At 61.3% G+C, this 57,671-nt stretch carries 47 protein-coding genes (2 of these 47 running past the window's edge); 22 read left to right on the plus strand and 25 right to left on the minus strand.

Features of this window, described 5'->3' with window-relative positions; genetic code table 11:
• From ACLIRY_RS17015 to ACLIRY_RS17040, 6 genes are all read right to left on the minus strand, one after another.
• A protein-coding gene (locus tag ACLIRY_RS17015; protein WP_413206611.1) for an ABC transporter substrate-binding protein crosses the window boundary here: on the minus strand, positions 1 to 210 show its 5' end (the start). The gene continues 993 nt to the left of window position 1, outside the view; the window shows 210 of its 1,203 coding nt (coding positions 1-210); the start codon lies at positions 208 to 210; the stop codon falls past the left edge of the window.
• A gap of 328 nt (positions 211 to 538) precedes the next feature.
• Complete coding sequence (locus ACLIRY_RS17020; RefSeq protein ID WP_413206612.1) at positions 539 to 1,183, minus strand: cold-shock protein; 645 nt, start codon at positions 1,181 to 1,183, stop codon at positions 539 to 541.
• Between the two features lie 247 nt (positions 1,184 to 1,430).
• Positions 1,431 to 2,939 carry a glycerol kinase GlpK gene (gene glpK / locus ACLIRY_RS17025; protein WP_413206613.1) on the minus strand — a complete coding sequence of 503 codons (1,509 nt, stop codon included), beginning with the start codon at positions 2,937 to 2,939 and terminating at the stop codon, positions 1,431 to 1,433.
• 6 nt (positions 2,940 to 2,945) lie between these two features.
• Complete coding sequence (locus ACLIRY_RS17030; RefSeq protein ID WP_413206614.1) at positions 2,946 to 4,088, minus strand: hypothetical protein; 1,143 nt, start codon at positions 4,086 to 4,088, stop codon at positions 2,946 to 2,948.
• Positions 4,085 to 6,076: a cyclic nucleotide-binding domain-containing protein gene (locus tag ACLIRY_RS17035; RefSeq protein ID WP_413206615.1), complete on the minus strand. Its 1,992-nt coding sequence runs from the start codon at positions 6,074 to 6,076 to the stop codon at positions 4,085 to 4,087. The genes ACLIRY_RS17030 and ACLIRY_RS17035 overlap by 4 nt, the downstream gene beginning before the upstream one ends.
• A gap of 109 nt (positions 6,077 to 6,185) precedes the next feature.
• Positions 6,186 to 6,941 carry a DUF3750 domain-containing protein gene (locus tag ACLIRY_RS17040; protein WP_413206616.1) on the minus strand — a complete coding sequence of 252 codons (756 nt, stop codon included), beginning with the start codon at positions 6,939 to 6,941 and terminating at the stop codon, positions 6,186 to 6,188.
• Positions 6,942 to 7,381: 440 nt separating this feature from the next.
• On the opposite strand from ACLIRY_RS17040, the gene torT reads away from it, so the two are divergent.
• The 3 genes from torT (at position 7,382) to recQ (ending at position 12,825) form a co-directional block, all read left to right on the plus strand.
• Complete coding sequence (torT, locus tag ACLIRY_RS17045) at positions 7,382 to 8,440, plus strand: TMAO reductase system periplasmic protein TorT (protein ID WP_413206617.1); 1,059 nt, start codon at positions 7,382 to 7,384, stop codon at positions 8,438 to 8,440.
• A 213-nt stretch (positions 8,441 to 8,653) separates the two neighbouring features.
• Positions 8,654 to 10,798 carry a methyl-accepting chemotaxis protein gene (locus ACLIRY_RS17050; RefSeq protein WP_413206618.1) on the plus strand — a complete coding sequence of 715 codons (2,145 nt, stop codon included), beginning with the start codon at positions 8,654 to 8,656 and terminating at the stop codon, positions 10,796 to 10,798.
• A gap of 155 nt (positions 10,799 to 10,953) precedes the next feature.
• Positions 10,954 to 12,825 (plus strand): DNA helicase RecQ, encoded by a 1,872-nt coding sequence (gene recQ / locus ACLIRY_RS17055; protein ID WP_413206619.1) that lies wholly within the window; start codon positions 10,954 to 10,956, stop codon positions 12,823 to 12,825.
• 566 nt (positions 12,826 to 13,391) lie between these two features.
• Here the strand turns inward: recQ and ACLIRY_RS17060 are convergent.
• Positions 13,392 to 15,788, minus strand: coding sequence for a mechanosensitive ion channel domain-containing protein (locus ACLIRY_RS17060; RefSeq protein WP_413206620.1), 2,397 nt, complete (start codon positions 15,786 to 15,788; stop codon positions 13,392 to 13,394).
• Between the two features lie 96 nt (positions 15,789 to 15,884).
• Between ACLIRY_RS17060 and arsC the strand changes: the two genes are divergently transcribed.
• The 4 genes from arsC (at position 15,885) to ACLIRY_RS17080 (ending at position 19,633) form a co-directional block, all read left to right on the plus strand.
• Entirely contained in the window at positions 15,885 to 16,223 is a 339-nt protein-coding gene (gene arsC / locus ACLIRY_RS17065) for an arsenate reductase (glutaredoxin) (RefSeq protein WP_413206621.1), read from the plus strand.
• 19 nt (positions 16,224 to 16,242) lie between these two features.
• Entirely contained in the window at positions 16,243 to 17,799 is a 1,557-nt protein-coding gene (locus ACLIRY_RS17070; RefSeq protein WP_413206622.1) for a hypothetical protein, read from the plus strand.
• 67 nt (positions 17,800 to 17,866) lie between these two features.
• Positions 17,867 to 19,483, plus strand: a complete 1,617-nt coding sequence (locus ACLIRY_RS17075) for a lysine--tRNA ligase (RefSeq protein WP_413206623.1) — start codon at positions 17,867 to 17,869, stop codon at positions 19,481 to 19,483.
• 24 nt (positions 19,484 to 19,507) lie between these two features.
• Positions 19,508 to 19,633 carry a hypothetical protein gene (locus tag ACLIRY_RS17080; RefSeq protein ID WP_413206624.1) on the plus strand — a complete coding sequence of 42 codons (126 nt, stop codon included), beginning with the start codon at positions 19,508 to 19,510 and terminating at the stop codon, positions 19,631 to 19,633.
• 170 nt (positions 19,634 to 19,803) lie between these two features.
• On the opposite strand, the gene ACLIRY_RS17085 is transcribed toward ACLIRY_RS17080, so the two are convergent.
• From ACLIRY_RS17085 to ACLIRY_RS17100, 4 genes are all read right to left on the minus strand, one after another.
• The gene (locus ACLIRY_RS17085) at positions 19,804 to 20,376 is read right to left on the minus strand and encodes a winged helix DNA-binding protein (protein ID WP_413206625.1); all 573 of its coding nucleotides are present in this window, start codon (positions 20,374 to 20,376) and stop codon (positions 19,804 to 19,806) included.
• A gap of 12 nt (positions 20,377 to 20,388) precedes the next feature.
• Positions 20,389 to 21,690 (minus strand): TRAP transporter large permease, encoded by a 1,302-nt coding sequence (locus ACLIRY_RS17090; protein WP_413206626.1) that lies wholly within the window; start codon positions 21,688 to 21,690, stop codon positions 20,389 to 20,391.
• Between the two features lies 1 nt (position 21,691).
• Positions 21,692 to 22,249 carry a TRAP transporter small permease gene (locus ACLIRY_RS17095; RefSeq protein ID WP_413206627.1) on the minus strand — a complete coding sequence of 186 codons (558 nt, stop codon included), beginning with the start codon at positions 22,247 to 22,249 and terminating at the stop codon, positions 21,692 to 21,694.
• A 105-nt stretch (positions 22,250 to 22,354) separates the two neighbouring features.
• Positions 22,355 to 23,344, minus strand: coding sequence for a TRAP transporter substrate-binding protein (locus ACLIRY_RS17100; protein WP_413206628.1), 990 nt, complete (start codon positions 23,342 to 23,344; stop codon positions 22,355 to 22,357).
• A 97-nt stretch (positions 23,345 to 23,441) separates the two neighbouring features.
• Between ACLIRY_RS17100 and pxpB the strand changes: the two genes are divergently transcribed.
• The 6 genes from pxpB (at position 23,442) to ACLIRY_RS17130 (ending at position 28,788) form a co-directional block, all read left to right on the plus strand.
• Positions 23,442 to 24,233: a 5-oxoprolinase subunit PxpB gene (pxpB, locus tag ACLIRY_RS17105; protein ID WP_413206629.1), complete on the plus strand. Its 792-nt coding sequence runs from the start codon at positions 23,442 to 23,444 to the stop codon at positions 24,231 to 24,233.
• A complete protein-coding gene (locus tag ACLIRY_RS17110; RefSeq protein ID WP_413206630.1) occupies positions 24,230 to 25,309 on the plus strand; it encodes a biotin-dependent carboxyltransferase family protein in 1,080 nt (359 codons plus the stop codon). The genes pxpB and ACLIRY_RS17110 overlap by 4 nt, the downstream gene beginning before the upstream one ends.
• Positions 25,300 to 26,067 carry a LamB/YcsF family protein gene (locus ACLIRY_RS17115; protein ID WP_413206631.1) on the plus strand — a complete coding sequence of 256 codons (768 nt, stop codon included), beginning with the start codon at positions 25,300 to 25,302 and terminating at the stop codon, positions 26,065 to 26,067. Before ACLIRY_RS17110 ends, ACLIRY_RS17115 begins: the two co-directional genes overlap by 10 nt.
• A 219-nt stretch (positions 26,068 to 26,286) precedes the next feature.
• Complete coding sequence (locus ACLIRY_RS17120; RefSeq protein ID WP_413206632.1) at positions 26,287 to 26,745, plus strand: N-acetyltransferase family protein; 459 nt, start codon at positions 26,287 to 26,289, stop codon at positions 26,743 to 26,745.
• Positions 26,735 to 28,204, plus strand: coding sequence for an MmgE/PrpD family protein (locus ACLIRY_RS17125; protein WP_413206633.1), 1,470 nt, complete (start codon positions 26,735 to 26,737; stop codon positions 28,202 to 28,204). The genes ACLIRY_RS17120 and ACLIRY_RS17125 overlap by 11 nt, the downstream gene beginning before the upstream one ends.
• 314 nt (positions 28,205 to 28,518) lie before the next feature.
• A complete protein-coding gene (locus ACLIRY_RS17130; RefSeq protein ID WP_413206634.1) occupies positions 28,519 to 28,788 on the plus strand; it encodes a hypothetical protein in 270 nt (89 codons plus the stop codon).
• 41 nt (positions 28,789 to 28,829) lie between these two features.
• On the opposite strand, the gene ACLIRY_RS17135 is transcribed toward ACLIRY_RS17130, so the two are convergent.
• Positions 28,830 to 31,064: a diguanylate cyclase gene (locus ACLIRY_RS17135; protein WP_413206635.1), complete on the minus strand. Its 2,235-nt coding sequence runs from the start codon at positions 31,062 to 31,064 to the stop codon at positions 28,830 to 28,832.
• Positions 31,065 to 31,330: 266 nt separating this feature from the next.
• Between ACLIRY_RS17135 and ACLIRY_RS17140 the strand changes: the two genes are divergently transcribed.
• A complete protein-coding gene (locus ACLIRY_RS17140) occupies positions 31,331 to 32,110 on the plus strand; it encodes a DUF1223 domain-containing protein (protein WP_413206636.1) in 780 nt (259 codons plus the stop codon).
• 83 nt (positions 32,111 to 32,193) lie between these two features.
• Positions 32,194 to 32,616 (plus strand): VOC family protein, encoded by a 423-nt coding sequence (locus ACLIRY_RS17145; RefSeq protein WP_413206637.1) that lies wholly within the window; start codon positions 32,194 to 32,196, stop codon positions 32,614 to 32,616.
• Here ACLIRY_RS17145 and ACLIRY_RS17150 read toward each other — a convergent pair.
• From ACLIRY_RS17150 to pip, 4 genes are all read right to left on the minus strand, one after another.
• Positions 32,573 to 33,808 carry a TIGR03862 family flavoprotein gene (locus tag ACLIRY_RS17150; protein ID WP_413206638.1) on the minus strand — a complete coding sequence of 412 codons (1,236 nt, stop codon included), beginning with the start codon at positions 33,806 to 33,808 and terminating at the stop codon, positions 32,573 to 32,575. The two genes, ACLIRY_RS17145 and ACLIRY_RS17150, sit on opposite strands and share 44 nt — an antisense overlap.
• Before the next feature lies 1 nt (position 33,809).
• Positions 33,810 to 34,262, minus strand: a complete 453-nt coding sequence (locus ACLIRY_RS17155) for a YaiI/YqxD family protein (protein WP_413206704.1) — start codon at positions 34,260 to 34,262, stop codon at positions 33,810 to 33,812.
• Between the two features lie 5 nt (positions 34,263 to 34,267).
• On the minus strand, positions 34,268 to 35,635 hold the full coding sequence (locus tag ACLIRY_RS17160) for a diguanylate cyclase (protein ID WP_413206639.1): 1,368 nt from the start codon (positions 35,633 to 35,635) through the stop codon (positions 34,268 to 34,270).
• Between the two features lie 231 nt (positions 35,636 to 35,866).
• Positions 35,867 to 36,826: a prolyl aminopeptidase gene (gene pip / locus ACLIRY_RS17165; RefSeq protein WP_413206705.1), complete on the minus strand. Its 960-nt coding sequence runs from the start codon at positions 36,824 to 36,826 to the stop codon at positions 35,867 to 35,869.
• 551 nt (positions 36,827 to 37,377) lie between these two features.
• On the opposite strand from pip, the gene ACLIRY_RS17170 reads away from it, so the two are divergent.
• Entirely contained in the window at positions 37,378 to 38,454 is a 1,077-nt protein-coding gene (locus tag ACLIRY_RS17170) for a methyl-accepting chemotaxis protein (protein ID WP_413206640.1), read from the plus strand.
• Between the two features lie 117 nt (positions 38,455 to 38,571).
• Here ACLIRY_RS17170 and groL read toward each other — a convergent pair whose 3' ends face one another.
• From groL to ACLIRY_RS17190, 4 genes are all read right to left on the minus strand, one after another.
• Entirely contained in the window at positions 38,572 to 40,227 is a 1,656-nt protein-coding gene (groL, locus tag ACLIRY_RS17175) for a chaperonin GroEL (RefSeq protein ID WP_413206641.1), read from the minus strand.
• Positions 40,228 to 40,353: 126 nt separating this feature from the next.
• Positions 40,354 to 40,641: a co-chaperone GroES gene (gene groES / locus ACLIRY_RS17180; protein ID WP_413206642.1), complete on the minus strand. Its 288-nt coding sequence runs from the start codon at positions 40,639 to 40,641 to the stop codon at positions 40,354 to 40,356.
• Positions 40,642 to 41,733: 1,092 nt separating this feature from the next.
• Entirely contained in the window at positions 41,734 to 42,330 is a 597-nt protein-coding gene (locus tag ACLIRY_RS17185) for a GGDEF domain-containing protein (protein WP_413206643.1), read from the minus strand.
• Between the two features lie 287 nt (positions 42,331 to 42,617).
• Entirely contained in the window at positions 42,618 to 44,630 is a 2,013-nt protein-coding gene (locus ACLIRY_RS17190; RefSeq protein WP_413206644.1) for a methylmalonyl-CoA mutase family protein, read from the minus strand.
• A gap of 220 nt (positions 44,631 to 44,850) precedes the next feature.
• Between ACLIRY_RS17190 and ccrA the strand changes: the two genes are divergently transcribed.
• The 3 genes from ccrA (at position 44,851) to ACLIRY_RS17205 (ending at position 50,308) form a co-directional block, all read left to right on the plus strand.
• Positions 44,851 to 46,131, plus strand: coding sequence for a crotonyl-CoA carboxylase/reductase (ccrA, locus tag ACLIRY_RS17195; RefSeq protein WP_413206645.1), 1,281 nt, complete (start codon positions 44,851 to 44,853; stop codon positions 46,129 to 46,131).
• Positions 46,132 to 46,407: 276 nt separating this feature from the next.
• Positions 46,408 to 48,081 (plus strand): acyl-CoA dehydrogenase family protein, encoded by a 1,674-nt coding sequence (locus tag ACLIRY_RS17200; RefSeq protein WP_413206646.1) that lies wholly within the window; start codon positions 46,408 to 46,410, stop codon positions 48,079 to 48,081.
• A 319-nt stretch (positions 48,082 to 48,400) separates the two neighbouring features.
• Positions 48,401 to 50,308, plus strand: a complete 1,908-nt coding sequence (locus ACLIRY_RS17205; RefSeq protein ID WP_413206647.1) for a DUF262 domain-containing protein — start codon at positions 48,401 to 48,403, stop codon at positions 50,306 to 50,308.
• 261 nt (positions 50,309 to 50,569) lie between these two features.
• Here ACLIRY_RS17205 and ACLIRY_RS17210 read toward each other — a convergent pair whose 3' ends face one another.
• Positions 50,570 to 51,547 carry a diacylglycerol/lipid kinase family protein gene (locus tag ACLIRY_RS17210; RefSeq protein WP_413206648.1) on the minus strand — a complete coding sequence of 326 codons (978 nt, stop codon included), beginning with the start codon at positions 51,545 to 51,547 and terminating at the stop codon, positions 50,570 to 50,572.
• Positions 51,548 to 52,074: 527 nt separating this feature from the next.
• On the opposite strand from ACLIRY_RS17210, the gene ACLIRY_RS17215 reads away from it, so the two are divergent.
• Together ACLIRY_RS17215 and ACLIRY_RS17220 are read left to right on the plus strand one after the other, a co-directional pair.
• Positions 52,075 to 52,986, plus strand: a complete 912-nt coding sequence (locus ACLIRY_RS17215; RefSeq protein ID WP_413206649.1) for a UDP-2,3-diacylglucosamine diphosphatase — start codon at positions 52,075 to 52,077, stop codon at positions 52,984 to 52,986.
• Between the two features lie 47 nt (positions 52,987 to 53,033).
• On the plus strand, positions 53,034 to 54,098 hold the full coding sequence (locus ACLIRY_RS17220) for a glycosyltransferase family 4 protein (protein WP_413206650.1): 1,065 nt from the start codon (positions 53,034 to 53,036) through the stop codon (positions 54,096 to 54,098).
• A gap of 231 nt (positions 54,099 to 54,329) precedes the next feature.
• Here ACLIRY_RS17220 and dgt read toward each other — a convergent pair whose 3' ends face one another.
• Complete coding sequence (gene dgt / locus ACLIRY_RS17225) at positions 54,330 to 55,601, minus strand: dGTP triphosphohydrolase (RefSeq protein WP_413206651.1); 1,272 nt, start codon at positions 55,599 to 55,601, stop codon at positions 54,330 to 54,332.
• 19 nt (positions 55,602 to 55,620) lie between these two features.
• The gene (locus tag ACLIRY_RS17230; RefSeq protein ID WP_413206652.1) at positions 55,621 to 55,800 is read right to left on the minus strand and encodes a hypothetical protein; all 180 of its coding nucleotides are present in this window, start codon (positions 55,798 to 55,800) and stop codon (positions 55,621 to 55,623) included.
• Between the two features lie 398 nt (positions 55,801 to 56,198).
• Between ACLIRY_RS17230 and ACLIRY_RS17235 the strand changes: the two genes are divergently transcribed.
• Positions 56,199 to 56,438 carry a hypothetical protein gene (locus ACLIRY_RS17235; RefSeq protein WP_413206653.1) on the plus strand — a complete coding sequence of 80 codons (240 nt, stop codon included), beginning with the start codon at positions 56,199 to 56,201 and terminating at the stop codon, positions 56,436 to 56,438.
• A 113-nt stretch (positions 56,439 to 56,551) separates the two neighbouring features.
• Here the strand turns inward: ACLIRY_RS17235 and ACLIRY_RS17240 are convergent, their stop codons facing one another.
• On the minus strand, positions 56,552 to 57,004 hold the full coding sequence (locus tag ACLIRY_RS17240) for a GNAT family N-acetyltransferase (RefSeq protein ID WP_413206654.1): 453 nt from the start codon (positions 57,002 to 57,004) through the stop codon (positions 56,552 to 56,554).
• Positions 57,001 to 57,671 carry the 3' portion of an ACR3 family arsenite efflux transporter gene (gene arsB, locus ACLIRY_RS17245; RefSeq protein ID WP_413206706.1) on the minus strand. It continues 385 nt past the right edge of the window, so only the last 671 of its 1,056 coding nucleotides appear in the window; its start codon lies beyond the right edge, outside the window; it ends in the stop codon at positions 57,001 to 57,003. The genes ACLIRY_RS17240 and arsB overlap by 4 nt, the downstream gene beginning before the upstream one ends.

A 57,671-nucleotide genomic window follows, 5' to 3' on the forward strand; every position in this document is an offset into this window, starting at 1 on the left:
CAGGGATCCCTTCCCCATCTCGACGGCCAGCAAGAAGCCGTCCCGAGCATCTTCACCCAGGTACCCGGCGTTGGTGGACAGGGTGGTGAGCAGGCCAATCTTGACCGGACCTTGGGCCAGGGCTGTGCCCGGGTTCAGAGAGGGCAGGCTCAGCGCCGCCAGGGTCGCAGCGACCAGGGTCAACGAGGGGCGGGTGGGGGCTTGTGGCATGTGAAGCGACTCTCCCGTTCGAGGGGGCCTCCCTTGGATCCGGCGGCATGGAGGGTGCCGCTGGACTAAAAAGCCCCGGGACGTGAAAACGAATAAAAAAAGTGGCCGTCCGGTTCAAGGGACGGCCACTGTTCATACCGTGAATTTGGCGTGACAGGAACCGCTAAACGGATCCAGATCCTTTCTCCTCCCACTCTAAGTGGGTGTCTAAAGGCCAAGAAAAGTTCTCGTTCTGCTCCCGCCTTGGGACTGCTCCTGCCATGGGGCAGGGAACAAGACTGCAAAACTCATGCGGTCAACCGCAGTCAACGCCATCCGGGGCGGATCCTTAGATCCGTTCCAGGGATCCAGCCATGGGGCCTTTTTTGCCCATGCGAATGGACATGCGAACCCGCTGTCCCTGTTCCAGATCGGTGATGCCCGAATCCTGCAGGGTGCGTGATCCGAAATAGACGTCCTTGCCGCCACCATCGGGAACGATAAAGCCGAAGCCCTTGTCTGGACTGAAGAACTTCACGACACCATCGACCTCAGACTCTCCGCCGAAGTCACTGGCGCCACCACCGTAGCCACCGGCACTGCTTCCGCCGCCATAGCCACCGGCACTGCTTCCGCCGCCATAGCCACCACCGTAACCACGGTCTCCACCGTAACCACCGCCACCGTAACCACGGTCGCCGCCGTAGCCACCGCCACCGTATCCCCGGTCACCGCCGTAGCTATCGCCGCCATACCCGCCGCCGCCACTGGGCGCGCCGCCTTGGACTTCATGAATTTCCGTGACCTGCATCCCCTTTTGTCCAGGACCCAGGTCACAGATGATAACCGATCCTTCATCAAGCGCCGAATACCCAGCGCGTTGAAGGACGGAAACGTGAAGAAACGCATCGGGCTCGTTATCGCTGACGCGAACAAAGCCAAAACCCTTGGTTGCGTTGAACCACTTTACCGTGGCCGAAATACGAGACTGCATGATTCCAAACAAACCCCAAAAGATCCCACCTGCACTCTCGGTAATACCCTTTTCTGGGCCTTGGGCCAAGGGCTTAGGGACGTTTGAATTTGTTCCTGCGCGGACGCTGGGAAGCTGATTTCTCAACCTGTCCGCGTAACCCATTGGATCCGCAATAAAAACTGATTTTTGAAAGATTCGTGCGAGTTTTTGTTTTTGGTGCTGTTTTCATGGGCGATCACGTCGAATGTGACGGTTTTTTGGCCAGTCACTCCGAATCCTTGACCTTTTCTACGGCCTTTCGCCAGCCCTGGATCAGGGAATGGCGGTGTTCGGGGGGCATGGTTGGCTCTACTCTCAGATCCCGACGCCAGATCTTCGTGGTGCTGTCCAGGTCCACTTGCTGGCCAATGGTCAGACTGGCCAGTAGGGCGACGCCCAGCGCGGCGGATTCCGTGCCTTTGGGGCGCTCTACAGGCAAGCCCAGGATGTCGGCCATGAATTTCAACATCCACCCGTTGGCGGCCATGCCACCGTCCACCCTGAGAATCCGGGGGCGAACCACTCCGTCATCGACCATGGCTTCCACCAAGTCCAGGGATTGGTAGCAGACGCTTTCCAGGGCCGCCCGGGCCAGTTCGGCGACGCCGGTGTCCCGACTCAGGCCAAGAATGGCCGCCCGGGCCTTGGGATCCCAATGGGGGGCGCCCAAGCCGGTAAAGGCTGGAACGAAATACACGCCTCGGTTCGTCTTTAGGCTCCGGGCCAGATATTCGGTGGTCGTGGCGCTTTCAATCACCCCGAGTTCGTCACGGAGCCATTGGATTGTTGTTCCCGCATTGAACAGCGAGCCTTCCAAGGCATAGGTGACCTTGCCGTTCAGGCGGTAGGCGATTGTGGCCAGCAGTCTTCGGCGGGAGGCAACGGGGGCGGGGCCCGTATTGGCCATCAGGAATCCTCCGGTGCCAAAACTGCCTTTGAGTGTACCACGGTGGATACACCCTTGGCCGATCAGGGCCGCCTGTTGATCCCCGGCGATCGCGGCGATGGGGATGGGGCGACCGTAGATCGCCGGATCGGTATGGCCGAACAGGGCGGCGCTGTCCCGTACAGCTGGCATCATCGATAGGGGGATGCCGAACAGGTCCAGCAGATCTGCGTCCCACCGCTGATTGTGGATGTTGAACAGCATGGTATGCGAGGCATTCGACGCATCGGTGGCGTGGACCTTGCCCCCGGTCAAGCGCCAAAGCAGGAAGCAATCGATGGTGCCGAAGGCGAGGTGCCCCTGGTTGGCCAAGGTTCTGGCGCCCTCAACGGAATTCAGGATCCAGGACACTTTGGAGGCCGAAAAGGAGCTGTCCACGACCAGTCCGGTGCGGACCTGGATCAGACTGTCGTACCCTTTTTCCACCAGATCCCGGCATTGGTCTGCGCCCCTTCGATCCTGCCAGGAAATGGCGTTGTACAGGGGCTGGCCGGTGCGGCGGTCCCAGACGACTGTCGTTTCCCGCTGGTTGGTGAGGCCAATGGCCGCGATATGGTCGGCGCCGCTGTGTTCCAGGGCCTGACGCCAGACGGTCAGGACATCGAGCCAGATATCCTCGGGATTCTGCTCAACCCAACCGGGTTGGGGATAGGAGCGGGTCTGTTCCAGGGCCGCCCGGGCCAAAGGCAGTCCCTGGTCGTCGAACACCACGGCGCGGGTGGTGGAGGCTCCCTGGTCGATGGCCAGGATGACATTGTCACGGATGGGGGAGTGAGGGGAGGAAGCCATGGTCTCTTACCCCTCAGCCATGGGGCCGAACAGGTCGACCATCAGTTCGTGGAAGGCCGTGCGCCGCGCGGCATCGTTCGTATGGGTGAGAGCCCGATGGGCTCCGTCCATTAGCGAAGCGGCCATGGTGTCGCGGTTCACGGAGGCCAGAAGGTCGGTGATCCAGCGCTGGTCGGCACAAAGGCGCAGTCGGGTTCCGGCGCGGGTGAAGGCTTCGTCGGGTGTGAGGCCCGCCACTTCGTGGGGCGCTTGATCAATCAGGGCCTTGGGGGCAACCATGCCATATTCATCACGGTAGGTTTCGCCAACCCGGACCAGGGGGCCAGCGTAGGATGGGCGGGCCAGGATGAACAATCCATCGATCAGGCGAATCCACAGGCCAAGCCACTCGCGGAAGACTCCGTGGTAGCGCAAGCCCGATAGAAAGGGCTCCATCCAGCCCGGCTCTCCGTTGCGCGGGGTCTGCGCAAGGAAGGCGCGGTATTCGTGCAGGATGGGGAAATGGGGCAGCAAGGCAGTCAGAAGAAAGCGTTCCTCCGGCCAGCAGCGATGGGGTACGCCTCCGGCGAGGGCCTCGATGGCAAGGTCCGGAGCCCCCAGCTTCAAGAGATCCCTGGAAAGGCCAAGGAACAGGGCCGGATTGGCGTGGCAGGGCTGGACCGTGCCGACATGGGACAGCCAAAGCCGCCGCTCGAAGACCTGGGGCAACTTCGGATCCGGGGGTGGGGCGGCGTCCCAGGCCTCGAACAGGTCGGGGATGCGGTTGAAATCCATGAAGATGTCGGGGCTCAATCGGAGCACGCTGTCCCGCAGATCGGTCAGGCGCAAGCCCCGGTGCACGGCGTGGAAGTCAGAGACCAGGGAGGGCAGGCCAAAATCATGGGGAGGGGAGAGGATCAGCAATTCCGTCCCCCGGGCCACGAGATCCTCGGCCAGTCCCCGATGGGCCGCCAGATCCGCCCGCCACGCGGTCATGATGACCCGGTCGATGGCGCCTTCGGTCCAAAGGGCCAGGGCATTTTCCATCACATGGGAAAGCACCCCCAGGTCCTGGATCACGCCGGACACGAGAATGATCCGCTCCCCTCCGTCGCCTGGGAGAAGCCCGCCGGAGCGTCGGGGGCCGGAGTGTCGGGGGCCGGCGCTCATTCGGATCTCCCCGCGCCGGAAATCACGGTCCTGGCGTTTTGTCCCTGCTCATCGGTGGTCGGGGGGAGGGGGGGCTCTGCTGTGGCTGCGGCGTTCCAATCCTCGCTGTCGTCATCTCCGACCGTGGCGGGCCGTTCGGTCCAGTCCGGATCGATCACCGGTCGCGGCTCGCCTGTTCGCTTCAGCATGTCTTCCACCCGTTTCAAGTTCTTCTCGGCCACGACGGCCAGACGGTCGGCCCCATGCATGCGGTAGGTGCCCAGGGCCGAGCGGAAACTATCCCCGGCGTCCACCAAGGCTGTGCGCCTTTGGGAATGTTTTGCTAGCAAGAAGAGCGCCGATCCCATGTTGTTTTCCGTCGCCGCCCAGAGGATGGGAGCCGCATGGAAGGTCCGGATTTCCATGGCCTGTTGGCAAGCATCCACGGCCCGTTCCAGGATCTCCTCGGACCGGGTCTGATCCCCATAGACCTGGAGGACTTGTCCCAGGTTGTGCATGACTTCGGCCCATTTCCAGGGGTAGGAGCTGCGGTTGAAGACCTGGAGGGCACCCTGAAGGCAGCCCAGGGCTTCTTTCAGACTCTCCAAATTGCCTTCGACCAAGTCAACGCGATAGAGGACCATGCCCAGGCGGTTCTGAATCCCGGCCCATTCCCGGGGCATGTCCTGCTGTCGGATGGCTTCCAGCGCCCCCCGGTAGGCTTCGATGGCCTGGGTGAGCATATCCTTTGACTCGCTGCGCTCTCCCATGGATTGCAGGCACATGCCGATAGCTCTGTGGAGGAGGCCCCATTCCAGGTCGGCCTCCCTCGGCAGCAGGCCGATGGCTGCGCCATAGGCGTCGATGGCCAGCTCGTACCAGCCGGAATCCCGCCCATGGTACCCCAATGCGGCTGAGGCATTGCCGAAACAGGACAGGATGGCTGCCCGCTCCATGGCGCCATAAGCCGTGGGGGGTTCCAGTCCCACCCCCCGGGCCTGTTCCACGGCCCTGGGCAGGCTGGTGGCGATGGCTCGGGCCTGGAATTCTGTCCGGGGATCTACGGCGGCAAGGGCGGTGGCCCGGGGGAGGGCGGCCCATTCCTCGCCGAAATTCATGGGCAGACAGAGCCAGGTCAGGGCGTTGGGTTGGCCGGGACGCTCGTCTTCCGGGGATTGGACGCCGGTGAACCGGATTTCAATGATCTCAGCCGGGGGGTCGACAAGCCCCCAGAGCACAAGGTCGGCGTTTTCCTTGCGCTGGATCCGCCGAGCTTGGGTGCCGGCCTGGGCCAGGGCGGCGAGCGGTCCGTCGTCGCCTCTCACCTCCACGGCCTTATCGCTGGCCTTGACCAGGACGCCGGGCAAATCCCGGAAACAGGCGACAATGCGGTCGCGTTGGCCATTCCCCTCGTCATTGGGCAGGGCTGCCACCGCGATGACCAAGGGGCGTTGGACCGCAGAGGGCGCCGCCCGGCCAGGGGGAGGTGCGGCAGGTCGGTAGGAGGAGGAGGCAGGGGTCTTGCGGCGGAAGGACCCCAGCACCCGGTCGAGCAGTCCCGGACGTTCGGTGTCGTTGTCCCGGATGTCCAGTGGGGGGGGCGAGTCCATGGCAAGGGGGACGGGTAAAGCCTCACCGCTGGAGGGGGGAGAGGTTGAAAGGTCGGCAACCCGATCTTCCAGACCACGCAGGCGCCGGGTCAGTTTGGCGATGATCTTCACAGCCACCTCCGGATCGTCGGAGGTCCGCTTCAGAAAGTCCTCGCGGGATACCTGCTGAAGGATCACCGGTCCCTTGGCGATGGCCGTTTCCATACGCTCTGCACGGTCGGACAGGCCGGTTTCCCCCAGGAGATCCCCCTTGCGCAGGGATCCAAGGGAGACCGCGCCCCGCAGCGTGGTTTTGTACAGATCCACCGTTCCAGACACGATGATGTACCCGGAGGGAGATTTCTCCCCTTCACGGAAAATCACGTCACCATCGTTGAATTTCCGGTGGACCGGTTTCATGAACACCTTATTTGGCACGGGCTTTGATCGCCCGATAGTCTATCCTGAAAATCAGGATTTACGTCAATGGACTTGGGGTGCCAAGGCCTTACCCCCATGGGGGGCCGATTTAGCGGCTGGGACGGGGGCTGAGGCGGGAGGGGATTGTTCCCAGGCCGGGGACGCGCAGGGCCAGGGGGTTGGCATCCAAACCCCAGGAAAGCCCGAGGATATTGACTTCGATTCCCTCTTCCGGAGCCACCGTTACTCCCAGAAGGCCCAAGAGAGAGACCTGGGCTCCACTGCCACTGGGCGCTCGCCCGATGGGGTCGTCGATGGGCCGCCAATCCTTGCCAATGGCCGTGGCGGGCAAATCCACCTTCAGTCCTGGGACGGCGCGGGTCACGTAGGCGAGGAAGGTATTGCTATTGGGGCCGGGGAAGGACCGATAGGTGTTCGGCCAGGGGTAGGAGGCGACGGCTTGCTCAATGGCTGGAATCAGGGCCTGGGCCTCCTCGCCCCGGATGTCGCGCAGCAGGATTGGAGTGGCGCCGAACCATTTGTTGTCCGGACCCATGCGGTTCCATTTTACCTTCGAGCCCCCTCCCCAGCCGGTGACTTCCACCCGGGTATAGCGGGGAGCACCCGCGGGCTTGTAGGTGATCCAGCCATGGACGGCGAAAATGCCCCGCCAGGCATGGGCTCGGGCGGCATAGATCTGGACGATGGCCCCGGGCGTGGTCAGGGGATCCGGAGCCATGCCCGTTGAGCCGCTGTCCGCAGCATGCCAAGGTGTCCCGTCGCCTCCGTTGATCAGGGCGCTGATCCCGATGGGCATGCCAAGGGCAATTGCGAGGATGAGGACGATAAAGGCCGCGCGTTTCATAGGCTGCATTCAAGCGGGGCATTGTGGTGATCATTGGGCGTTGTCTGTGTCCCGACGAATTTCGCAGACGGATCCTTTGGGTCTGTGGACACCGGTCCTCCGAATCCGATATCCCCTGGCTTTCGATGGGCCTGTGGTCTTAAGGGGGCTGCCAGATTTGGCCCTTCCTCTTCTATGTATCTTGGCGGAGGGGTTCTCTTAAAGGTGGTTTCGTACCCTGATATTTCGCTCTTAATGGTGGTTTTGTGGGGTTCATTCAATTAATAGTGTGCGTGATTTTCCAAGGTAGACAGCAACTCTCTATTTTTTAGGGGAGAGGACCGTTTGTATCTTGATCGATTTATGGATGTAATGTACACATTTCCCAACACATCATTATGGATGCCTATTTATGGGCACTTAGACAAAAGTCTACAACAACGCTGACGGAGCTTCAGGTCATGTTTAAAACTTCTCTCTGCTGCGGTGCGGCCCTTGCTGTTCTCGCGGGGACCGCGTGGGCAGGCGAAACGTGGACGGTGGATCAGTGGTCCCCGCCCTACGATTTCAGCAAAAGCCCGACGGAAACCTCCTATACCGCCTTGGATAAGGCGTCCAAGGATTGGAACCTCTGCGTTATTTTTCCGCACCTGAAGGATCCCTACTGGGTTGCGACGGATTTTGGCGTTGTGAGCCAGGCCCGCAAGCTCGGTGTCCGAGCCGATATCTTTGAGTCGGGGGGCTATCCAAATCTCGATAAACAGATCGAACAGGTCAAACATTGCGCGACCGCTGGGACCTATGACGCCATTCTGCTTGGCACGGTGTCCTATGACCTGATGACGCCCACGGTCGTCGAAGCCGCGAAAACTGTTCCCGTATTCGCCACGGTCAATCAGATCCAGGGTGACGGACTTTCGGGCATGGTCGCGGTGAACTGGATCGATTTGGGCCGGGCCGCCGGGCGTTATTTCGTGGAGAACCATCCGGCGGGTTCCACCCCAACCAAGGTGGCCTGGATTCCGGGGCCAGAGACCGCTGGCTGGGTGAAGTTCACCGATCAAGGATTCCGAGAGGTCATCAAGGACGCGGCGGTTGATTTGGTTACGGTCAAATACGGGGATACGGGTAAGGACATTCAGAAGACCCTTGTTGAGGACGCGTTGGATGAGTTTCCCGACGTCGAGTACATCGCCGGAAACGCGGTTGCGATCGAGGCGGCTATGGCGGTCATCCGCCAACGGGGACTTACGGACAAGGTGAAGTTGGTCGCCGATTATTTTACACCCGCGATGTATCGCGGTGTGCGTCGTGGCGTGATTGTCAGTGCGCCTACGGATAGTGCGGCCTTGCAGGGTGTGCTTTCCGTTGATCAGGCCGTCCGTTTTCTGGATGGGAAAACGACTGCAGAGCACATTGGTCCCGTGATTTTCAGTGTGGATAAGTCCAACTCGAAAGACTTTCCGGTTCAGGAATCCTTGGCGCCTTCCGACTTTACACCGGTTTTCAAGGTTCCCTGAAGATCTTCATGTCGTTGATCTGTTCCGGCCCCGAACCTGGGGGCCGGAATGGTCACTTTCGCTGGGTGTACGAAGACACCTTGCCGAATCAGACAATGCGTTTCCCCTGGCGCACTTTTGCAGGGTCTGGTGATTTTATGGTGTCCTTGATCGGATTGCCTGCGTCAGGGCCGGTCTCTCACTTTAAAGTCCCCTACGCGGAGAAAAAAAAAGATGAAGACGATTTCCGTGCGCACAGGTTTGATGCTGGCTTTTGCCTGCATTTCCCTTTTGACTGTGGTCGCAAGTGGAACCGGATTGGCGGTTCTTCACTCGATTAAGGGAAAACAGCAGACAATTCTTGAAAAATCCATCCCCCTTGTTTTGCTCGCCAAGGAACTGGTGACCGATGCCGGGAATCTGAGTCGGCACCGTGAAGAAATGTCCAAGGTGAAGGACGAGGCCGCTTTGGTGTCCCTGCAGAAGGAAGTGGTGGATGCCATATCCGTCATAAAGAAAGATATCCAGGCCTTTCGCGACCTGGATCTGGGTGGAGATCGCGTGGATCAGTTTGAAGAGGTGATCTCTCAGTTTACGGGACACTTGGCGGAATTCTCGTCCGATACCGAGGACCGGGTCCGATTGGGCCAAGCGCGGCAGGTGGCCTACAACCAGATTCTGTCGGAAGCGGGGCGTATGACAGAGTTGTCGGAAAGTCTTGTCGCCAACGGTCGGGCCGACGTCAGCAATGCCCTCTCGACGCTGTACGACCTCATTGAAGATCCTGGCGCAATCGACAAAATCTATGACACCTTGGATACGGTCCTGGATGTCAAGCTTTTCCAATCGGAAGAAATGGCCAGTCTTAAGGTCAACAGTTTGCTGCTGCCCAAACAGGTTGTGGGCATGATGGCTTCGACCGACGCGGAGGATGTCGAGCGCATCGCCGAAGACATCGCCAAGACGTTAACGGCCTTGGAGCGGAATGTCCGGTCGATCCGGAATCCCGACCTGAAAGGCAAGACAGAGGACATCCTGAGCAAACTGAAAAGCTTGATCAAAGTGGGTGAACCGGGCGGCTTTATTGCGATGAGCCGAGATTATCTTGGGGTTCTTGCCCATCTGACGGACTTAAGGTCCAGTGTCTTGGCGCAGGAAAAATCCCTCGCAGCCGTTGCTTCGAAGACAGAGCAGAGCATTCGCGCGGGCATCGATGTGGATAAGGACGCCATGGCCGACGAGGTCGCCTTTGCGCGGACGATTATGATCCTGTTATCGGTGGCTGGCATTCTCATTTCCTTTGCGATTGGGTATTTCTACGTTCGGCGCAATATTCTCTTCCGTCTGGCAGCGCTGAACGATGCGACCCAGCTGTTGTCCGAGGGGCATAAGGACGTGGTCATCCCAAAAGCCACTCAGGACGAATTGGGGCGCATGGCAGCGGCGTTGCAAGTTTTCAAGGAAAATGCCCTGGAGAAGGAGCACCTCGAGAGCCAGCGGCGGGAGGACGAAGAGCGCATGGCCCGGGAGCGAACGGAGGAGATGGCGCGAATCGCCAGAGATTTCGAGACCTCTGTTCTTGGAATCGTCGATTCCCTCGCCGGTCGTGCCCAGGGTATGAGGCGGTCGGCGGAAAGCATGCGAGTGCGGGCGAATGGGGCGGGAGAGCGCACCACCACCGTGGCCACGGTGTCGACGGAGGCTTCGGGAAGCGTTGAGATGGTCGCCGCTGCGGCGGAGGAACTCAGTGCTTCGATCCAAGAGATTTCCAATCAGGTCACGCATTCCACAACCGCGTCAGATGCGGCCGTCGCAGAGGCGCGTCAGATCCGCGAGGACGTGGATGGGTTAAGCGTGGCGTCCGAACGGATCGGCGAGATCGTCGACCTGATCAACGGGATCGCTTCGCAAACCAATCTTTTGGCGCTGAACGCCACGATTGAGGCGGCCCGGGCAGGCGATGCGGGGAAGGGATTCGCTGTCGTTGCCAATGAAGTGAAATCCCTTGCATCGCAATCGACGATGGCAACGGAGGAGATTGGAAGTCAAGTCACCCGTATCCAGGAACAAGTGCAGCGGTCAGTAGGGGCAATTCAAGGGATTGTCGATACGATTGAGAATCTGAATTCCATTTCGGCCACCATTGCCTCATCCATCGACCAACAGCGGTCGGCGACGGCGGAGATTTCGAGGAGCGTCCAAACGGCGGCCCAGGGCGCCCAGGAAGTCAGCCGCGTGATTAAGGACGTGGCCGCGGATGTGGCGGAGACCAGTACCACATCCGGGGAAGTGGTGGACTTCTCGGCACATTTGGTGGACGAGTCGGATACCCTGAAACGGGAAGTGACCCAGTTCCTTGTCAATATCCGAGGACGGTAGTGGAAGACAGGGTGGGGCAAACGGGTCGGTGAGGCTTGAGGAGGGGGAGGAGGAGGTCGTGTCGCTCGTCCTTCCCCGCCGGGCGATGTTTTCCCTGCACAACGCCTGTAAGCTCCGTTATGGTGGCGTCGTTCCCAACCCTGACCGGACTCCCCATGGCTTTCGACGCCCCCCTGGCCTCCGAAATGGAGGCCGATTCGACCGGATCTTCTCCAGATCCCCGTACTCTGCTGGCTGACGTCTGGGGCTTTCAGGATTTTCGCCCCGGGCAAGCGGCGATTATCGAGGCAATTTTGGCCGGGGAGAACGTCCTGGCCATCATGCCCACGGGCGCCGGAAAATCTCTCTGTTACCAGCTTCCGGCCTTGGCCAGTCCGGGGGTAACGGTGGTGGTCTCCCCGCTGATTGCCCTGATGCGGGATCAGGTGGCCCAACTCACCGCCCTGGGGATCGAGGCCGGGGCCCTCAACTCCTCCATCGACATGGAGGAATATCGGCGGATCATGGGAGGGTTGCGCCAGGGTACGCTCAAGTTGCTCTATGTTGCGCCGGAGCGTCTGACCCGACCGGAGACCATCACCCTTCTCCGGGAGAGCAATATCACCACCCTCGCCATTGACGAGGCCCATTGCGTCAGTCAATGGGGCCACGATTTCCGGCCGGAGTATATGGAAATCGGCCGGGTGCGGGAGGAACTGGGCGGGGTGCGCACCGTTGCCTTCACCGCCACAGCGGATGCGGCGACCCGGGACGACATCGCCCGGCGCCTGTTCACCGAGGAACCGCGGATGTTCCTGGGGGGCTTTGATCGCCCGAACCTGCGTCTGGCCATGCGCCCCAAGGGGGATACCAAACGGCGGATTCTGGAGTTTGTCGCGGCCCATAAGGGGGAAAACGGGGTTATCTACTGCTCCAGCCGTGCCCGTACGGAGGAATTGGCCGAGGCCCTGAACGAGGCCGGACACCGGGCCCTCCCCTACCACGCGGGCCTGGAGAAGGGGGTGCGGGACGCCAACCAGGACGCCTTCCTGGCTGAAGACGGACTGGTGGTGGTGGCGACCATCGCCTTTGGCATGGGTATCGACAAGCCCGATGTGCGCTTTGTCTGCCATTGGGACATGCCCAAGAACATCGAATCCTACTACCAGGAAATTGGTCGGGCCGGGCGGGACGGCCTGCCTGCGGATACCCTGACCTTCTATGGCATGGACGACGTGCGACTCCACAGCCAGCGCATTGAGGAAAGTGCATCGAGCGATGAGCAAAAGCGGGTCGAGAACCAGAAGCTCACCGCTCTGCTTGCGCTCTGCGAGGCACCCCGTTGTCGTCGGCAGAGCCTGCTGGCCTATTTCGGCGAGAAGGCGGAGCCCTGCGGCAATTGCGACCTCTGCCTGAATGGGGTGGAGACCTATGATGCCACCATCGATGCCCAGAAGGCCATGTCGGCCATGGCGCGTACGGGCCAGCGCTTCGCCACGGAACATCTGATTAATATTCTTGTGGGTACGGATACGGACGCCATTCGCCAATGGGGCCATGACCGCTTGCCCACCTTTGGTGTGGGCAAGGACCGCCCGCGAACCGTCTGGCGGGGCATCTTCCGTCAGCTCTACGGCGCCGGTCTGATCTCCATGGACATCGCCAACCATGGCCGCTGGCTGATCACCGACGCGGGCAAGGAAGTGCTGGGTGGGCGGGAGACCATCGCCTTGCGGGCTGACGTACTGGAAACGGGCCGTGGCAAACGGGAGCGCGATCGGGGTGAACGGAGCCGCGCCGCTCCGGCCCTGGACCTGGCCGAGGGCGACCGGGCCCTGTTCGACGTCCTGCGCGGCAAGCGACAGGAATTGGCCAAGGAGGCCGGCGTTCCGGCCTATGTGGTTTTCGCCGACCGGACCCTGGTGGAACTCGCCAGCCATCGCCCCAGAACCCGCGACGCCATGCGCGCCATCCACGGCGTCGGTCAGACCAAGATGGCTCGCTACGGCGACGCCTTCCTCAAGGTGATCGAGGACGCGGGGCTGTAGAGCGGAAGGAGACGGAAAACCCAGGGTACACGACAAGGGGGAGTTTTCCAGTCACGGGGCTTTGTCCCGTTCCCCACTGGGGCCGAAAGGCCCCAGACCCCAGGCATTTATTGGCCGAAAGGCCCCAGACCCCAGGTATTTATTGGCCGAAAGGCCCCAGACCCCGGGCTCTTATTTATAAAAGAAAAATGGGGGGCAATTGCCCCCAAATGGGCTTGGGCTATCGCCCAAAAAAGACGAGACACTGTCGTGTACCCTGCTCAGCGTCAGCGCTGGTCACCGCCAAGCACTCCTTCTTGCCTGTTTTGAGGTTTTTGCTGGTGGAAATGCTTCAGTCCTTGAACGTCCAGGTTTCAGTGGAGGCGCCTTGGGTTGTGCCGCACAAGACGCGGACGATTGTGGCAGCTCGGGCGATTGGCGAAGAGGCCATGGGCAAAATTTCCGGGATTGAAACGGCGTGGTTTTCTGTGAGGTGGATCCGCTGGTTTTCTCCCTGATTGGTGGGCTGTCACGGCCCCAGTGGACCGGTCTTGGCTCAAATCGATTTTGATTCGAAACGCGGCCGTTTACCGCCCATCGCTATCGGGCAGGTCCACATGCGCGCCCGATTCGGGTTCGGGCGGCGGTGCTGGCGGGCCGGCCTCGGGCCGGGGGGCGCGCCAATTGGGGTCCATGCGCAGATAGGCCGGGGGCGCCTCGCCCTTCTGGTCCACCCCGAAGTAGAGCGTGGTATGGGGGAAGGGCATCTCGATCCCCTCGGCGTCGAAGGCCTTCTTCATCAGTCGGTTGAACTCCCGGCCGACGAACCACTGCTTGATCGGGCGGGTTTTCAGGCGAGCCTTGATGACTACCGCAGAATCGGCGAATTGATCGACACCGAGGATCTCCAGGGGCTCCAGCAACTCCATGGCGTATTCCAGGTTGGTCCGCAGTTCATCGTCCACCCGGCGCAGAACCTCGCAGACATGGTCCGTATCCTCCCGGTAGGCCACCCCCACTTCCATGACGTAATAGCTGAAGTCCTTGGTCATATTGGTGACGGTTTCCACCGTGCTGAAGGGGATGGTGTGAACGCTGCCGGTCATGTCGCGCAGGCGGATGGAGCGGATGGACAGCCCCTCCACCACGCCGGAATGTCCAGCGACGGTGACCACGTCGCCGACGGCAATGGCGTCCTCAATCAGACAGAAGGCGCCGGTGATGACATCTTGGACGAGTTTCTGGGATCCGAAGCTGATGGCCAGACCCAGGACACCGGCACCGGCCAGGAGGGGGCCAATGTTGACGCCCAATTCCGAAAGCACGATCAGGGAGATGATCAGGATCAGAACGATCATGGCTACAGTCCGGGCCAGGGGAACCAGGGTCCGGACCCGCTGGCCCAGCTCGATGGTCTTACCCTCTTCATCGGTCTCCCGCAGGAAGCGGTCGGCCATGGCGACCACCACCTCCCAGACGGCCAGCCCAATGGCCACCACCAGAGCGATGGACAGGAACCCGCCAATCATCCGCTGCCCCAGGGCACTGGACAGCCAGTCGAGGCTGTTTGCCCCCCAGGACTCCAGAATCACAATAGCGGCAATGAAGGCCAGAATCAGGCCCAGGGCCCCCTTCAGGGCCGAGAGGTATCGGTTGGCCCGGCGCTCCAAGCCCGGGTGACGGCGGTGCATCTCTTCGGAAATGGTGAACAATTTGTCCAAAAGCCCCTTGGCCATCCGGGTCACGGCCCAGGTCACGATAATCGTTGCCAGGGACTTGAGGGTGGCGATGGTGGCGAAGGTGAAGCCGCCGGGAACCTCCAGGAACCACATGAGGAACAGGGCCGTCGCGTAAACCAGGGCGAGGATATGCCAGACCTCCGCCAGGCGACCAATGGCTTTGGCAGCCCGACTTCCTCCGCCCAAGTCAATGATATGGGACCGCAGAACGGAGGAAAGCGTGCGGCGGTTTTGCAGGATAAGCACCGCAAGCAGCCCGAATTCCATCAGTCCGACGGCTTTGCGGGTAAGGGACAGGACCCCTTGGGGCACCAGCATCATATCCAATGCGCCCATCAGGCAGACGCCGACGGCCGCAACCGTACTCATCCGCCGAACCCAGAGATACAGATAGGCGCCCGTTTCGGGGCTGATCGGCAGGATGGACAGGGCTTGGGTGGAGGGCAGGAACAGGACCCGGGCCACATGCTGGATTACCCGGGCCAGGACGAAGGCGACCACCGCCACACTGGAGATGACCCGGGCGGTCAATCCCGCATCGATCAGCGGGAGGGTTAGATTCGTGGCCAGGGCGAAGGCTCCGACGGGCAGCATGTTCAAAAGCAATCGCACCGGAACCAGCAGCCAACGACTATAGACGGGCAGTCCTTCGGCGGCCAGATCAACCCGGGCGCCGGGGTGCTGGATGGCCTTGGCCATCAGCCAGCGGGCGATCAGGCCGACGGAAATGGCCAGCCCGAATTGCCAGACAAAGGTACCCCAGAGGGCTAGGGAGTCGGGTTGGGTCTGCATTTCCAGCCAAAACCAAAGCTGGGGCAGATTATCCACCAGCTTGGCACCGTCGACCAAACCGCTCCAAAGTTCCCGCAGGTGTCGGGTCATGGCCAAGATGAGGTCCTGTTCCTCGTTCTCAATCTCGGTCGAGGGGGCCTCCGATGGGGAAACGTCGTTGACCTTCTGTCCCTGCCCATTCGGCCCAGCACCTTTGAGGGCTTGGATCAGCGCGGCTCGGGCGCGGGGATTTTCCAGGACCCGCTCAAGGGCTTGGATGTCCTGGTCACCCAGGGGGATATCCTGTTCCTGTTCCCCTTGGGTGGTTTTGGGAGTGGGACTGGTGGAGGTGGCGGAGAGCGTTGCCGCCAGGGGCGATTGCGCCTGACCGGTTGCCGCTGACGCCAGGAGTGTCGGAACAAGGGCCACCAAAAGGAGAAGGACAGGGGGGAGCGAGGGAATGAAGCGGCGCATGGTGTCCTGGGGGCTTGGGTTTCCGTGGGCAGGGATATAAGCTTGGCCCGGTCCCGCTTCGGGATCAAGCCATTGAGAATAAGAGGCGCCTCTTTCATGGATGTCACGATCTATCACAATCCCCGCTGTTCCAAGTCTCGGGCCACCCTGGCGCTCCTGGAAGAGAAGGGGATTACGCCCAAGGTTGTCGAATATTTGAAGACCCCGCCCTCGGAGCAGGAGCTGTCCACGATCCTCTCTCTTTTGGGAATGGGACCGAAGGATCTGTTGCGCAAGAAAGAGGCCAAGGATGCGGGTATCGATCCGGCCTTGGATGGCGCGGCGTTGATTGCGGCCATGGTCGCGAACCCCCAGGTGATCGAACGACCCATCGTCTTGACTCCCGGAGCGGCCCGGATCGGCCGCCCGCCCGAAAGCGTTCTGGAGATCCTGTAAGGGAAAGGTTCCCGCTGCCATGGCCCCTTCCGCTCCCCCGTTCGACAAGGATGAAACTTTCCTGGAAACGCCTTCATTCGACGCCGCTTATGATGCCCACCTCGCCGGTCACCTGGAGCGGGCTGAGGCGGGGTATCGTGCCCTGCTGGGCAGGCCTGAAGAGGTGCTTGGAACCCGGACGCTCCTGGCGGCGATCCGCCGGGCGCGGGGCGATAAGGGAGAGGCCGACGTGCTGGAGCGGAGTGAGTTGGCTCCTCTGACCGCCGGGGCGTTGTCCCGATTGGGGTCTGCCCTGTTGGCCATGGATGACCCCGTCGCCGCCCGCGCCCTGGCGCGGACCCTGGTGGATCGGCAGGCCGAGGATCCCGATAGCGGGTCCAACAGTGGCATCGAAGGACTGGTGCTGATGGCCCGTGCCTCCCAGGCCCTGGGGGACCGGGAGGGGGCGGAACGGGTCCTGCGTGCGGCCATCGAGCAAAACCCCGATCATGGGGAGGCGGTCTGTCTGCTCTCTCGCCTCCTGCGCGTCAAGAAAAGGACTGATCTCGCTCTGGATCTGTTGAAACAGACCCTGGAGCGTTGCCCAGGGGATGCGGCACTTTTACGGGAACAGGCTCATGTCCGACTGTCCCGGGGGGACTGGGTGCATGGTTGGCGGGATTTGGCCTTAGCCGAAGAGAGGAAAGCGGCCGCTGGTGAGAGGGGAGCGGTGGGTGGCGCATCCCTTGAGCCCTGGATTGACCCTCCGGCCCCCGGGACGCGGATTTTGGTGCGAGCTTTTGGCCCCGTGGAGGAAACGCTTCTGCTTCTGCGCTTCGCCATCCGTCTCGCCAAGGGAGGGGTGGAGGTTGCCCTGGAAGTGCCCGAGACGCTTTTGCCTCTTCTCGATCTGGTTCACTGTTTTTCCCGCGTTGGCCTCCGGGACAGTCTGGGTCTGGACCATGACCTGATCCTTGATCTTGCGATTTTGCCCGGTTTGATGGGGGGAGACCCTGCGGGCCCCGAGCCCGATGGGGCCTATCTGGAAGTCCCCCTGGAGAGGGTCCTGGGTTGGGGAAACCGTTTGGAGCCCGGGTTGAACCTGGGGCTTGATTGGAGTCGGGCGAGCCGGGAAATCGGCTTGGCTGGGGGGATACCCTTGGAGGATTTGGCTCCCTTGCTCATCCTGCCGGGGGTGAATTGGATTGCCTTGGCTTGGTGGGATGAGGCTGCCCGGGGCGCTGCCGATCCCTGGAGGGCGCGGATCGTTTTTCCCTTCGCCGAGGGAGGAGGAGGAGATGGCGGGGGGCAGCCGGTGTCCGGAACGATTCTTGATACCGCTGCCCTGTTGTTCTCCATGGATCTGGTGGTGACCACGGATTCCGTGGTGGCACACCTCGCTGGAGCCCTGGGGCGCCCTTGCTGGGTGCTTTTGCCCGCTGATGCCGGGTGGTGTTGGGGGACGGAGGGGGAGACAACGCCCTGGTATCCCACGTTGCGTCTGTTCCGACAGCAATGGTCCGATGATTGGCGTGGGCCGGTCTGGACCATTGCAGCCGAGGTGGGGCGGCAATTGGCCGCGACGTCCCGGGATTGACCCGGGCGGAAGCGGGCGGTAATCAAAGGGTCCGCGTTTTTTCCAATCCTTCTTGGACTCGACAACCATGCCGATGATGAGCCTCGACCCGCCCGCCCAGGACCGCGATCTCGCGCTGTCCTCCAATGCCTGGCCCTTCCAGGAGGCGCGCGCCCTGCTCGAGAAACGGCTGAAGGGCAAACTGCCCGACAAGGGATATGTCCTGTTCGAGACAGGGTATGGTCCCTCGGGTCTGCCCCATATTGGCACCTTTGGTGAGGTTGTGCGCACCACCATGGTGCGCAATGCCTTTAAGGTGCTGGCCCCGGACATGCCGACGAAGCTGTTCTGCTTCTCCGACGACATGGATGGCCTGCGCAAGGTGCCGGACAATATCCCCAACAAGGATCTGGTCAAGGCCCACCTGGGCAAGCCCCTGACCCAGGTGCCTGATCCATTCGGCACCCATGACAGCTTTGGCGCCCATAACAACGCCCGCCTTCAGGCGTTTTTGGACAGTTTCGGCTTCGACTATGAGTTCCAGTCGGCGACGGACTGGTATACCTCCGGGCGCTTTGACACGGCGCTGCTCCGGGTGCTGGAGTGTTACGACAAGGTCAAGGACGTGGTCCTGCCCACCCTGGGCGAAGAGCGGCGGGCGACCTACTCACCCTTCCTGCCCGTCTGTCCGGAAACGGGCATCGTCCTGCAGGTGCCGGTGATCCATACCGACGCCAAGGCCGGAACCATCGTCTATAAGCGCGAGGACGGTCAGGAGGTCGAAACCATCGTCACCGGCGGCGCGGTCAAGCTGCAGTGGAAGGCCGACTGGGGCACCCGCTGGTTCGCGCTCGGTGTGGACTACGAAATGTCCGGCAAGGACCTGATCGACTCCGTGAAGCTGTCCAGCCGCATCTGCTCCATTTTGGGTGCCACTTCGCCTCAGAATCTGACCTACGAGCTGTTCCTGGATGCCCAGGGTCAGAAGATTTCCAAGTCCAAGGGCAATGGCCTGTCTGTTGAGGACTGGCTGAAGTACGGCAATGCCGAAAGCTTGGCCCTGTTCATGTACCAGAAGCCCAAGGCGGCCAAGCGGTTGCATTTCGACGTGATCCCCCGGGCCATCGACGAATACCTGACCTTCGTGGAAAAGTTCCCGGGACAGGACGAAAAGACCCAATTGGCCAACCCTGCCTGGCATATCCACGGTGGTCGGCCACCGGAGGAAAAGGCGCATCTGTCCTATTCCATCCTGCTCAATCTGGTCAGTGTCTGCCATTCGGAGGATCCGGCGGTTCTCTGGCACTACATCAGCCGCTATGCACCGGGCGCAACACCCGAAAACGCTCCGATGCTGGGTGTTCTGGTGGAGCGGGCCATCGCCTATTACAAGGACTTCGTCCTGCCCGAGAAGACCTACCGTTCGGCGACGGAAGCAGAAATCGCCGCGATGGCGGAACTGCGGACCAAGTTGGCCGAGCTGCCCGACTCGTTCAGCGCTGAGGAGGCCCAAAACATGGTCTACGAGGTGGGCAAGGGCCATGAGAACCTGGGCGACCTGAAGGCTTGGTTCCAGGTGCTCTATCAGGTGCTGTTGGGTCAGGATCAGGGGCCGCGCATGGGAACCTTCATCGCGCTTTATGGTGTCAAGGAGACCTTGGCCCTGCTTGATCGGGCGATTGCAGGCGAGGATCTGAGCAAATAGCGGTCACGGTCTGGACGGGTATTGGTGCGATCGGCCGCCTTCGTGGTCGGGATCATCGCTTTGGGAGAGCCGGTGAATGCCACAGGGCTGCTCGCTGCGGGATCGATCCTGTCCGGGCTGACCTTGATGAAGGTGTCGAGTCCTTTGTGAAATGGTTAGAGCATCGCGTGGACCGGAAAACCGGTTCCCAGTTTTCCGCTCGATGCTCTCGACTGAAACTGGATCATCTTGAGTCAAGCTGGCCCAGTTTCAGTCTAATTCTATAAATTTTAGAGTAATCCGAGATCAAGTTGCCCTCTTCGATGCAGAAGGGGGGCGGTTCAGGTCGACGAGACGGCGCGCGCGGCCTGATCATAGATGCCCGACAGGCCGCGTAGCAGGGTGGCCATGCGGCTGAGATCCTTCCCATCGGCGTCCATGGAGCGGATGGTGTCCACTAGGCAGCGTTCCCGCAGATCCCGGTATTCCTGGCAGGTTTGGGCCCCTTTTTCGGTGGAGAGATAGAATTTCTCCTTGCCTCGGCGCTTGCTCTCCACAAGTTCGGCTTTCATCAGCTTTTTCAGGGAATAGTTCACGGTGTGTTGGTCCTCTATATTGAGGACGAAGCAGATGTCCGACAGGCGTTTCGCCCGTTTGCGATGGTTGCAGTTATGCAGAACCAGGATATCCAGTGGGCTGAAGTCCGTGAATCCGGCCGCCGCCATGCAGCGGGTCATCCATCGACTGAAGGCGTTGAAGGCGACGATCAGCCCATATTCGTATTCGCTCAACCGCCAGGCTGCCGTTGAAGCCAGATGGTCCGAGGAGACGATCATCGGTTGAGCAGCCAGGGTAGTTTGGCAATTCGTCTCCTCAAACAGGCTGTTGGAGGGGTGGTTTGGTTCGTCGCTCATTGGTTTTATCCACTACATTCGGTTGGGCAGCCAGATGGCGATGTCGGGGACGAGGGTCAGCAGGACCAGAGCCACCGCCATCAGCAGGAAAAAGGGTAGGGCCGCCCAGGCGATACTCAGCATGTTCTTGCCGGTCAAGGATTGGATGACGAACAGGTTGAAGCCCACCGGCGGGGTGATCTGCGACATCTCCACGACGATGACCAGGAAAATGCCGAACCAGATGGGGTCGATGCCCGACGCCTCAATCATCGGCTGGATGATGGAGGTGGTCAGAACGACAATGGAAATGCCGTCCAGGAAACAGCCCATCACAACGAAAAACACCGTCAACGCGGCGAGCAGGGCATAGGGAGACAGCTCCATGGCGGCGATCCATTGCGCCAGACCCGCCGGGAGTCCCGTGAACCCCATGGCCAGCGTCAGGAAGCTGGCGCCCGCCAGGATAAAGACGATCATGCAAGAGGTGCGGGTTGCGGCCAGCAAGCCCTCCATGAGGGTTTTCCGGGTCAGGTCCCTGGAGAGGAAGGACAGCACCAGCGCCAGAAACACCCCAACGGCTGCGGCATCGGTGGGGCTGGCGATCCCGGCGTAGATGGAGCCGATCACCCCGGCGATCAACAACAGCACCGGCGCGAGGCGGGGCAGGGAGCGCAGGCGCTCCGGCCACCCGCAGAGGGGACCGGGTGGTGGGGGCACGGCCTTGGGATGGATCAGGGCCCAGATCACGACGAAGCCGACGAACAGGCCCATCAGCATGAGGCCGGGCAGGATCCCCGCCATGAACAGTCGGGCGATGGATTGCTCCGTGGCGACGCCGTAGACGATGAGGATGATGGACGGTGGGATGAGCAATCCCAGCGTCGCCGACCCGGCGAGTGTGCCCAGCACCATCTTCTGATCGTAGCCCCGGCGGCTCAATTCCGGAATCGCCATCTTGCCCACCGTCGCCGCGGTTGCTGCGGAGGAACCGGAAACCGCAGCAAAAATACCGCAGCCGAAGATGTTCACATGCAGCAGACGACCCGGCAGGTGGGTGACCCAGGGGACGAGCCCCTCGAACAGGTCGTCGGACAGGCGGGAGCGGAAGAGGATCTCGCCCATCCAGATGAACAGCGGCAGGGCGGCCAGGGACCAGGCGTTGATTCCTCCCCAGATGGTCGAGGCCATCAACGGCCCCCAGGGCGCGCTGGTGAACAAAGCCATGCCGACCACGCCGACGCCAATCAGGGCCAGGGACACCCAAAGGCCCGCGCCGAGGAACAGGAACAGGAGCAGGGCCAGGACGAGGGAGGAATGCAGAAGGTCGTCCATGTCAGTCCTCCCTGGTCAGGTCGTCGGCGCTGGACAGGCGGGTGGCAAGGGGGGCGCCGCCCCGGATCAGAAACACGAGGGTGTCCAACAGGCCGATGGTGAAGGTGGTTGCTCCCAGGGCCATGGTGGATTGGGGCAGGAACAGGGGAACGCTCACCAAGCCGCTGGAAGTGTCGCCATAGGACCAGCTTTCCAGGACCAAGGCCCAGCTATACCAGGACAGCAGAGCCGAAAGAACGAGCGCCGCCCCGGTGGACAGGATGTCCGCCCCCCGCTTCAGGGGTGGGGGCAAGGCCTGCAAGAGAAGCCCGACGCGGATATGTCCGCCCTCCTGAAAGGTATGGGCGAGCGCGAGAAAGGTGCCGCCGACCAGGAAGAACCCAGCGAAATCGGCATAGGAGGGGACGACGAATCCCCAATACCTCCCCGTCATCGCATGGACCAGGACATCGAGGACGTTCGCCCCCACCTGGGCGAGGACGACCCCAAAGATAGCGACCAGGAACAGGGCGCCCAAATAGCCGCTGATCAGGTAAAGGCGGTCGAGGAAACCACGCATGGGGCATCACCTTCCTTTGGTGGGGCCCGTTGTGGGGCCTTTGGTTGGTCGGGATACGAAAAGGGCGCGGGCCGCTGAATAAAGCCGCCCGCTACCGCCTCGGGATCACTTGTTGTAGGCGTCCAGGATGGCCTTGCCGTCATCCCCGGCGCTTTTGACCCATTCTGCGGCCATGGTCGCGCCGGCCTTGGCGAAGGCTTCCTTCAACGTTTCGGACGGGGCAGCCACAGTGATGCCGTTCTCGGCCAGGATCTTGGTTTTGGTGTCGGTTTCGGCCATGCTCATCTTCAGTCCTCGGGCTTCGGCAGCGGCGGCGGCGTCCAGGACGGCCTTTTGAACATCGGCGCTCAGGGCGTCGAAGGCACGGGCGTTCACCACCACGACGTTCTTCGGCAACCAGGCGCGGGTGTCATAGTAATGGTCCAGGAAATCCCAGGCCTTGGAATTGGCGCCTGTGGAGGGCGAGGTGATCATGGCCTGGACAACGCCGGTGGCGAAGGCCTGGGGAATGTCGGGCACTTCCACCTGGGTTGGTACGGCGCCCAAAAGCTGGGCCATGCGCTCCAGGGAGGGATTGTTGGTGCGCATCTTGACACCCTTCAGGTCGTCCGGTCCCTCTACGGCGCCCTTGGTATAGAGTCCCTGGGGCGGCCAGGGCACCGCGTACAGAACCTTAAGGCGCTGTTCAGCCAGCTTTTTCTCGACCAGCGGGCGGGAGGCGGCCCACAGTTTGGCGGCCTCCTCGTAGCTGGTGGCCAGGAAGGGGAGGGAATCGACGGCGAAGACGGGATCCTCGTTGGCGAGGCGGGAAAGGAAGAATTCGCCGATGGGGACGGTGCCGCTGCGGACCGCGTTCTTGATCTCCGGATGCTTGATCAGGGATCCGGCGCTGTGGACGGTGATCTTCAGCTCTCCATTGGTGGCTTTGTCCACGTCCTCGGCGAATTGGCGGATGTTCTGGGTATGGAAGGTGGCGTCCGGATAGGGCGTGGGCATGTTCCAGTCCTCGGCCATTGCCGGGGCCGCTCCCAGAAAAAAGGTTCCCAAGGACAGGGTGACAGCGGCGGAAGCCGCCAGGGCACGCAGGTGAGCCATCGTCTGATCTCCCAAATCAGGGTCTTTCGAAAAGGCGCACCCCCCAAGGGTGCTCCCCACACCATTGAAACGTCGACATAACGTTGATAAATTGTCAATGTCTTTTCAAAATGCCTGCTGCGACTCATCAGAAGAGGACTGCCCCTTGGAGCACCTGACCCTAAGACCCCTTGGAGATTCAGCCTTCACCATCGATCTTGCCGAGGGGGTGGGCGAGGAGGCGACCCGCCGCATGGCCCGGGCCATGCGGCTGTTGCAGACGGCGGTGGAGGTGGGGCGAATCTCCGGGCTGGTGGAGGTGGTGCAGGCTCTGCGCTCGGTTACCGTCCACTATGATCCCCTCGCCACGCGCTGCGCGGAGATCGAAGCCTCGGTGCTGGGGGTCCTGGCTGAGGGCGCCGAAGACGCGGTGGGGACGGAGCGCCAATGGCGGCTGCCCGCCTGTTACGATCCAGCCCTGGCTCCGGACCTGGAAGACGCGGCGCGAAGCCTGGACCTGTCGCCGGACGAGGTGGTGGCACGCCACCTGGAGCAGGTGTTCCGGGTCCATATGATCGGTTTTCTTCCCGGGTTCCCCTTCATGGGCGACCTGCCCGAGGGGCTGCGTCTGCCCCGGCGCGCTGAACCGCGGACGCGGGTTCCGGCGGGCTCCCTCGCCATGGCCGACCGTATGACCGCCGTCTATCCTTGGGAGAGCCCCGGCGGTTGGACCCTGATCGGGTTTTGTCCGGTGCCTCTGTTCTCTGCCAAGTGGGCGCATCCTGCCCTGTTGGCTGCGGCGGACCGGGTCCGTTTCGAGCCTGTCTCTGCGTCCGAGGTGAAGACCTTGGCCGCAGACTATGCGGCGGGTCGGCGTGATCCCCATGATTTGGTGGAGGCGCAGTCATGACAGCCTTGCTGGAGATCCTCGCGCCTGGGGCAATGACCACGGTCCAGGATTTGGGGCGGACCGGGTTCCGGGGGCAGGGCGTTCCCCTGGCCGGTGTTCTCGACCGGGTCACCCTGCGTCTGGTCAATGCTTTGTTGGGCAATGACCCGGGGGAAGCGGCCCTGGAAGTCCGGTTGACCGCTCCGCGCATCCGGGTCGGGGATGCCCCCCTGCGGCTTGGCCTCGGGGGGGATGTGTCCGCCCGGGTTGCCCGGAATGGCAAAACCGTTGAGGCCTCCCCCTGGACCACGCTCACCCTGGAGCCCGGGGAGACCGCAGAGATTCGGCTGATCCATGGCGCCATGGTGGGGGTGGTGGGTATCGCGGGGGGGATGGATCTGCCTCCGGTGCTGGGGAGTCGGTCCACCTACGTTCGGGCGGGAATCGGCGGGGTACAGGGCCGTGCCCTGGTCGAGGGGGATCGGTTGCGATGCCGAGCTCCCGCACCCAAGGGGGCAGAGCGCCGTTTGGCGGACCCCTTTCCAATGGGAGGCGGCCCGATCCGGGTGCTTCCCGGCCCCCAGGAGGACTTCTTTACCGCCGAGGCCCTGGAGACGCTGTTCTCCGCCGACTACGAGGTGACCAAGGATTTGGACCGGATGGGGATCCGTTTGAGCGGCCCTTCCCTGGCCCATCACCCAGAGCGGGGCGCGGAAATCCTGTCCGAAGGCATGGCGCCGGGCTGCATTCAAGTGCCAGGGAGTGGTCAACCCATCCTGGTCTTGGCCGACGGGCAGACGGTTGGGGGCTATCCCAAGCCGGGCGTGGTGATTTCCGCCGACTTGCCCCGGCTCGCGGCGCTTCGCCCAGGAGACCGTCTCCGCTTTCAGGCGGTGACCCAGGAGGAGGCTGAAGCAGCCCTGGATCATCTGGAAGGGCGTATCCGGGAGGCGGTTGCGGCCATCACGGAGGATAAATTGGTCGACGGATATGACCTGGAGGCGTTACAGAGCGGTAATCTCATCGGCGGCGTGGTCGATATGGCCCGACCCGACCATTTTCCCGGACATTTGGAGGAGACACCGCCATGCAGGTGAACTTGAACGCAGATATGGGCGAGAGCTTTGGCATGTACTGCATGGGCGATGACGAGGCGCTTCTGTCCATTGTCGGCACTGCGAATGTGGCCTGTGGGTTCCACGGGGGGGATCCCACGGTCATGCGCGGGACCATTGCGCTTGCTCGGGATAATGGGGTGAGCATCGGCGCCCATCCTTCCTTCCCCGATTTGGCGGGCTTCGGGCGCCGGTTCATGGCCATGGCGCCCAAGGATCTGGAGGCGGCGCTGCTTTATCAATTGGCCGCCCTGGAGGGTGTCGCCCGGGTGGAAGACCACGCCATGACCCATGTGAAGCCCCATGGGGCGCTCAACAATGCGGCCTGCGAGGATGCGGAGCTGGCGGGGCTGATTGCCCGGACCGTGGCCCTGTTTGGCAAGGACTTGATCCTCCTCGCCCCGGCCCTGTCTGAGCTGGAAAAGGCGGGACGGGAGGCGGGGTTGCGGGTCGGCATTGAGGTCTTCGCCGACCGGGCCTATACGGAAACCGGATCCCTGGTTCCCCGGAGCCAACCGGGTGCCATGGTCGAGGGGGCGGAGGCCTCGCTGTCCCATGTGACAGCCATGCTTGATGCGGGAGGGCTGGTCACCCGTGACGGCAAGGTCCTGCCCACGGAGATCCATAGCGTCTGCGTCCATGGGGATGGCGCCCATGCGGTGGCCGCAGCCCGGGCACTCCGCAATGGACTGAAAGCCCGGGGCGCGACGCTGGCCCCCTTGGACCGCATTTTGGCGTGATCTTGGTGTGGAGACCGATCGACTTTATCTGACAGAAGTTTCGTTCGGAGATGGATGATCTTTTTTGGGGAGAGGGGCAGGAACGGCTTTCGGAGGGAAAAAGAAAAGGCGCTGGAGACAAATGAGAATAATCGGGACCAACGGTCTCTTGCCTTCGAAGGCCGGGACAGACATCATGGCGTTTCCGTAATAGTCTTGGACTTTTAAAGGGTCTGTTTCGTGTCATTATCCGTTCGCCCGATCCGCGCTGAAGACAAGGATAGCTTTCTCCCCCTGTGGCAGGGGTATTGCACCTTCTACGAAGCGAACGTTCCTTCGGTCGTGACGGAAGGGCTCTGGACCCGTCTCATCGATCCCGAGGATTGGGCCGTCCGCGCTTTGGTCGTGGTTGACGAGACTGACCGGCCCATGGGCTTTGCTACTCTGGTCACCCACCCCGGGACCTGGACCCTCCGGCCCGTTGGATATCTGGAAGACCTGTTCGTCGATCCTGGGGCGCGGGGATTGGGTAAGGGGCGGCAATTGATCGAGGCCTGCATGGCCCTTGGGCAGCGGGAGGGCTGGTCAAAGCTCTATTGGCGCACCAATCCCGACAACCGCCGTGCTCAGGTGCTCTATGAAAAGCTTGCCCGGAAGGGCGACTGGATTCACTTTGAGGTGAGGCTTAATGATGGATGAGGGCTTGGTCGTGGATCCAACCGACGACCCCTTCCCTTCGCCCGAGGATGCGGAGCCCCCCCCTTCGGGCGAAGACGAGGAAGCTCCCTCTTCCGACGAAGACGAGGAGGTTCTGCCTTCCGATCTCGCGGGGCGCCTGGCGGTTTGGTCTTCGGATTTGCGGCTTGACCGGATTCCCAGCGAGGTAATTCACGCTGCGCGCCGATCCCTTCTGGATGTCACTGGCTGTGCCCTGGCGGGAACGACGACACCCCTGTCAAAGGCGATACGGGCCACGGCGCCCCGACTTTATGCCGAGGGGAAATGCCATGTGATGGGGGATTCGGCCCGGCTGAACCCCGTGGGGGCGGCCATGGTCAATGGCGTGGCTTGTCATGCCCTCGAATTTGACAACACCCTTGCGTCCGGGCGGGTCCATGCAGCGGCGATGGTCTTTCCTGCGGTCCTGGCCGCGACCGAGGCCAGCAGCGCGGCACCCCTGGACATGATGGCGGGCTTTATTGCGGGTATGGAGGTTGCCGGGGTTATTGGCGCCGCCGTGGCCGGGCCGGTGGTTGCGCGCGGTTGGTCGATCAGCGGTCTGGCCGGGCTGATGGGAGCCGTTGCTGGTGTGGCTAGGGCCTTTCGTCTGGATTCCGGAACCACGGCCCATGCCCTGCGGCTCGCCGTGGCCAAGGGTGGAGTGATGTCGATCAGCGAGGGAACCTCGGCCCGTTCGACGGCTCTGGCCGGGTTGAGCGAGGAGGCTGTCAAGGTCTGTCTCTTTGCGAACGATGGCATGGCCGGTCCGGACAGAGCTCTGGAAGGTTGGGGCGGGGCTTTCGCCGTGTTGGCGGGGCCGAAACCCAAGGGTGCCCCCAATCCCTGGGGGGGGTTAGGGAAAACCTGGTTCCTGACCGATCCGGGTTTGTCGTTCAAGCTGCACCCCCTGACGTCCGGGATCTTGCCCGCCGTGGAGGAAGCTGCGAACCTGCTCAGCGTCCATCGCATTCCCAGCAACCGGGTCACCCGGGTGACCTGTCAAATGGAAGCCGGTGCGGTGGCCCGTTTGTTCTCCGGGGATCCGCATACCGTTCCCCAGGCGCAGCATTCCCTGCGTTTTGCCATCGGGTGTCTATTGACCTTTGGTCAGCTCAATGTCTCTCACCTGCGTCGGTCGGTTCTGGAAGGGCCTGGGCTGGAGGAAGCGATGGCCAAGGTCCGGGCTGTTCCCGCAACGGGCAGTCTGGGTATCGACGCGGCGGTTTTTGAGACCAACCCTCAGGCGGCCCGGGTGATTATTGAAGTCGACGGGAGAGAACCGGTTATGGGATTGCGCTTGGGGGCGACGGGAAGGCCGGAGCTTCCCCTGTCTGACCGCCAGATCGAGGCCAAGTTTCTGGCCAATACCCGTCTGGCTGGGATAGACGAACCGAAGGCCCAATTGATGGCGCGCCGTGTCTGGGAAATGCCCGGCTGATACCCCACCAAAAGCGGTGGCCTTTTCCGCATCCTGTCAGGGCCTTTCGGCCAATAAATGTCCGGGGTCTGGGGCCTTTCGGCCAAGAAATGCCTGGGGTCTGGGGCCTTTCGGCCCCAGTGGGGGACGGGGCAAAGCCCCGTGACGGGAAAACACCCCTGTCGTGTTCTCTGCCGTGACTCAGAAAAGACGCTCTAAGATTTTGTTTTATCGCATTTTTTATGCGCAAAACCGGTGGCCAGTTTTGCTCAAAATGCTCTAAAAAGGGCGGAGCATTGTCCTTTTCTTCCATCCAGACGCAGCCGAGGTTTGCCATGTCCGAAGCCGATGCCCCCAAGCCCGAAATGTTCGATGAGATCAACGCGCTCTTCGGAACCATCGCCGATGCCTTCAAACTGAATGCAGACGGTTTGGCCAAGGCCCTGGAGGATGGCTCCATGGCCTTGGACATGGGCCAAAACGAGGATGGCGACCGTTTTGTCGCGGCGACTTATACCCAGAACGGGGAAAGCCGGACCTGTCGAATTTTTAACGACGGGATCCGCGAGGACAAAGAGCAAGAGCAGGGTCCGTCAAAGGCGTAAGGACCGGTTTCGGCAGGAGGGCTCGGGGCGGGATCCCGTCGTCAAGCCCGGGCGATCATCACTTGGTTCCGCCCCCGGTCCTTGGCCTCGTAGAGCGCCCGATCCGCAGCCCCCAACAGGTCGTGGGCCGTGTCGCCGTGGTCAGGAAAAAGGGCGAGGCCCAGGGAGGCCGTGGCCGGAATCAGGGTGCCATTGGGTCCCAAAACCTCCAGTTTCTCGATCTTGCGGCGGAGCGCATCGGCCTTGTTCAGGGCCTGTTCTGCAGAGATGTCTGGCAGCAGAACCAGGAACTCTTCTCCCCCGTATCGTCCGGATCGCGCGTTTGCAGGCAGGTTTTCCTGAAGTGCTGCGCCCAAGGTGCTCAACAGCAGATCACCGGTCTGGTGCCCCATTCCGTCATTGATTTTCTTGAAGTGATCCAAGTCGAGCATCAGGAGAGCCAGGGGAGCGCCACGTGCCGCTACGTCGGCGAGGGTGGTCTCCAGGCAGTTCTCGATTGCTCTTCGGTTGAGGAGGCCTGTCAATCCGTCGTGGTCGGCCAAGCGGGCGAGGTCCGACCGCAAAGCCAGATTCCTGAGAGTCAGGCCAATCTGTTCTGCGGCCATTTCCGCGAGATCCAAGGTGCTTTGTTCCCATTTTCCGGCGCAGGACAGGACCAACGCGCCGCCGGTATCGGCGAGGCGCAAGGCGATGTCGTTCCCCGATCCGTCCCCGGCCGACGGTGATCCCCAGGCGATAGGCGCCCGGGCAGGCAGCTCCAGACGCCCCCAAAGGTTTGGCAGTATTCCGGGCAAGGCATCCCGGGCCAAGGCCAGCGCATGGTCCAGACTGGGGCACCCCTGTAGGCGGCTGGACATCTCATTCACCGCAGCGACCATTTCTCCCTGGCGGCGGAGGCTTTCCGTTCGCTCCGCAACGAGTTGGTCCAGGTCTCGCAGACGCTGTTCCTCCCGGGCTTGGTGTTCCCGTTCGGCAGCGTTCTTTTCCTCGCGTAACAAGGTCACCCGCTCTACCAGGGCGAAGGCGAACAGGGCAATTTCTGCCAATTGGCCGAAAAGGGATCCGTTGGCCCCCAGGAAGGAATAGGGGATTGAGAGCGCGGGGCCGATGACCGTCAGGGCGTATGCGAAGATACCCCCGATGAAAAAGCCTTGCCCCAGGAACCACAGACGGGCGGGTCCGTAGCCCAGGTGCCAGATGGCGAAGGCCCCCACCAAGGTCACGACACCGATGGAGATGGCCGTCAGGGCGAGGATTTGTCCGGCCAGTTCAGGAATGCTCAACAGGCAGGTAGCGAGAATGACGACCAGACTCGCCGTGGTTCCCCAACGCAAGCATCGGTCCAAAATGGGAAGGAGCGTCGGCGCGTTGAGGGCGAGGGAGAAAAACCGGACAAGAAACCAGGCAGAGAGGCTTGGAATGAGGGTTTCGTAAGGGTATAGCCAAGGCTGGGGGCCGAAGGCGACCAGGATCCATCCTTGGGTCAGAAGATACCAGAGAACCGCCAGGAAACTGTACAGGCTCAGATAGAGGTAACATCGATCCCTTAGGCCCAAATAGACCAAACCGTTGAAAACGGCCATGATTGTCATGACCCCAAGAGCTGCGGCCAGCGCCCCCGTTTCAAAAAGCTGTCGCTCCCATTCTTCGGCTTCGGTGGTCGCGATCAGGGCGAGCACGATCGGGGTTTCAGAGCGGATCCCGATGAGGACGCGGCTTGTCCCTTTTGCGTCGATCGTGAGAGGAATGCGCGCTTCCCGGATCCCTGGCTCTGGCGGGTAGAGAGTGCCCCGTTGGATGCCCTTGCCAAGCTTGCTCCCTTGGACGGGAAAAAAGGTGATCGACCGCAGGTGGGTGAAGGGAAGGCTCAGGTAGCCTCGATGGGTCCGGTTTCCATGATTGGTAACCGTAGCGAGAAGCCAGACTTGATCGCGTGTAAAACCAACGGACAGGGTCTTCATGGGGCTGAATTGCTCCCGATAAGGGGAAGCGAGAAGGCTGTCGGGGGATGGATGCTCGTCCGCCGGGATTTTCAGGACCTGCGATGCGATGGAGAGGGTTTGAGAGTTTTTATGGAAGGAATGAAAATGGAGCAGCGCGAAGAACAACAAGGGTCCCAGAAAGCCAAAGAAAGGAAGCAAACGGGAGAACCGCCTCGAGCCCGAAAGAGCCTCTTTCGCTGGGGGTGAGGGTGTCACGCTTCTTGATCTCCAGAATTGATATGTAGAAAGAAAACCATACTGGCTGATGAGAAATTGTTGTGAAACACGGTACACGACAGTGTTTTATATTTTTTGGGCGATTGCCCAAACCCATTTGGGGACAAATGCCCCCAAACCACCCTTTTTTAGCCCGGGGTCTGGGGTCTTTCGGCCCCAGCCTCGCCAAAGAAGAGGGGGACGGGGCAAAGCCCTGTGACGGGAAAACATCCCCTGTCCTGTACTGAGGTTGGGAAAGGACGGCTTCTGGAATGTGGGAATCGGTTTTCCAGGTCGCGGACTCGTGATTCTGCCATCAGCTCGTTCCGAGGCATGATGGAGACATGAAACAAAGATCTCCCTTGATGGGCCTTCGCGCCCTGCTCGTCCTGTCGGCTCTTCCCTTTGCCGCCTCTGCGGTGGCTTGGGCCGGGGATCTCACCGCAGCCCAGGCCCGTTCAACGGCACCCACGGTGGTGGAGTTGTTCACCAGCCAGGGCTGTTCCTCTTGTCCTCCGGCGGATGCCCTGTTGGGCGACTTGGCCCGGCGCCCGGACGTGGTCGCGCTGTCCTTTCATGTCAATTATTGGGACCGCCTGGGATGGCCCGATCCCTACGCCACGGCCTGGGGCACGGATCGGCAGCGGGCCTATGCCCAGCGCATGGCCTTGTCCACCGTCTATACGCCGCAAATGGTGATCGATGGACGCACCGACGTGGCCGGATCCCGACCAGCCCAGGTGATGGCAGCCCTGGAAGACAGCCGAGCCCGTGCGTCCGGACGGCTCCCCCTGCGCTTGAGCCGGAGGGGGAATGCCCTCGCCGTGACCCTGGGCGAAGGACCCAAGGGAGAAGGGGGCCTGCGCCTGGTTCTGCTCTCCCTGATCCCCAGGGCGGAGAACGGGGTGAACCGGGGAGAGAACGCCGGGCGCCATCTGAGCCATGTCAATGTGGTGCGCTCCCTGAGGGATCTGGGGGCTTGGGACGGCCGCGCAGAAACGCGGGAGGTTTCCTTGAGCGGAGCGGAATTGGCCCAAAAGGATCGTCTTGCCGTTTTGGTTCAGAGGAGGGACGCTTCCGGGGCACCGGGACCGATCCTGGGCGCGGGAATTCTGGAAGAGTAGGGACGGGAGAGAGTGATGGATTTTGGATGGTGAACACCCATATGGAATACACTGTCACAGTTCTTGATCCGTCGGAGCCCGTCATGCCGAATCCTTTCCATCTCGCCTTTCCCGTTCACGACTTGACCGAGGCCCGCCGCTTCTACGGGGGGTTGATGGGCTGTGGCGAGGGACGGAGTTCCGAAAGCTGGATCGACTTCGACCTGATGGGCCACCAAATCGTTGCCCATTTGGACGAGAAGGCCCAGGCCCGGGGCCGTATCGATAATCCGGTTGATGGTCACGACGTGCCGGTGCCCCATTTCGGTGTCGTTCTCGACTGGGACGACTGGCATCTCCTGGCCGATCGCTTGAAGGCGGCCGGGGTTTCCTTCGTCATCGAACCCTATATCCGATTTAAGGGCCAAGTGGGCGAGCAGGCGACCATGTTCTTTCTCGACCCTTCGGGCAATGCCCTGGAATTCAAGAGCTTTCGGGACATGGGGCAGTTGTTCGCCACCGAATAAGGCCCTCGGCGGCGGCTCGTCCCTGGGCCAGACAGGCGGTGATCAGGTATCCCCCGGTCGGCGCCTCCCAGTCGAGCATTTCGCCGCAACAGAACAGGCCGGGGCGGTCTCGAACCATCAGGCCGTCGTCCAGCGAGGACAGGGACAGGCCGCCCGCAGTGCTGATGGCCTCGGCCAGGGGGCGGGGCGCAAAGAGGGGCAGGGCCAGGGCTTTCAAAGCCCGGGCCAGTGTGCTTGGGCTGTCCAGGCTGTCCGGCGCCAAGTCCCGGACCAGAGCGCTGGCGATGGGCGGGATGCCCCGCCGTTTCAAATGGGTGGCGAGGGACTTGCCGCCCCTGGGCCGGGCCAGATCCGTGGCCAGGGTCTCGAACGTGCGGTCCGGGACCAGATCCAGAATGGGCAGGGCTTCCCCCCCGTTGCTGATGCTGTCGCGCAAGGCCGCAGAAAAGGCGTAGATCAGCCCCCCTTCCACCCCATGGCGGGTCAGGACGAATTCCCCCCGACGGGAGACACCGCCAAAGGTCATGACGACGGGTTTGACAGGGGTTCCGGCAAAGCGCTCCACCAGAACCGGGCTCCAGGGGCGTTCGAAACCGCAGTTCGCGGGCCGGAAGGGCGACAGCGCCAAGCCGATGTTCCCCAGGGGACCGGTCCAGGCCCCATCCGACCCCAGGCGCGGCCAACTCGCTCCCCCGAGGGCAAGGACCGTAGCGTTTGAAGGGACCTGGATCTCTCCTGTTGGCGTTGCGAAGCGATGGCTTGTGGTATCCTCTGCAGCCCAACCCAGCCACCGGTGGCGGAGATGGAAGGCAACCCCTTGGTCGGCCAAGCGCCGGATCCAGGCCCGCAGGAGGGGCGAGGCCTTCAGGGCCTTTGGGAAGATCCGGCCTGAGGAGCCCACAAAACTCTCCTGACCCAAGTCGCTCATCCAGGCTTGGATGGCGTCCGGACCGAATGACCGGATCCAGGGGGCAAGGCGGTCCCGGCTGTCACCGTAACGCGAGAGGAAGGAGTCCGTCGGCTCGGAATGGGTGATATTCAGACCACCCCGTCCGGCCATGAGGAATTTGCGCCCCAAGGTGGCTTGAGCCTCGAAGAGGGCGACGGGAAGGCCCGCCTGTGATAGCCGGTCTGCGGCCATTAACCCAGCGGGCCCACCGCCGATGACCACGACGGATGGCGATGTGCCCATGTTACTTTCCCCGTTTGACCGCTTGGACGGCCTCTTCCATGGACTGCAGGAAGCGGGAGCGATCCTTGCCGGAGAAGCTGGCGGGGCCCCCGCTCACCGATCCGCTTTCGCGCAGGTCTCGCATCAGATCCCGCATGGCCAGCGCCATGCCGATGGAATCATCGGTGAAGGGCTTTCCGGTGGGAGCGATGGCCTTGGCCCCCTTCTCCAGGCACCGGGCGGCGAGGGGGATATCATTGGTGACGCAGATGTCGCCGGTCTCGATATGTTCGGCAATCCAATCATCGGCGGCATCTGGGGTCGCGGGCACGACCACCCTTTGGATGCGCGGATCGCCATGGGGCACGGGAATGGGCTGGTTGCCCACCACATGGACGGTCATACGGTGGCGGTCGGCCACTTTGAGGGCTTCGGCGCGGACAGGACAGGCGTCGGCATCAATGAAAAGAACCAGCACCTTTAGACCTCGCTGGGGGTTGTCGCGGGGGGCGCGACAGAATGTGGGGTGTCTGTTGCCTGCTCGGATGCGGCCGGGTTGTCCACCACGACCCTATTCCGCCCGGTTTCCTTGGCACGATAGAGAAGGGCGTCGGCCCGCTGAATCATGATCCGCAGATCTTCTTCCGCCTGGACGGTGACGCCGATGCTACAGGTGACCTGAATGGTGCCAATGTTGGGAATATCGATACATTTTTCCCCGACTGCGGCGCGGACGCCATCAAAGAAGGTAAAGGCGAGCGCGGGGTGTAAATCCGGCGTGAAAATGTTGAATTCCTCTCCGCCGAACCGGGCCACGATATCGGATTTGCGTTTGATCGTTGTGCGCAGGACCTCCGCCAGGGCCACCAGAACCTGATCGCCCACGTCATGGCCATAGGTGTCGTTGATGGCCTTGAAGTTGTCCAGGTCGACGACCGCGACGGCGGGGCGTCCCCCAGCCCGGAGGGCGGCAGCCAGCGATTTTCCTGCCGCTTCGTATAGGAAGCGGCGGTTGTGCAAGCCGGTTAACGGGTCGAGCTGGGCCGCCTGGGAAAGGGCATTGATATAGTCGAGGTTGTCCATGTTCTGCGCGATCCGGCAGAAAAATTCCTCGCGCAGGAAGGGTTTATTGATGAAATCATTGGCGCCGTATTTGATGAAACGGGCCGATAAGGGTGCGCTCCCCCCCGTGGAGACGCCGATCACCGCCAATTGAGCCCGGCTATGGGTCTTGCGGATCTGCTTGGTTAATTCGAAGCCGTCGACCTTGGGCATGTAGTAATCGGTGACCACCAGGCGGGCGTCTGGGTGTTCCTTGAGCAGCTCCAGTGCTTCCTCTCCATTCGCCGCTTCGAGGACCTGGAATCGATACAGTCGCAGCAGATCGCGGATATAGGCCCGGGCTGTCTTGCTGTCGTCCACGACAATGGCCTTCAGGAGGGAGTTCAGGCAAAGGCGGCGGACCATGGACACCAGGTATTCCAGGCTGGCCGGGCTGTCCTTGGTGACATAGTCGATCACATTAAGGGACAGCACCTGTTCCCGCAGGTCTTCGCTGAAGGCTCCAGTGAAGACGACCGTTGGCAGTTTGTTTTCGGTCATCAGGTCGACGATTTCCCCATTCGGGGCGTCTGGCAGGATGAGATCGATCAGGCAAAGGAAAAGGTCTGCTCCATGGGCGGCGATCGCGGCTCTTGCTTCGGCCAGGGTCTCTGCGGCGATGATGTCAAAGCCCAGGTCCTGTCCAATGCGGCGTTTCAGTACGTGCATGAAAAACTGGGAATCCTCCACAATCAGGATTCTGCCTTGCGGACCTTCTGGTATTAATGTGTCGACCACGCTAACCATGGGCTGTGTTCCGCCTTGTGTTCCTGAACCGTCTGAAAAGCGTCACTCAACTGTACGGGACGGGTCTGATTCTCGGCAATCATTTTACGGAATTGTTTCTCCTGAGCTTCGGACAAGGGAGGAGTCCGGCGAGAAGATGAAGGTTTCAGAACGATCGACTCTTCTTTTTTAGGGTCCGCACAAAAGAAGAGGGAAGGCCGGTCCTGAGCCGCTGATGAAAAGCGAAACGACCTATGGGGAATATCGGTCGGCAAATGTACGGGTGGCTTGCGTCAATGCGGCACGAATACCCGGTTCCAGTGCTGAATGTCCCGCATCGGAGACCATTGTCAGGCTGCTTCCGGGCCAAGCCTTGTGGACTTCCCAGGCCGTCACGGGGGGGCAGACCACGTCATATCGGCCCTGGACGATGGCGCAGGGCAGGTGGGTAATCCGATGGAGCTCCTCCATTAACTGGCCTTCTCGGAGGAAGCCTTCATGCATCATATAGTGGCATTCCATGCGTGCGAGTGCCAAGGCCGCATGGCCATCGCCGCCGTCCGAATGGCGGGGACGCAGGCGGGCGCAAGAATCCTCGTAATTGCTCCAGATCCGCGCAGCGGGGAGGTGGACCGAGGGATCCGGATTGGTCAGCTGGGCATAATAGGTGGCCAGGGGCGTGTTCCGTTCTTCCTCGGACAGGGGGGCGAGCAGGGATTGGGCGGCTTCGGGGAAAAAGCGGCCCATACCGTTCAGGAACCAATCCACTTCGAAGGCTCGGAACAGGAAAACGCCCCGTAAAATGAACCCCAGGCAGCGGTCGGGGTGGGACTGACCGTAGGCAAGGGCCAGGGTACTGCCCCAGGACCCGCCGAAGACCAGCCATGCGTCGATATCCAGGAGGGTTCGTAAACGCTCCATATCCGCCACCAGATCTTGGGTGGTGTTGTTTTCCAACGCCGCATAGGGGCGGGAGCGACCGGATCCGCGCTGATCGAAGACGATGATGCGGTAGCGGTCCGGATCGAAATACCGGCGGCAAAAGGAGGCCGTGCCTGCCCCTGGTCCGCCATGGACAAACACGGCGGGAATGCCTTCCGGATTGCCGCTCTCCTCCCAATAGAGGACATGAGTGGCGTCTACTTTCAGGCGGCCGGTGCGGCGGGGTTCAATGGCCGGATAGAGGTCGGAGAGGGGGTCGGTGTGAGTCAGGGCGCGGGGTTTCCGTTGCGTGTCAGGGGAGGGGAGAGTCTCGTCGGGGGGCTGTTGCGGAGAAGGAGAGACCATATGGCTATCAACATGGCTATCAAGGTCAGACGCGGCGGGGGAGGACGGAAGAAGAAAACGGCGTCGATCCAAGGCGGCGAGCGCCACGCGTCGGACGCTCCCTAAAAAGGGTTTCTTGGATATGGGAGTCTCACCACCTTTCACAGAGTCCTCCGGTGCATTTTTTTCTTCCTCTCGTTTTACTGTCAGGGGCCACCTTTGCGATGGTCCGTGGCCGACTGTGGTCATTTGGAGGGAAAGAATAAGGCGAAACCCCGCCTCCAGTCCCGACAAAAGTCCCGTCTCGGTGCTCATCCGTGCCTCGTCACGAGAATTATATCGGAAGTGATACTTTTTTGCCTTGGTCGTTAGAGGGAAGCCGATGATATGGTGTCTGTGCTGATGAATACTTAGGCAAAAGTAATCAGATGACAAAGGGATGACCGCGTCGGGTTTCTTGGCTTCGGTGAAAGAGCCGGTTTGTCTTAGGGGGGCGCATGACTATCCACGGTACAGACCAAAGCGATCAAAGCGGGGCATTGGCCGATGGGGATACGGATCCAGCGCGGATCGTTGCCTTGACTGCTGATGTTCGGGAAACGACGGAGAGTAAGGTTGCCGAAATACAGGCGGTTACAGGGCGAACGAAAATACTGGCCTTGAATGCGTTGATCGAAAGCGCTCGCGCCGGGGATTTGGGTCGGGGATTTGCCGTGGTTGCCAATGAAGTGAAGGGGGTGTCCGAGGAAATCGCCGAGATCGCCGGGGCCTTGCGGGGGGAGTTGTCGGCCAAGGTGGAATTGCTCGACCAGATTGGCCGCAGCATCGTCGACCACCTCCGAGGTCAGCGCATGGTCGATTTGGCTTTGACGGCCGTCGAGTTGATCGATCGAAACCTGTACGAACGAACCTGCGATGTTCGATGGTGGGCTACCGATAGCGCCGTGGTGGAGTGCCTCGGCCATCCGTCGCCGGAGGCTCAGGCCTATGCTGCCAAACGATTGGGCGTGATCTTGTCTGCCTACACCGTTTATTTGGACCTGTGGATTTGCGATCTGAACGGTCAGGTCATCGCCAACGGTCGTCCGGACCGCTATGGGGCCAGGGGCTATTCCGTGTCTTCCGAGGCTTGGTTTCGCGAGGCCTTGGCAACACGCACTGGGGAGGAGTATGCGGTCGCAGACATTTCCCTGAATGGAGTCCTCAACAACGCGCCCGTCTCCACATACGCTGCGGCGATCCGTGAAGGCGGGGAGGCTCAAGGCGCTGTCCTCGGGGTGTTGGGCATTCACTTCGATTGGGGACCCCAGGCCCGGTCCATCGTCGAGGGGGTCCGTCTTACGGAAAAGGAAGCCCGTCGCTCCCGGGCGCTTTTGTTGGACGCCGAGCTGCGGGTCATCGCGTCCTCCGATGGCGTGGGGATGCTGACGGAAAAAGTGGATCTGCGCACCGAGGGGAAGAGGGCCGGGCATTATTCCCAGCCGGACGGAACTGTTGTCGGCTTTCACCGGACGCCGGGCTATGAGACCTACGACGGTCTCGGTTGGTACGGTTGCATCATTCAGGGGCCCTGATCCGCACCCCTTGAGGACCTCCCCAGAGGACATCCGAATGGAAAAAGGGCCGCCCCTTTCGGAGCGGCCCCTTCCCTAGAACTGGCCCTAGAACAGGCTTGTTCAGCCGGGCGTCTCTTAGAAGCCCATGCCGCCCATGCCGCCCATGCCGCCCATGCCGCCCATGTCAGGAGCGCCGCCGCCCTCCTTCTTCTCGGGGATGTCAGCGACCATGGCTTCGGTGGTGATCAGCAGGCCCGCGATGGACGCAGCGTCCTGCAGAGCGGCGCGCACAACCTTGGTCGGGTCGATGACGCCGGCCTTGATCATGTCGCAGTACTCACCGGACTGGGCGTTGTAGCCGAAGTTGGTGTCGGTGGCTTCCAGCAGCTTGCCAGCAACCACGGCGCCATCGGTGCCGGCGTTCTCGGCGATCTGACGGACCGGAGCCTGCAAGGCGCGGCGGATGATCTCGATGCCGACGTTCTGGTCAGCATTGGCACCCTTCAGCTCGGCCAGGGCGCGCGTGCCGTACAGCAGGGCCACGCCACCACCGGCGACCACACCCTCTTCCACCGCAGCGCGGGTGGCGTGCATGGCGTCGTCGACGCGGTCCTTCTTTTCCTTCACTTCGGTCTCGGTGGCACCGCCGACCTTGATCACCGCGACACCGCCGGCCAGCTTGGCCAGACGCTCTTGCAGCTTCTCACGGTCGTAATCGGAGGAGGTCTCCTCGATGTTGGCGCGGATCTGGGCGCAACGGGCCGCGATGTCGGCCTTCTCGCCCACGCCATCAACGATGGTGGTCTCTTCCTTGGTGATGGTGACCTTCTTGGCGGTGCCGAGCATGTCGATGGTGACGTTCTCGAGCTTGATGCCCAGGTCTTCGCTGATCACCTGACCACCGGTCAGAATGGCGATGTCCTCGAGCATGGCCTTGCGGCGATCACCGAAGCCGGGGGCCTTGACGGCGGCGACCTTCAGGCCACCACGCAGCTTGTTGACCACCAGGGTGGCCAGGGCTTCGCCCTCGACGTCCTCGGCGATGATCAGCAGCGGGCGGCTGGACTGAACGACGGACTCCAGGACCGGCAGCAGAGCCTGCAGGCCGGACAGCTTCTTCTCGTGGAGCAGGATGTACGGATTTTCGAGGTCCGCGATCATCTTCTCGGCGTTGGTCACGAAGTAGGGGGACAGGTAGCCACGGTCGAACTGCATGCCCTCGACCACGTCCAGCTCGGTCTCCAGGCCCTTGGCTTCTTCGACGGTGATGACACCCTCGTTGCCGACCTTTTCCATCGCGGTGGCGATGATCTGACCGACTTCCTCGTCACCGTTGGCGGAGATGGTGCCAACCTGAGCGACTTCGGCGGAGGTCTTGATCTTCACGGACCGGGCCTGCACGTCGGAGACCACGGCCGCAGTGGCGAGGTCGATGCCGCGCTTCAGGTCCATCGGGTTCATGCCAGCGGCGACGGACTTCACGCCTTCGCGGACGATGGCCTGGGCCAGAACGGTGGCAGTGGTGGTGCCGTCACCGGCAATGTCGGCGGTCTTGGAAGCAACTTCCTTGACCATCTGGGCGCCCATGTTCTCGAACTTGTCTTTCAGTTCGATTTCCTTGGCGACGGAAACGCCGTCCTTGGTGATGCGGGGAGCGCCGAAGCTCTTGTCCAGGACAACGTTGCGGCCCTTGGGACCCAGGGTCACTTTGACGGCATTGGCCAGGGTGTCAACGCCCTTCAGCAGGCGGTCACGGGCGTCGGTGGAAAACTTCACATCCTTGGCGGACATTGCATGTTCCTCTTGAATCAGATTTCAGGGGCGGGTGGGTTCGACCAAGTTGGCCAAAGGGGCCACGCCCGGGGAAAGTCGTGTCGAGGCGCCAGACCCCTGGTCCGGCGCCTGGGGCATCCTGGCTTAGCCAGTGATTCCCATGATGTCGGATTCCTTCATGATCAGGTAATCGACGCCATCGATCTTGACTTCGGTGCCGGACCACTTGCCGAACAGGATACGATCGCCGGCCTTGACGTCCATGGGGACGACTTTGCCGTCATCGCCGCGCGCGCCGGACCCGATGGCGATCACTTCGCCTTCCATGGGCTTTTCTTTGGCGGTGTCGGGGATGATGATGCCACCGGCGGTCTTCTCCTCGCTCTCGAGGCGCTTCACGAGAACGCGGTCATGCAGCGGGCGGAAATTCATGGACTAGCCTCCGTCGGAATTGCAAATCGTTGATTTGCCACAATACGAACCGGCGTGATCCGGTGCTGTTAGCACTCGGGGCCGGTGAGTGCCAGAGAGTTAATCCCAAGGCGCTTCGCTGTCAAGAGAAGACACTGGGGCGGTTTTGTGAACGGAGGGTATCGACTCAGGGAGGTAGGACACATGATACAGGCCGGAGGGGCTGTATCTGGAGTGTCTTCGGTTGAAAGTGTGGCGGGTCGATTGAGGAAGAAGCATTCAATGCCGCCGGTTTTATCTCGTTCATATGGTGTTCGAGGGGCAGGAGTGTCACCCCTCTGTTTCTGAGGTTGGTCTGAAGAGGCTTCGGGATTTGATGGGAGGGTCTTGTGAAATGATACGTTATAACATAACGTATTGGCGTTCTGCTCAATTCCTAGTGACCCTGCTGTCTGAACTTTGAGAGACTCCCTTGTCCCACGATCCGACCCCATCCGGTGCGGCAGTCGCGCCTTCTTCTCCAGTTCCTGATGCCCGGACGCGTCAGCTTACGGAGACTTTGAATCTATTGCATCAAACGGAACGGGACATGCGCGCCCATATGGCTCGGGGTGACCGACAGGCAGCCCTGGCCACGGCGGTGCGGAGCCTTGGCGGAATACTGCGCCGAAGCCCGCCATATGAAGAACCATAGCATAGAGAGTCTTCGAGGCTAAATTGGGCGAAGACGCAGGGTATACGACCAAGTCTCATCTTTTTTGTGCGATTGCCCAAACCCCCATTTTTTCTTTAAAAAAATTGGATGCCTGGGGTCTGGGGCCTTTCGGCCCCAGTGGGGGACGGGGCAAAGCCCCGTAACGGGAACCCCCCTTGTTGTGTAAAGTGGCCAAGAAGTGACCCCACTTGATCTCGGAATACTTTAGAGCAAATCCCGAGCAATCTGGAACAGATTGCGACGGGCGGAACGCACGCCGTAGGCGTGACGATTTGCTTCAATATCAGAGGTTCAGCGCATGCCTCAAGGGCGACCTGTCCCGGAGGGGGCATGAGGTTGCATCGATGAACCCAGTCATTTGGTGATTTGCTGCGAAAGAATCGAATCACCAGGACCCGTTATCCGTACTGACGCAAAGCGGCCTCGGCCCGGGCGAGCGCCGCATCGGCCGTATCTGGATAATCGGCCTCCGACACACTGATCCCAACACCCACTGTCAAGCGGCCCACATCCGAGAAATTGGTGTTCTCTACGCGCATGAGCAGGCGTCCGGCCATCACATGCGCCGCTGCTTCGTCCGCTCCGGGGCAGAGGATAGCGAAGGTCGCCCCCTTCCACCGCCCCACGATGTCAGTCGCCCGAGCCTCGGACTGGCACAGCTTGGCGATATCACGCAACAGGCCATCGCCCACGGTCTGCCCGTAGATATTCGTCACCTTGTAAAACTCCATGGGTTTGACCATCAACACCGCATAGGGCAGATGGTCGCGCTTGGCCCGTTCATGCTCAACCAACAGGCTTTCGAAGATCCGACGCCGATTGAACACGCCGGTCAACGGATCCATAGCCGTCAATTTGATGGCCATCTCCTGGGTGGATTCCAGGGACTTTTTCAAGCGTTCCACTTGACCCCGACGCCACCGGGCGGCCGGATACCAAATGAGAAGCGCCCCCAGGGTCGCTCCGAACCCCAAGATCAAAAAGAAATCACTCACCGCTTTCCCTCACGTTTCGCTTTGGAAACATTATGTCTTTCGAGTGTTATCGGCGAATCACGTTAACACCGCAATAAGGGAGCGGGAGCAACGGGCAAATTTGTGGCTTTCGGCGATTTTTGGGCCTCCGCCGACGCTGGGCAAAAAAAGCCGGGGTGGCCTTTCTCGATCACCCCGGCTCCCCCTTGGGGGCACCGCATCCCCCGATGCCCCCTGCACGCAATATTCTCTTATTGGACTTCTCTTATTGGGCGTCTCCTATTTGATCGTTCCCCAGGGGGCCGAGGTCAGGCCGCCTTTTGTGCCCCCGCTGCGACGATACTCACGATATCGTCCATGATCGTCGTCATGTCATAGTCCTTGGGTGTATAGACCCGGGCCACGCCTGCAGCGAGAAGGACCTTCTCGTCCTCGGGCGGAATAATTCCCCCGACCACAACGGGAATATCCCCCAGGCCTTCGGTGCGCATTCGCTCAAGAACATCCGTCACCAGGGGCACATGGGATCCGGACAGAATGGACAGGCCCACCACATGGACGCTTTCCTCCAGGGCGGCGTTGACGATCTGGGCCGGTGTCAGGCGAATCCCCTCGTAGACCACTTCCATGCCCGAGTCCCGGGCACGCACGGCGATTTGTTCGGCACCGTTGGAATGGCCATCCAGGCCCGGCTTGCCCACCAGCATTTTGACCCGACGGCCCAGAGTTGCCGACAGGGCATCCACCTTGGTCCGGACCTCACCCAGCTTGCCCGGAGCGCCGGTGGAAACGGACCGCCCCACGCCGGTGGGCGCGCGGTATTCGCCGAAGACCTGTCGCAGGATCTGCCCCCATTCGCCTGTGGTCGCTCCCGCATGGGCGCAAGCAATCGTGGGTTCCATGATATTGGAGCCTTCCGTCGCAGCTCGACGCAGGGTTTCCAGGCTCTCCTGAACCTTGGCCGAATCGCGGGTCCCCCGCCAAGCCACCAGGGAGTCGATTTGTTCCTGCTCGGCTGCCGGGTCGACGGTCATGATGGCGCCCTCCCCCGCCGCGAGCGGGCTGGGGGCACCTTCGGTGAACCTGTTGACGCCGACAACCACTTGCTCGCCACTCTCGATGCCGCCGATGCGCTTGGCGTTGGCTTCCACCAGCTTCTGTTTCATGTAGCCGGATTCGACGGCGGCCACGGCGCCACCCATGTCGTCAATCCGCGCCAGTTCCGCCCGGGCGGAGTCCTTGAGCGCCTCCACTTTGTTGGTGATCGCCACGGAGCCATCGAAAATGTCCGGAAACTCCAGCAAGTCCGTTTCATAGGCGACGATCTGCTGAAGGCGCAGGGACCACTGCTGGTCCCAGGGACGGGGCAGCCCCAGGGCTTCGTTCCAGGCGGGAAGCTGCACGGCCCGGGCGCGGGCGTTCTTGGACAAGACGACAGACAGCATTTCCAGCAGGATCCGATAGACGTTGTTCTCCGGTTGCTGTTCGGTCAGCCCCAGGGAGTTCACCTGGACGCCATAGCGGAACCGACGGTACTTCTCCTCTTCCACGCCGTAGCGCTCACGGCAGATTTCGTCCCACAGCTCGGTGAAGGCGCGCATCTTGCTGAGTTCCGTAACAAAGCGAATGCCTGCGTTGACGAAAAAGCTAATGCGCCCGACCACCTTCGCAAAATCTGCGGGCGGCACTTGGCCTTGGGCCTTCACGGTGTCGAGCACCGCAACGGCCGTGGCCAGGGCAAAAGCCAATTCTTGCTCCGGCGTCGCACCGGCTTCCTGCAGGTGGTAGGAGCAGACGTTGGTGGGGTTCCACTTGGGAACCTCCTTGTAGGTGAAGGCAATCACGTCGTTGATCAGCCTTAAGGAGGGCTCTGGCGGGAAAATATAGGTCCCCCGGCTCAGGTATTCCTTGATCAAATCGTTCTGCACCGTGCCCTGAAGGTCAGCCCGGGTCGCCCCCTGCCGTTCCGCCGTGGCGATATACAGGGCCAACAGCCAGGGCGCCGGGGCGTTGATGGTCATGGAGGTATTCATCTTGCCCAAGGGAATATCCTCGAACAGGGTCATCATGTCGCCCAGGTGGGAAATGGGCACGCCCACCTTGCCCACTTCGCCCTTGGCCAAGACATGGTCGCTGTCATACCCGGTTTGAGTCGGCAGATCGAAGGCCACCGACAGGCCCGTCTGACCCCGCGCAAGATTCGTTCGGTACAGTGCGTTGGACGCCTTGGCCGACGAATGGCCCGAATAGGTGCGGAAAAGCCAAGGTTTGTCCCGCGTTGTGGCAGGATTGGGTGGGTTGGTCTCGGGCTTCTCGGACATGCTTGTCTCCTTCAATAGTCGGCTACCGTCCGGCCCCAATCCCTCTATCGGGTGGTTTTGCGAACAATAATTACCGAACACCCCATCTGTACGAAACAAACTATCATTTTGTGCATTGCGGGGGAAGGTCTCATTCGGTATCCCTCGTCTCAAGCACGGCGCATCACCCCAGACAATCGGGGGACGCCGGGACCGACAATCCCCCTTTGGAGGACCAGTGATGAGCGACACGGCGGACGTCATCGATCTGAAGCCCGGCCAGGCCCTAAAAGACTTGTATGACCTGGGCGAGATCCCGCCGTTGGGTCATGTCCCAAAAAAGATGTACGCTTGGGCCATCCGGCGCGAGCGGCACGGCGACCCCGAGCAGTCCTTTCAGATCGAAGTGGTCGACACCCCGGAGCTGGACAGCCACGAAGTTCTGGTCATGGTCATGGCCGCAGGCGTCAACTACAACGGTGTCTGGGCCGGCCTGGGAACCCCGATCAGCGTGTTTGACGTGCATAAGGCGGACTATCACATCGCCGGGTCCGATGCTTCGGGCATCGTCTGGGCGGTCGGCTCTAAGGTGAAGCGCTGGAAGATTGGCGACGAAGTGGTCGTCCACTGCAACCAGGACGACGGGGACGACGAGGAGTGTAACGGCGGCGACCCCATGTTCTCGCCCACCCAGCGGATTTGGGGCTATGAGACGCCGGACGGCTCCTTCGCCCAGTTCACCCGGGTTCAGTCCCAGCAGATCATGCCCCGCCCCAAGCATCTGACTTGGGAAGAAAGCGCCTGTTATGTGCTGGTCCTGGCCACCGCCTATCGCATGCTCTTCGGCCACCGTCCGCATGTCCTGCGGCCTGGCCACAATGTGTTGATCTGGGGCGCCTCGGGCGGCTTGGGATCCATGGCCATTCAGCTGTGCGCGGCGGCGGGCGCCAATGCCATCGGGGTGATCTCCGACGAGACCAAGCGGGACTTCGTCATGAGCCTGGGCGCCAAGGGTGTGCTCAACCGTAAGGACTTCAATTGCTGGGGCCAGCTGCCCAAGGTGAACGGGGAGGGCTTCAAGGAGTACATGAGCGAGACCCGCAAGTTCGGTAAGGCGATCTGGGAGATCACCGGCAAGGGCAACGATGTGGACTTCGTCTTCGAGCACCCGGGTGAGCAGACCTTCCCGGTGTCCTGTAATGTCGTGAAGCGGGGCGGTATGGTGGTTTTCTGCGCGGGCACCACCGGCTTTAACCTGACCTTCGACGCCCGGTTCGTCTGGATGCGCCAGAAGCGGATCCAGGGCAGCCATTTTGCCAACCTGAAGCAGGCGGCACAGGCCAACCAGTTGGTGATCGAACGCCGGGTCGACCCCTGCATGAGCGAAGTGTTCTCCTGGGAGGAGATCCCCAAGGCCCATACCAAGATGCTGAAGAATCAGCACAAGCCGGGGAATATGGCGGTTTTGATCCAGGCGAAAAAGCCGGGCCGCCGCACCATCGAGGACTGCCTCGACGGTTAAGAAAGAAGAAGAACGGGGAAACGGTTCAAGAAAGACGGTAGCGACACCGGGAGGCGGGATATTCCCTTCTCCGTCCCCCGGTGTCGGGGCCAAACCAGCGGCGGACCAACTGCTGCGGACATGCGCGATCACGAGACACTCTTAGATCAAACTGCCCTAAATCGAGTCCGATTGAGGGCGGACAATTTGATCTAGATTCAACAAGTTGAGCATCGAGTGGACCGGAAAACCGGGACCCACTTTTCCGCTCGATGCTCTAAGCCGAGGGACCAACCCATGAGTGCCCTGCCCAAGGAAACCTCCGCGACCCTGGTTCTCCAGGATCTTCTTTACGTTTGCGAGCGGTCCTACAACACCGTTGACCAAGCCCTGTCCAAGATCCGTGGCCATGTGCGTGCCATGGTCGCGCCCACGGGTAAGGTCGATTCCGCCCTGCTGGACGAGCACCAATACGCCGCCCACGGTCTGTCCTGGTACACCACCTATGTGTCCGCCCTGGGCTGCATGCTCGACTGGGCCAAGCGGCTGGAGGCGGAAGGCAAGCTGGGCGAGCTGGAATGCCTGATCCTGCAAGCCGCCTATTCGGAATACCTGCACCAGATTTTCGGCGGCGTGCCCATGAGCCAGGGCGAATACGCCCGTTTGGCCGATTTCGGCATCGTCGTGCGGGAACGGCACCTGCTGCAAACCCCCTATACCACCCTGTTGCGCGAACACGGCTTCACCGAAAAGGTGAAAGCCCGCATGGCCGAGCTGATGAAGGACGGTCATTTCGGCGCCCTGGGACTGGAGGACGAGACCCTGGACATGGTCCGTGACCAGTTCCGCCGGTTCGCCGATGAGCAGGTCGCCCCCCATTGCCACGACTGGCACCTGAAGGATCAATTGATCCCCATGGAGGTCATCGACCAGATGGCCGAGATGGGTGTTTTCGGCCTGACCGTTCCCGAGGACTTCGGCGGTCTGGGCATGGGCAAGACAGCCATGTGCGTGGTGACCGAAGAGCTCTCCCGGGCCTATATCGGCGTCGGGTCGCTTGGCACCCGCTCGGAGATCGCTGCGGAGCTGATCCGCCTGGGCGGCACCGAGGCCCAGAAGGAACACTACCTGCCGAAGATCGCCAGCGGCGAGATTCTGCCCACCGCCGTCTTCACCGAACCCAACACGGGGTCGGATCTGGCCAGCTTGCGCACCCGGGCGGTGAAGGAGGGCGAAACCTACGGGGTGACCGGCAACAAGACCTGGATCACCCATGCCTCGCGTTCCGACCTGATGACCCTGCTGGTCCGCACCAACCCGGACGAACCGGGCTACAAGGGCCTGTCCATGCTGCTGGCGGAAAAGCCCCGGGGCACGGAAGAGACCCCCTTCCCGGCCGAGGGCATGACCGGTGGCGAGATCAAGGTGCTCGGATACCGGGGCATGAAAGAATACGAACTTTCCTTCGACGGTTTCACCGTCCCCACGGAAAACCTGCTGGGCGGTGAGGAAGGCCAGGGCTTCAAACAGCTGATGGCAACCTTCGAAAGCGCCCGCATCCAGACCGCGGCCCGGGCCGTGGGCGTGGCTCAGAACGCGCTGGAGGAGGGCATGCGCTACGCCCAGGACCGGGTACAGTTCGGGAAGCCCCTCTACGCCTTCCCTCGGGTCCACGGAAAACTGGCTTGGATGGCGGTGGAAACCATGGTGGCGCGTCAGTTGACCTATGCGGCGGGGCGGGCCAAGGACAGCGATCGGCGTTGTGACATCGAAGCGGGGATGGCCAAGCTGCTGGCGGCACGGGTCGCGTGGTCAAACGCCGACAACGCCCTGCAGATCCACGGCGGCAATGGCTACGCCGAAGAATATCGGATCAGCCGGATTCTCTGTGATGCCCGGATCCTCAATATCTTCGAGGGTGCCGCCGAAATCCAGGCCCATGTGATCGCACGGGGACTGCTTAGCAGGTAACCACAGCGGTCACACTCTCGCGTATCGTGCGCGATTACTAAGGCCGGGGATCACTCTCCGGCCCTTTTTTTGCCCATAGAGTGCTCCGAGATCTATATATACTCCGTCTCCTTGAAAAAGCCGAAAAACGCGGGGCTTTGCCCCGCCCCCCACTGGGGCCGAAAGGCCCCAGACCCCGAGCATTTACTGGCCGAAAGGCCCCAGAAACTGCGAAGCAGGTTTTCCTGATTTTCGAGGACACAGAGTATAACTAAATTGAAATTGGGCCAGCTTGACTCAAACTGATCCCGTTTTACTCGAGAGAAAGGAAATGTCGAGCATGGCAGGGGCGTCGTTTCAGACCAATCCTATCGACCTTCACCGGCTTCTCGATGAGTGCCATCGGGGCATCATCCAGTTGCCGGATTTTCAGCGCAGTTGGGTTTGGGACGAAGATCGGATCAAAAGCCTGATCGCTTCGATTTCGCGCGCGTTCCCTGTGGGTGCGCTCATGTCGCTGGACACCGGCGGGCCGGTCAATTTCAAACCGCGCCCCGTCGAGGGCGCCCCTGCGGAAGCCCGCCAAACGGCACCGCAATCCCTGCTGCTCGATGGTCAGCAGCGCATGACTTCGCTCTATCAGGTGACGTTGCGCGGCAAGGTTGTGGAAACGGTCACTCCGAAGAAGAAGCGGGTGAAACGCTGGTTCTATCTCGATATTGCCAAGGCGATTAACGAAACGGTGGACCGCGAGGAAGCCGTGATCGGCGTGCCGGAGGATCGCGTCGTGCGCACGGATTTCGGGCGCGAAGGCGCTCTCGATCTTTCCACACCGGAAAAGGAACATGCGGCGCTGATGTTCCCGATCAGCCAGGTGTTCGATTGGGATACGTGGCAGGATGGCTTCAACGACACTTGGTCGGGCGAAGAACACAAGGCCGTGCGCGAGCAATTTCGCACCTTTAAGAAAGAGGTGCTGGAAAATTTTAAGATGTATCGCGTGCCCGTGATCGCGCTCGACCGCTCGACCTCCAAGGAAGCCGTCTGCGTGGTGTTCGAGAAGGTGAATACGGGTGGCAAGCCGCTGGATGCCTTCGAACTGGTCACGGCGATGTATGCCGCCTCGGGCCACGAGTTGCGCAAGGACTGGTATGGCGATGAAGGCGTCAAGGGCCGCCACCAGCGGCTTGCCGATACCCTGCGCCCCGCGGATTCCGATGCCGGTATTCTAGCCGGTGTCGGCAATACGGATTTCTTGCAGGCTATTTCACTCTTTTTCACCCGCGACAGGCGGCGCGCCGCCGAACAGGCGGGCAAGGAAGGCAAGGAATTGCCAGCGGTGTCGGGCAACCGGAAAGCCCTTCTCGATCTGCCGTTGGAAGCCTACAAGCAATATGAGGCGCAGGTGGAATGCGGTTTCGTGCAAGCCGCCAAGTTTCTGCACATGCTCCATATCTATCGCATTTTCGATCTGCCTTATCAGTCGCAGATTGTACCTCTGGCGGCAATACTCGCCGATATTGGAGATGCGTGGGAACATGAAGCCAACCGGGCAAAGCTGGTTCAGTGGTATTGGAATGGCGTGTTCGGCGAGTTGTATGGTTCTGCTGTCGAAACGCGCATTGCCAAGGATTTCATGGAAGTGCCGCGCTGGCTGAGCGGCGGGGCGGAGCCTTCGACGGTTAGCGAAACCATCTTCCGCTCCGACCGCCTGAAAACCATGCGGATGCGGCTTTCAGCGGCCTATAAGGGCATGAACGCCTTACTGATGAAGGAAGGCGCCCAGGATTTCCGGTCGGGCCAGAAGTTCGACCATACGGTGTTTTTCGGGGAGAACGTGGATATTCACCACATCTTCCCGCAGGATTGGTGCAAGACGCAAAGCATCAAACCTGCCGTGTTCGATTCCATCATCAACAAGACCCCGCTGTCGTATCGCACCAACAGGATCATTGGCGGCGTTGCACCGAGCGAGTATCTGGCGAAGCTGGAAAGCGGAAACAGGTCGACGCCGCCAATCGCTAGCGAGAAGCTGGACGTTTATCTGCAATCGCATCTCATCAATCCCACTCTCCTCCGTGGCGACAAGTTCGAGGAGTTCATGGAAGATCGACAAAAGCGCTTGCTTGGTATGATTGAACTGGCAATGGGCAAGACAGCCTATAGCGGCGACGGCTCGGAAGAAGGCGAGGACGCAGAATCAACGGAAGATGCCTCCGAAGCGGCGTTGCTCTCTCCGACAGGCTGATGTGGCCATATCATCATCTATGGCAGGGTTATGGCGTAAACGGAGTGATCATCACGATCGGTCGGGGCCCGCCAGTGGTCCCTTGAGTCCCTGATGCCAACGGCCCCAATTTGTGACTCGTTGGCGGTCTCCGCTTCTGAGTGCCGCGATCAAACTCACTGCACCTTGGGCTAAGAAGTGGCTCAACTCGATCTCGAAGGGACTCGGACGGGCGGCGGTCACTTCTTGGGAGCAGAAACGGCGATGAGTTGCTCCGCATCCTTACCCCGGAACGATTAAATGGACGGGTTTGGGGGCCATGGCGATGTCCACGGGCATATGGGCGACCGTGTCCCCATCCGCTTGCAGAGGTTCCGCCCCTTGCATTCGGACACTGATCCGCCTGGCCTCCAGGATCTCCACATCCGGCAGGTGGGGCAAACGCCCCAAGGCCAGGGCGAAGCTGTAGCGAGCCACGTTTCCAAGACCCGGACGGGGCAGAAGCACCACCTGGAAGGTGGGGTGGGAAATGTTCGCTGCGGGGGCAGCAATGAAGGGGCCACCGTAATATTTGCCATTGCAGACAACCGCCGTCGCCACCTCCCGATGGAGAATTTCCCCATCGGGACGTTCGACATCCACCGAGACCGTCGGGAACCTGTAGGTCAGGGCGCTTTGCAGGGTGCGCCAGACATAGGCGAACTTGCCTGACCGGCGCTTCAAGGCCAAGTCGACCGTATCCACCACATGGGCGTCAAACCCCGCCCCGGCCATCATCACGAACCGCCGGGGGCCGCCCAGCGGAGTTTCTGCACTGGCCTTGACCTCGCCCATGTACAATTCCCGGGGTTGGCCCGTGGCAATGATCCGGGCCGCCTTGGCCGGATCCCGGGGAATCCCCGCCTCAATCGCCAGCACATTGGCCGTGCCCAGGGGGATAATGCCCAGGGCGACGCCCGAACCGGCCAGCCCGTTCGCCACCTCGTTGATGGTCCCATCTCCGCCGGCAGCCACTACCACGTCAAGGGAATCCCTGCGGGCTTCCTGGGCGATGAGTGTTGCATCTCCCGGTTTTGTTGTCTCCCGAAGGCTGACCCAGCAGCCCTCCCGCTCCAAGGCCAGAAGAGCCTTGTTCAGTCTTCGTCCCTTCAAGGTTCCGGCTGCCGGATTGGCGATCACCATCACCCGGCGAGGTGTAACAGCCGATGCGGGGCGGGCGCGGGACGAGGGGAGCACCGAGAGGGGGAACGGGCGGGACATACCGAATAAGTCCTTCCTTGAAAGAGCCGAGATCGAGTGACGGATAAATATGGCCACCCAAGGGCGAAGAATTGGGCGAAGGGGGAGGCCTCGAAACGGGGCCCGCGCTGGGACGGTACTGCGACAAGGCGTGCTGCAAAGCCCTAAGTCACGAAAAATTCAGGAAAATCCCATTTGGACTGTAATAAAAATGAAATATTACAGTCACAAATGTACTGCCTGGATCACTGTTGATACAGATATAATCGTGTTTCACTTCGAAGACAAGGCGGTGAATTATTTGTGTCTTGCCAATAACCCGGTGGCTTCCCCTCCGGTCGAGCGGTACAAGCGATCCAACGGCGCGCTTTGAAACGGCGGGGCGTGACGACGACGGAGCGGTCGACGGAGCACCTAGCGTCTGTGCATGGCGCCCGGATCCAGGATATCAGGCCGCTGGGGCATCCTCGAACGAACGGACTCATCCGGTGTCGCCGGATGGGGCATTGAACCGACACGCCATGGAACACGGACGCGTACTCAAAGCCATGACGGAACCAAGCCGATACCGCACCATCTTCATCTCGGACATCCACTTGGGAACCCGGGGCTGCAAAGCTGACTTCCTGCTGGATTTCCTTAAGAATACCGAATCGGACAGCCTGTACCTAGTGGGCGATATCGTCGACGGTTGGCGATTGCAAAAACATTGGCATTGGCCCCAGGCCCATAACGACGTGGTGCAAAAGCTGCTGCGCAAGGCGCGCAAGGGCACCAAGGTGATTTTCATCCCCGGCAACCATGACGAATTCGCCCGAAGCTACTGCGACGCCGAATTCGGCGAAGTCCAGGTCATGCGCGAAGCCATCCACGAGGGCGCGGATGGGCGCCGCTATCTGGTTATCCATGGCGATGAATTCGACGGCGTCGTGAAATATGCCAAGTGGCTCGCCAAGCTTGGGGATTGGGCCTACGTCTGGCTTTTGGAAACCAACCATTGGTTCAACCTGGCCCGCCACCGCCTGGGCCTGCCCTATTGGTCGTTGTCCAAGTATCTGAAGCACAAGGTAAAAAATGCCGTGAAGTACATCGACGACTTTGAAACGTCGATGGCCGAGGTGGCCCGGATGCGGGGCGTCACCGGCATTATTTGCGGTCATATCCACCACCCCGAAATCCGCGAGGTGGAGGAGATCCTGTACTGCAATGACGGGGACTGGGTGGAAAGCTGCTCGGCCCTGGTCGAACACCACGATGGCCGCATGGACATCCTGCATTGGTCCGAAACCCAGCACTTGTCCCTGTTCACGGGCTACGCCGACGCCCGCGAAGTGGACGCTCCAGACAATCCGGCGGAAGCCCTGCTCTCCGCCGGACAGGGTCCCGATGTCCTGCAGATCGACGAGACGGATCACCGATCCGGAAGCCGTGAGAAAGAGTCGGTCAAACCCGCTGAATAATCCACCGTCCTCTGAGACCTATATTCCAAGAAAAGGGCTCCTTTACCATGCGCATCCTTGTTGTCACGGACGCCTGGTTTCCCCAGGTGAATGGGGTTGTCCGCACCCTCGACACCCTGCGTCGGCGCCTGGAGGCCCGGGGCCATGAAACCGTCTACATCACCCCCGACAGTTTCCGCACCATCCCCTGCCCCACCTATAGCGAGATCCGGCTGGCCCTTCTTCCGGGCAAGACCATGGCTCAGGCCATCCAGACCTTCCAGCCCTGCGTCGTCCATATCGCCACCGAAGGCCCCCTGGGGGTCACCGCCCGGCGCTATTGCGTGAAGCGCGATATCCCCTTCACCACCGCCTTCCACACCAAGTTCCCGGAATACGTCAACGCCCGCTTTGGCGTGCCGGTGCGCTGGGGCTACAAGGTGATGCGCTGGTTCCACGGTCCGTCGCATGCCATCATGGTCGCGACCCAGGGGATCGAGGACGAATTGACCAACTGGGGGTTTTCCAACATCAAGCGCTGGACCCGGGGCGTGGATACCGACCTGTTCCGCCCCCGTCCCAAGGATAGCCTGAACCACCTGATCACCGGTCCGCGCCCTTGGTTCGTTTATGTGGGTCGGGTTGCTGTGGAAAAGAACATCTCGGCCTTCCTTAGTCTGGATTTGCCCGGAACGAAGATCGTGGTCGGCGGCGGTCCCCAATTGGAGAGCCTGAAGGCCCGCCATCCGGAGGTCCATTTCGCCGGGGAACGCCATGGTGAAGACTTGGCGACCCACTTTTCCGTCGGTGATGTCTTCGTTTTCCCCAGCCGCACCGACACCTTTGGTTTGGTCCTGCTGGAGGCCCTGGCCAGCGGCCTGTCTGTCGCGGCTTATCCCGTGCCCGGTCCGTTGGACGTGATCGGCGATGCGCCTGTCGGTGTCCTGTCCGAGGATCTGCGTGCCGCCGCGGTCAAGGCCTTGGACATCCCCGCCGAAGCTTGCCGAGACTTCGCCCTGAGCCGGTCTTGGGAGACGTCCGTTGACCAGTTCTTGAAGAATGTCCATCCCTTTGATCCGGAGGATTTCTTCGCGTCCTCGCGCAATCCGGTGGAGGTCGGGGGGTCCGCCTAGAGCAAATCCCGAGCAATCTGGAACAGATTGCGACGACGATTTGCTTTAATGTCAGTGACTTAGAGCATTGAGCGGAAAAGTGGGCGCCGGTTTTCCGATCCACTCGATGCTCAACCTGTTGAATCTAGATCAAATTGCCCGCCTTCAATCGATTCCGATTTAAGGCGGTTTGATCTAGAGTAAAACGGGATCAGTCGGCGCTCCCCACCAACGGCAGCAAATGCCCCCTCTTCAAATCCCCGAAAGCATCCGGGCAATCCGCATGGCGTACCGGTCCGTCATCCCTGACGTAAAGTCCGCGAGGCTGTGGAGCGCTTGCTCCGCAGTGACCACGTCCCGCAAATCCAGGTCGAGTGCTCTGACAAGCTGGCGGGTGTGGCCTGACAGCTTGTCCGGGTCCCATCCGCGCTCGGCCAGATCCTCGAAGACGGGAAGCACACCTGACATCACGTTGGTGATCACCCGCCGACCGGTCACCTCCAACTCGGTTTTTCGCCGGGCGGTGAAGACCTGATCCCGGGACAGAGCCTGCATCTCGGCAAAGACCGGGGCCAAGGGGCCCGCATCGATTAGGGGGGTGGAGCAACTTCCGTCCATAATGGCGGCGTAGTTGGCTTGGAACGCCTCGTAGCAGCTGTTGATTGCCGCTCCGATACTCAAGGCCCGCAGCAGGGCGATCTGTTCGGCTTGGCTCAGGCCGTTGACGGGGCGATTGGGGCTGTTCGCAGCCTTGTGCAGCAGGGGTTGGACGGTCTCGAAGGGGAGTTCGCCGGTCGTGAAGGCGTCCTCCAGGTCGACGATGTTGTAGCAAATGTCGTCTGCGGCTTCGACGATGAAAACCAGGGGATGGCGTCTCCACCACCTCCCGGACGGGTGATCTTCTTCGGGGAGTTTCAGGGTGGCCGCAGCCTCCTGGAACAGCGGCTGTTCGGAGCGAAACAGGCCAAACTTCTTGAGGCCGATATAGGGGGCCCCGTCGCCGTTTTGGTCTTCGTCGATGACACGGGCGCGGACATCGGCCTGGACGGGGTATTTCATGAACGCGCCCAAGGTTGCCTTGGACAGGCGCATCCCCCCGTCATTGCGATACATCTCGAGGCGGGAGAGAATGCGGAAGCCTTGGGCATTCCCTTCGAACGCCGTGAATTCCAGGCGATGGGCCTCCTCGACCTCCGCAAACAGTCCTTTGGGATCGCTGAACTTCTCGGCGAACCAATCACCCATCGCGGCTTCGCCCGAGTGACCGAAGGGCGGGTTGCCGATGTCATGGGCGACGCAGGCCGCCTGAACGATGTTCGCCAGACTGTTTGACTCCCCAGGGGGGATCTGCTGCGTCTCTTCCAGCCAGTTGCCGATCCGCATCGCCAGTGAGCGGCCAACGCTGCTCACCTCGATGGAATGGATGAGGCGGTGATGAACGTGGTCGTGTTCGTACAGGGGCTGGACTTGGGTCTTGTTGGCTAGAGCGGAATGAGGAAAAGTGTGTGCGGTTTTCCGTCTCATTCCGCTCTAACTATAAGATTTAGATCACGTTTATGAAATCAGGTCGGACAGACCTGATTTCATAAACGTGATCTAGGCGCCGGAAGGGGGCGGAAAAGACGATGCGGTCGTGATCCTGAACGAAGATCGACCGGTTCGGCTGGGCGGTATAGTGCTTGTCTCTTAGCCTGTGATCGCACAGCAGGTCTTGCCAATCCATGCCCTCTCCCATAACACCAGCCCATCCCGTTACCCCTCAGGGAGGATGCCCTGAAAGGTATGCTCTGGAAAGGATCTTCCGGGATGGGCTGTTTCGCGTCGCCCTGACCCCGTCGTCCGCTCCGTCACGCCCTCGATGATTTCGCTCAGGGCAGCACGGATTTCGTCGGAAAGGCGACAGAGTGTCCGTGGTGTTTCAAGATCCCGGCTGCGCGATGCCAGGAGGAACCCTCATCGTTATTTCCAATGGGACGGGACGAAAAATCCATACGAAGACGGAATTTCTCCCCTCGCTCCTGCGGAACAGGCGCGGTAGTGTTTTTCTCACCCGGGCCGGGGTGGCTTGGGGGAACGCGGGGCCTTGGGGATCCGCGTGGATCTGATTTTTGGGGGATTACGATGCGTGTTTCCGTTGATGTGAATGGGACGCCGTCCTTTGTGTGCAGCCCGAATGATGAAGACAGCCTGGATAAGTTCCTGAAGCTGGCCTTCTCCGGCCTGAAACCCGTGCCTGCCGTGCGCACCCGCCCGGCCAATCGGCAAGAAGAACAGACCTTCATTGACGCCCTGGTCAAACACCTCGAAAACGGGGGCACCATAGATGCCCTCTTCGCCGTCCCGCTCCGATCTGACGGATGATCACCTGCGGTCACGGCGGCCTGCCCGGGGGGAGGCCGCCGTTGCGTTTGTTCGGTCTGTGACCTTCGCTGCTCTTCGTTTGTATGGATTCGTTCTTGTTCGGCGGCGGGCAGTCATGTCCGGGGTGCTGGCCGTTCTTTGATGAGAAGGGCTGCGCTATCGGGACAGAGGCCTTGGAACTGGGCGGTAACGCGGATCGCTTCGGGTGCTTGGGCGCGGGGAATGGGGACGTACCCGCGCGCCTGGGCGAAGGTGGTGATGGTCGTGGTGAGCATGCACAGGGTGGTCAACCCCGACGCTGCGGCCCGTTCTTCCAGGGCGTCGAGCAGCGCGTCGGCGATACCCTGGCCGCGCCGGGGCGGCGCCACGGCGAGGGAGCGGACCAGTCCGGTGGAGGGATCCAATGGCTCGATCCCGCCACAGGCCGCCAGGATGTCCCCCTCCCGCAGGATCAGGAAGCCGTCCAAGTCGGCTGGCAGATCCGTGACGGGGAGGGCGGAGGCAATCAGCAGGGCTTCGATGGCCGACCGGTCGGCCGGTTCTGCGGGCTGAAAAGACCATGTCATTCTTGTGACTTTCCTTTTTGGGGCACGCGGTTTCCGGCCTCGTACCACCGTCGGGTGGCCTTGGTCAGATGGACGACGGAGAGCATGACCGGCACCTCCACCAGGACGCCCACCACGGTGGCCAGGGCGGCGCCGGACTCGAAGCCGAACAGGCCAATGGCGGTGGCGACGGCCAGCTCGAAGAAATTCGATGCGCCAATCAGGGCCGAGGGCGCGGCCACGCAATGGGCCTCCCCCGTCACCCGGTTCAGCCAATAGGCCAGACCGGCGTTGAAATAGACCTGGATCAGGATGGGGACGGCAAGCAGCAGGATCACCAGTGGCTGTTCCAGGATCCGCTCTCCCTGGAAGCCGAACAGCAGGACCAGGGTGATCAGCAAGGCACCGGGCGATACGGGCGCCAAACGGGAAAGCATCCGGGAGAGGGCAGCGTCGCCCCCCTTGGCGATCAGGGCGCGGCGCCAGAGTTGGGATAGGGCCACAGGCACCAGAATGAACAAGGCCACCGACAGGATCAGGGTATCCCAGGGCACGATGATCGCCGAGATTCCCAGCAGCACCCCAACCAAAGGAGCGAAGGCCACCACCATGATGGCATCGTTCAAGGCAACCTGGGAGAGGGTGAAATGGGGTTCTCCGTCACAAAGGTGGGACCAAACGAAGACCA

This window comes from Rhodospirillum sp. A1_3_36, from assembly GCF_047263945.1.
GTDB lineage: Bacteria > Pseudomonadota > Alphaproteobacteria > Rhodospirillales > Rhodospirillaceae > Rhodospirillum.

Coding starts and splice junctions, on each gene's coding strand:
- ACLIRY_RS17145 (WP_413206637.1), top strand. CDS start 32,194: ATGCCGAATCCTTTCCATCTCGCCTTTCCCGTTCACGACTTGACCGAG.
- ACLIRY_RS17060 (WP_413206620.1), bottom strand. CDS start 15,788: ATGCGCCGCTTCATTCCCTCGCTCCCCCCTGTCCTTCTCCTTTTGGTG.
- recQ (WP_413206619.1), top strand. CDS start 10,954: ATGGCTTTCGACGCCCCCCTGGCCTCCGAAATGGAGGCCGATTCGACC.
- ACLIRY_RS17220 (WP_413206650.1), top strand. CDS start 53,034: ATGCGCATCCTTGTTGTCACGGACGCCTGGTTTCCCCAGGTGAATGGG.
- ACLIRY_RS17240 (WP_413206654.1), bottom strand. CDS start 57,004: ATGACATGGTCTTTTCAGCCCGCAGAACCGGCCGACCGGTCGGCCATC.
- ACLIRY_RS17140 (WP_413206636.1), top strand. CDS start 31,331: ATGAAACAAAGATCTCCCTTGATGGGCCTTCGCGCCCTGCTCGTCCTG.
- ACLIRY_RS17090 (WP_413206626.1), bottom strand. CDS start 21,690: ATGGACGACCTTCTGCATTCCTCCCTCGTCCTGGCCCTGCTCCTGTTC.
- groES (WP_413206642.1), bottom strand. CDS start 40,641: ATGAATTTCCGCCCGCTGCATGACCGCGTTCTCGTGAAGCGCCTCGAG.
- ACLIRY_RS17020 (WP_413206612.1), bottom strand. CDS start 1,183: ATGCAGTCTCGTATTTCGGCCACGGTAAAGTGGTTCAACGCAACCAAG.
- ACLIRY_RS17230 (WP_413206652.1), bottom strand. CDS start 55,800: ATGGATTGGCAAGACCTGCTGTGCGATCACAGGCTAAGAGACAAGCAC.
- groL (WP_413206641.1), bottom strand. CDS start 40,227: ATGTCCGCCAAGGATGTGAAGTTTTCCACCGACGCCCGTGACCGCCTG.
- glpK (WP_413206613.1), bottom strand. CDS start 2,939: ATGGCTTCCTCCCCTCACTCCCCCATCCGTGACAATGTCATCCTGGCC.
- ACLIRY_RS17170 (WP_413206640.1), top strand. CDS start 37,378: ATGACTATCCACGGTACAGACCAAAGCGATCAAAGCGGGGCATTGGCC.
- ACLIRY_RS17235 (WP_413206653.1), top strand. CDS start 56,199: ATGCGTGTTTCCGTTGATGTGAATGGGACGCCGTCCTTTGTGTGCAGC.
- ACLIRY_RS17075 (WP_413206623.1), top strand. CDS start 17,867: ATGCCGATGATGAGCCTCGACCCGCCCGCCCAGGACCGCGATCTCGCG.
- ACLIRY_RS17160 (WP_413206639.1), bottom strand. CDS start 35,635: ATGGTTAGCGTGGTCGACACATTAATACCAGAAGGTCCGCAAGGCAGA.
- ACLIRY_RS17050 (WP_413206618.1), top strand. CDS start 8,654: ATGAAGACGATTTCCGTGCGCACAGGTTTGATGCTGGCTTTTGCCTGC.
- ACLIRY_RS17190 (WP_413206644.1), bottom strand. CDS start 44,630: ATGTCCGAGAAGCCCGAGACCAACCCACCCAATCCTGCCACAACGCGG.
- ACLIRY_RS17070 (WP_413206622.1), top strand. CDS start 16,243: ATGGCCCCTTCCGCTCCCCCGTTCGACAAGGATGAAACTTTCCTGGAA.
- ACLIRY_RS17085 (WP_413206625.1), bottom strand. CDS start 20,376: ATGAGCGACGAACCAAACCACCCCTCCAACAGCCTGTTTGAGGAGACG.
- ACLIRY_RS17095 (WP_413206627.1), bottom strand. CDS start 22,249: ATGCGTGGTTTCCTCGACCGCCTTTACCTGATCAGCGGCTATTTGGGC.
- ACLIRY_RS17200 (WP_413206646.1), top strand. CDS start 46,408: ATGAGTGCCCTGCCCAAGGAAACCTCCGCGACCCTGGTTCTCCAGGAT.
- pxpB (WP_413206629.1), top strand. CDS start 23,442: ATGTCTTTTCAAAATGCCTGCTGCGACTCATCAGAAGAGGACTGCCCC.
- ACLIRY_RS17205 (WP_413206647.1), top strand. CDS start 48,401: ATGGCAGGGGCGTCGTTTCAGACCAATCCTATCGACCTTCACCGGCTT.
- dgt (WP_413206651.1), bottom strand. CDS start 55,601: ATGAGACGGAAAACCGCACACACTTTTCCTCATTCCGCTCTAGCCAAC.
- ACLIRY_RS17110 (WP_413206630.1), top strand. CDS start 24,230: ATGACAGCCTTGCTGGAGATCCTCGCGCCTGGGGCAATGACCACGGTC.
- ACLIRY_RS17115 (WP_413206631.1), top strand. CDS start 25,300: ATGCAGGTGAACTTGAACGCAGATATGGGCGAGAGCTTTGGCATGTAC.
- ACLIRY_RS17150 (WP_413206638.1), bottom strand. CDS start 33,808: ATGGGCACATCGCCATCCGTCGTGGTCATCGGCGGTGGGCCCGCTGGG.
- ACLIRY_RS17035 (WP_413206615.1), bottom strand. CDS start 6,076: ATGAAACCGGTCCACCGGAAATTCAACGATGGTGACGTGATTTTCCGT.
- ACLIRY_RS17210 (WP_413206648.1), bottom strand. CDS start 51,547: ATGTCCCGCCCGTTCCCCCTCTCGGTGCTCCCCTCGTCCCGCGCCCGC.
- ACLIRY_RS17040 (WP_413206616.1), bottom strand. CDS start 6,941: ATGAAACGCGCGGCCTTTATCGTCCTCATCCTCGCAATTGCCCTTGGC.
- ACLIRY_RS17130 (WP_413206634.1), top strand. CDS start 28,519: ATGTCCGAAGCCGATGCCCCCAAGCCCGAAATGTTCGATGAGATCAAC.
- ACLIRY_RS17125 (WP_413206633.1), top strand. CDS start 26,735: ATGATGGATGAGGGCTTGGTCGTGGATCCAACCGACGACCCCTTCCCT.
- ACLIRY_RS17030 (WP_413206614.1), bottom strand. CDS start 4,088: ATGAGCGCCGGCCCCCGACACTCCGGCCCCCGACGCTCCGGCGGGCTT.
- ACLIRY_RS17100 (WP_413206628.1), bottom strand. CDS start 23,344: ATGGCTCACCTGCGTGCCCTGGCGGCTTCCGCCGCTGTCACCCTGTCC.
- arsC (WP_413206621.1), top strand. CDS start 15,885: ATGGATGTCACGATCTATCACAATCCCCGCTGTTCCAAGTCTCGGGCC.
- ccrA (WP_413206645.1), top strand. CDS start 44,851: ATGAGCGACACGGCGGACGTCATCGATCTGAAGCCCGGCCAGGCCCTA.
- torT (WP_413206617.1), top strand. CDS start 7,382: ATGTTTAAAACTTCTCTCTGCTGCGGTGCGGCCCTTGCTGTTCTCGCG.
- ACLIRY_RS17215 (WP_413206649.1), top strand. CDS start 52,075: ATGACGGAACCAAGCCGATACCGCACCATCTTCATCTCGGACATCCAC.